General features: G+C 38.1%; 49 protein-coding genes, 1 pseudogene and 3 CRISPR repeat arrays (1 of these 53 running past the window's edge). Of the genes and pseudogenes, 45 read left to right on the top strand and 5 right to left on the bottom strand.

Going from position 1 to position 57,671, the window contains the following annotated elements:
• From rpoC to NHH15_RS06300, 31 genes are all read left to right on the top strand, one after another.
• A protein-coding gene (gene rpoC / locus NHH15_RS06450) for a DNA-directed RNA polymerase subunit beta' (RefSeq protein WP_262065841.1) crosses the window boundary here: on the top strand, positions 1-215 show its end. The gene continues 3,430 nt to the left of window position 1, outside the view; only the last 215 of its 3,645 coding nucleotides appear in the window; the start codon falls outside the window, past its left edge; its stop codon occupies positions 213-215.
• 154 nt (positions 216-369) lie between these two features.
• The gene (locus tag NHH15_RS06445; protein WP_262065840.1) at positions 370-612 is read left to right on the top strand and encodes a Fur family transcriptional regulator; all 243 of its coding nucleotides are present in this window, start codon (positions 370-372) and stop codon (positions 610-612) included.
• A gap of 16 nt (positions 613-628) precedes the next feature.
• A complete protein-coding gene (locus NHH15_RS06440; protein WP_262065839.1) occupies positions 629-841 on the top strand; it encodes a FeoA family protein in 213 nt (70 codons plus the stop codon).
• Positions 842-873: 32 nt separating this feature from the next.
• Entirely contained in the window at positions 874-1,095 is a 222-nt protein-coding gene (locus tag NHH15_RS06435) for a FeoA family protein (RefSeq protein ID WP_262065838.1), read from the top strand.
• Between the two features lie 16 nt (positions 1,096-1,111).
• Positions 1,112-3,301, top strand: a complete 2,190-nt coding sequence (feoB, locus tag NHH15_RS06430) for a ferrous iron transport protein B (RefSeq protein WP_262065837.1) — start codon at positions 1,112-1,114, stop codon at positions 3,299-3,301.
• A gap of 32 nt (positions 3,302-3,333) precedes the next feature.
• Positions 3,334-3,510 (top strand): FeoB-associated Cys-rich membrane protein, encoded by a 177-nt coding sequence (locus NHH15_RS06425; RefSeq protein WP_262065836.1) that lies wholly within the window; start codon positions 3,334-3,336, stop codon positions 3,508-3,510.
• A 106-nt stretch (positions 3,511-3,616) separates the two neighbouring features.
• Positions 3,617-5,434: a sensor histidine kinase gene (locus NHH15_RS15605; RefSeq protein ID WP_262065835.1), complete on the top strand. Its 1,818-nt coding sequence runs from the start codon at positions 3,617-3,619 to the stop codon at positions 5,432-5,434.
• A complete protein-coding gene (locus NHH15_RS06415) occupies positions 5,431-6,228 on the top strand; it encodes a response regulator (RefSeq protein WP_262065834.1) in 798 nt (265 codons plus the stop codon). The genes NHH15_RS15605 and NHH15_RS06415 overlap by 4 nt, the downstream gene beginning before the upstream one ends.
• 70 nt (positions 6,229-6,298) lie before the next feature.
• The gene (locus NHH15_RS06410; protein WP_262065833.1) at positions 6,299-6,748 is read left to right on the top strand and encodes a protease inhibitor I42 family protein; all 450 of its coding nucleotides are present in this window, start codon (positions 6,299-6,301) and stop codon (positions 6,746-6,748) included.
• 99 nt (positions 6,749-6,847) lie between these two features.
• On the top strand, positions 6,848-7,933 hold the full coding sequence (locus tag NHH15_RS06405) for a M24 family metallopeptidase (RefSeq protein ID WP_262065832.1): 1,086 nt from the start codon (positions 6,848-6,850) through the stop codon (positions 7,931-7,933).
• A gap of 88 nt (positions 7,934-8,021) precedes the next feature.
• Positions 8,022-8,603 (top strand): HD domain-containing protein, encoded by a 582-nt coding sequence (locus NHH15_RS06400; RefSeq protein ID WP_262065831.1) that lies wholly within the window; start codon positions 8,022-8,024, stop codon positions 8,601-8,603.
• A gap of 131 nt (positions 8,604-8,734) precedes the next feature.
• Positions 8,735-9,154, top strand: a complete 420-nt coding sequence (gene rpsL / locus NHH15_RS06395; protein WP_262065830.1) for a 30S ribosomal protein S12 — start codon at positions 8,735-8,737, stop codon at positions 9,152-9,154.
• 149 nt (positions 9,155-9,303) lie between these two features.
• On the top strand, positions 9,304-9,774 hold the full coding sequence (gene rpsG / locus NHH15_RS06390) for a 30S ribosomal protein S7 (RefSeq protein ID WP_262065829.1): 471 nt from the start codon (positions 9,304-9,306) through the stop codon (positions 9,772-9,774).
• A gap of 15 nt (positions 9,775-9,789) precedes the next feature.
• Positions 9,790-11,907, top strand: a complete 2,118-nt coding sequence (fusA, locus tag NHH15_RS06385) for an elongation factor G (RefSeq protein WP_262065828.1) — start codon at positions 9,790-9,792, stop codon at positions 11,905-11,907.
• A gap of 119 nt (positions 11,908-12,026) precedes the next feature.
• Positions 12,027-13,220: an elongation factor Tu gene (gene tuf, locus NHH15_RS06380; protein WP_262065827.1), complete on the top strand. Its 1,194-nt coding sequence runs from the start codon at positions 12,027-12,029 to the stop codon at positions 13,218-13,220.
• Positions 13,221-13,778: 558 nt separating this feature from the next.
• Positions 13,779-14,079: a CRISPR direct-repeat array (repeat unit 33 nt; unit sequence GTCATTCCTCGAATGGGGAATGTGGATTGAAGT).
• A gap of 272 nt (positions 14,080-14,351) precedes the next feature.
• The gene (locus tag NHH15_RS06375; protein ID WP_330639160.1) at positions 14,352-15,650 is read left to right on the top strand and encodes an AAA family ATPase; all 1,299 of its coding nucleotides are present in this window, start codon (positions 14,352-14,354) and stop codon (positions 15,648-15,650) included.
• 3 nt (positions 15,651-15,653) lie between these two features.
• Positions 15,654-16,307 carry an RloB family protein gene (locus NHH15_RS06370; RefSeq protein ID WP_262065826.1) on the top strand — a complete coding sequence of 218 codons (654 nt, stop codon included), beginning with the start codon at positions 15,654-15,656 and terminating at the stop codon, positions 16,305-16,307.
• Between the two features lie 262 nt (positions 16,308-16,569).
• Positions 16,570-17,451, top strand: coding sequence for a CRISPR system precrRNA processing endoribonuclease RAMP protein Cas6 (cas6, locus tag NHH15_RS06365; protein ID WP_262065825.1), 882 nt, complete (start codon positions 16,570-16,572; stop codon positions 17,449-17,451).
• Between the two features lie 14 nt (positions 17,452-17,465).
• Entirely contained in the window at positions 17,466-18,422 is a 957-nt protein-coding gene (locus NHH15_RS06360; RefSeq protein ID WP_262065824.1) for a DUF6602 domain-containing protein, read from the top strand.
• Between the two features lie 2 nt (positions 18,423-18,424).
• Positions 18,425-20,473 carry a Cas10/Cmr2 second palm domain-containing protein gene (locus tag NHH15_RS06355; protein WP_262065823.1) on the top strand — a complete coding sequence of 683 codons (2,049 nt, stop codon included), beginning with the start codon at positions 18,425-18,427 and terminating at the stop codon, positions 20,471-20,473.
• Positions 20,463-21,176: an RAMP superfamily CRISPR-associated protein gene (locus tag NHH15_RS06350; protein WP_262065822.1), complete on the top strand. Its 714-nt coding sequence runs from the start codon at positions 20,463-20,465 to the stop codon at positions 21,174-21,176. The genes NHH15_RS06355 and NHH15_RS06350 overlap by 11 nt, the downstream gene beginning before the upstream one ends.
• Positions 21,173-22,147, top strand: coding sequence for a hypothetical protein (locus tag NHH15_RS06345; RefSeq protein WP_262065821.1), 975 nt, complete (start codon positions 21,173-21,175; stop codon positions 22,145-22,147). Before NHH15_RS06350 ends, NHH15_RS06345 begins: the two co-directional genes overlap by 4 nt.
• A gap of 1 nt (position 22,148) precedes the next feature.
• The gene (locus tag NHH15_RS06340; protein ID WP_262065820.1) at positions 22,149-22,916 is read left to right on the top strand and encodes a hypothetical protein; all 768 of its coding nucleotides are present in this window, start codon (positions 22,149-22,151) and stop codon (positions 22,914-22,916) included.
• 254 nt (positions 22,917-23,170) lie between these two features.
• A CRISPR array of direct repeats spans positions 23,171-25,549; the repeat unit is 33 nt; unit sequence GTCGTTCCTCGAATGAGGGACGTGGATTGAAAT.
• Positions 25,550-25,731: 182 nt separating this feature from the next.
• Positions 25,732-28,131 (top strand): CRISPR-associated helicase Cas3', encoded by a 2,400-nt coding sequence (cas3, locus tag NHH15_RS06335; RefSeq protein WP_262065819.1) that lies wholly within the window; start codon positions 25,732-25,734, stop codon positions 28,129-28,131.
• Between the two features lie 12 nt (positions 28,132-28,143).
• Positions 28,144-28,842, top strand: a complete 699-nt coding sequence (gene cas5c / locus NHH15_RS06330) for a type I-C CRISPR-associated protein Cas5c (RefSeq protein WP_262065818.1) — start codon at positions 28,144-28,146, stop codon at positions 28,840-28,842.
• A complete protein-coding gene (gene cas8c / locus NHH15_RS06325) occupies positions 28,839-30,740 on the top strand; it encodes a type I-C CRISPR-associated protein Cas8c/Csd1 (protein WP_262065817.1) in 1,902 nt (633 codons plus the stop codon). The genes cas5c and cas8c overlap by 4 nt, the downstream gene beginning before the upstream one ends.
• Before the next feature lie 2 nt (positions 30,741-30,742).
• Positions 30,743-31,609 carry a type I-C CRISPR-associated protein Cas7/Csd2 gene (gene cas7c / locus NHH15_RS06320; RefSeq protein WP_262065816.1) on the top strand — a complete coding sequence of 289 codons (867 nt, stop codon included), beginning with the start codon at positions 30,743-30,745 and terminating at the stop codon, positions 31,607-31,609.
• The gene (cas4, locus tag NHH15_RS06315; RefSeq protein WP_262065815.1) at positions 31,596-32,267 is read left to right on the top strand and encodes a CRISPR-associated protein Cas4; all 672 of its coding nucleotides are present in this window, start codon (positions 31,596-31,598) and stop codon (positions 32,265-32,267) included. Before cas7c ends, cas4 begins: the two co-directional genes overlap by 14 nt.
• A gap of 42 nt (positions 32,268-32,309) precedes the next feature.
• A complete protein-coding gene (cas1c, locus tag NHH15_RS06310; RefSeq protein WP_262065814.1) occupies positions 32,310-33,341 on the top strand; it encodes a type I-C CRISPR-associated endonuclease Cas1c in 1,032 nt (343 codons plus the stop codon).
• 7 nt (positions 33,342-33,348) lie between these two features.
• A complete protein-coding gene (cas2, locus tag NHH15_RS06305) occupies positions 33,349-33,639 on the top strand; it encodes a CRISPR-associated endonuclease Cas2 (RefSeq protein ID WP_262065813.1) in 291 nt (96 codons plus the stop codon).
• A gap of 165 nt (positions 33,640-33,804) precedes the next feature.
• Positions 33,805-35,104: direct repeats of the CRISPR family, unit length 33 nt; unit sequence GTCGTTCCTCGAATGAGGGACGTGGATTGAAAT.
• A 190-nt stretch (positions 35,105-35,294) separates the two neighbouring features.
• Entirely contained in the window at positions 35,295-36,698 is a 1,404-nt protein-coding gene (locus NHH15_RS06300; protein WP_262065812.1) for a glycosyltransferase family 2 protein, read from the top strand.
• Positions 36,699-37,060: 362 nt separating this feature from the next.
• On the opposite strand, the gene NHH15_RS06290 is transcribed toward NHH15_RS06300, so the two are convergent.
• The 5 genes from NHH15_RS06290 to NHH15_RS06270 all read right to left on the bottom strand — a co-directional run bounded on the left by NHH15_RS06290 (position 37,061) and on the right by NHH15_RS06270 (position 42,361).
• Entirely contained in the window at positions 37,061-38,881 is a 1,821-nt protein-coding gene (locus tag NHH15_RS06290; RefSeq protein WP_262065811.1) for a carbohydrate-binding domain-containing protein, read from the bottom strand.
• A gap of 13 nt (positions 38,882-38,894) precedes the next feature.
• On the bottom strand, positions 38,895-39,590 hold the full coding sequence (locus tag NHH15_RS06285; RefSeq protein WP_262065810.1) for a DUF4956 domain-containing protein: 696 nt from the start codon (positions 39,588-39,590) through the stop codon (positions 38,895-38,897).
• On the bottom strand, positions 39,583-40,302 hold the full coding sequence (locus tag NHH15_RS06280; protein ID WP_262065809.1) for a polyphosphate polymerase domain-containing protein: 720 nt from the start codon (positions 40,300-40,302) through the stop codon (positions 39,583-39,585). Before NHH15_RS06280 ends, NHH15_RS06285 begins: the two co-directional genes overlap by 8 nt.
• 137 nt (positions 40,303-40,439) lie before the next feature.
• Positions 40,440-41,690: a sensor histidine kinase gene (locus tag NHH15_RS06275; RefSeq protein WP_262065808.1), complete on the bottom strand. Its 1,251-nt coding sequence runs from the start codon at positions 41,688-41,690 to the stop codon at positions 40,440-40,442.
• Positions 41,687-42,361, bottom strand: a complete 675-nt coding sequence (locus NHH15_RS06270; protein WP_262065807.1) for a response regulator transcription factor — start codon at positions 42,359-42,361, stop codon at positions 41,687-41,689. The genes NHH15_RS06275 and NHH15_RS06270 overlap by 4 nt, the downstream gene beginning before the upstream one ends.
• 181 nt (positions 42,362-42,542) lie before the next feature.
• Here NHH15_RS06270 and NHH15_RS06265 point away from each other — a divergent pair, with 181 nt between their 5' ends.
• The 14 genes and pseudogenes from NHH15_RS06265 to NHH15_RS06200 all read left to right on the top strand — a co-directional run.
• Positions 42,543-43,322 carry a transporter substrate-binding domain-containing protein gene (locus NHH15_RS06265; RefSeq protein WP_262065899.1) on the top strand — a complete coding sequence of 260 codons (780 nt, stop codon included), beginning with the start codon at positions 42,543-42,545 and terminating at the stop codon, positions 43,320-43,322.
• Positions 43,323-43,344: 22 nt separating this feature from the next.
• Entirely contained in the window at positions 43,345-44,022 is a 678-nt protein-coding gene (locus tag NHH15_RS06260) for an amino acid ABC transporter permease (protein WP_262065806.1), read from the top strand.
• Positions 43,991-44,719, top strand: a complete 729-nt coding sequence (locus NHH15_RS06255; protein WP_262065805.1) for an amino acid ABC transporter ATP-binding protein — start codon at positions 43,991-43,993, stop codon at positions 44,717-44,719. Before NHH15_RS06260 ends, NHH15_RS06255 begins: the two co-directional genes overlap by 32 nt.
• 36 nt (positions 44,720-44,755) lie before the next feature.
• Complete coding sequence (locus NHH15_RS06250) at positions 44,756-45,445, top strand: MIP family channel protein (RefSeq protein ID WP_262065804.1); 690 nt, start codon at positions 44,756-44,758, stop codon at positions 45,443-45,445.
• A 201-nt stretch (positions 45,446-45,646) separates the two neighbouring features.
• Positions 45,647-46,726, top strand: a complete 1,080-nt coding sequence (locus NHH15_RS06245; protein ID WP_262065803.1) for a galactose ABC transporter substrate-binding protein — start codon at positions 45,647-45,649, stop codon at positions 46,724-46,726.
• A gap of 66 nt (positions 46,727-46,792) precedes the next feature.
• A complete protein-coding gene (locus NHH15_RS06240) occupies positions 46,793-48,289 on the top strand; it encodes a sugar ABC transporter ATP-binding protein (protein WP_262065802.1) in 1,497 nt (498 codons plus the stop codon).
• A 24-nt stretch (positions 48,290-48,313) separates the two neighbouring features.
• On the top strand, positions 48,314-49,543 hold the full coding sequence (mglC, locus tag NHH15_RS06235; protein ID WP_262065801.1) for a galactose/methyl galactoside ABC transporter permease MglC: 1,230 nt from the start codon (positions 48,314-48,316) through the stop codon (positions 49,541-49,543).
• Positions 49,544-49,642: 99 nt separating this feature from the next.
• Positions 49,643-51,271: a response regulator gene (locus tag NHH15_RS06230; protein ID WP_262065800.1), complete on the top strand. Its 1,629-nt coding sequence runs from the start codon at positions 49,643-49,645 to the stop codon at positions 51,269-51,271.
• On the top strand, positions 51,268-53,094 hold the full coding sequence (locus NHH15_RS06225) for a sensor histidine kinase (RefSeq protein ID WP_262065799.1): 1,827 nt from the start codon (positions 51,268-51,270) through the stop codon (positions 53,092-53,094). The genes NHH15_RS06230 and NHH15_RS06225 overlap by 4 nt, the downstream gene beginning before the upstream one ends.
• Positions 53,084-54,055, top strand: a complete 972-nt coding sequence (locus NHH15_RS06220) for a sugar ABC transporter substrate-binding protein (RefSeq protein WP_262065798.1) — start codon at positions 53,084-53,086, stop codon at positions 54,053-54,055. The genes NHH15_RS06225 and NHH15_RS06220 overlap by 11 nt, the downstream gene beginning before the upstream one ends.
• A 20-nt stretch (positions 54,056-54,075) precedes the next feature.
• The gene (locus NHH15_RS06215) at positions 54,076-55,131 is read left to right on the top strand and encodes a galactose ABC transporter substrate-binding protein (protein ID WP_262065797.1); all 1,056 of its coding nucleotides are present in this window, start codon (positions 54,076-54,078) and stop codon (positions 55,129-55,131) included.
• Between the two features lie 12 nt (positions 55,132-55,143).
• Entirely contained in the window at positions 55,144-56,112 is a 969-nt protein-coding gene (locus tag NHH15_RS06210; RefSeq protein WP_262065796.1) for a Gfo/Idh/MocA family protein, read from the top strand.
• Positions 56,113-56,132: 20 nt separating this feature from the next.
• Positions 56,133-57,392, top strand: coding sequence for a uracil permease (gene uraA, locus NHH15_RS06205; RefSeq protein ID WP_262065795.1), 1,260 nt, complete (start codon positions 56,133-56,135; stop codon positions 57,390-57,392).
• Positions 57,393-57,469: 77 nt separating this feature from the next.
• Positions 57,470-57,671: pseudogene (locus tag NHH15_RS06200) on the top strand (ATPase); the annotation flags it as partial.

The following is a 57,671-nucleotide window of genomic DNA, read 5'->3' as shown; positions in this document are numbered from 1 at the left end:
CAATTAAGGGAAAAGTTGACCACTTAGTAGGTCTAAAAGAAAATGTAATCATTGGTAAACATATTCCAGCTGGTACTGGTATGAGAAGATATCGGGATGTTGAGTTGGAATCACAATCTATGATGATTGAGGATGATACATTGATTGGTTATGAAGATGCCACTGAAATTGGAGAATCCATTTCAAATGATACCTTTATGACGGTCGAAGAATAATTCAAATAGAGAGAGTCATCGCAAATGAGAATGCAGAAGCATACATTTGTGATGGCTCTCTTTTTGAAATTAATTATCAAAAAGAATTGACAAAGAGCAGAATAGAAACTATAATGTTAATGATAATCATAATCAAAAATACGAGGATTAGGAAATGAATAAGGAAGAACGTGTAGAGGAAGCAATTGTATTGCTAAGAGAAAAGGGTTATCGCATAACCAATCAAAGACGAGTACTTCTCAAGCTGATTATCGATAACGAATATTCTTCGGTGAAAGAAGTATACTATGCCGTTAAAAAAATCGATCAGAATGTAGGAATTGCGACGGTATATCGAACAATTCAACTCTTGGAAAGTTTGAACTTGGTGAAAAAAGAGATGACGGTAAGTTTTTGAATGAAGGTGGTGAAAGATGATGCCCTTAACAATGTTAAACATGGGAGACTCCGCAAGTATTAAGAAGGTTGGAGGAAAAGAAGAAACAAGAAGTTTTCTTGGAGAGTTAGGTTTCGTTGCAGGTGAAGAGGTGAGAATCGTTTCTTCCAGTGGCGGAAATGTGATTGTACAGGTAAAGGACTCCAGAGTTGCAATCAGCAAATCGATAGCGAACAAGATTATGGTTTAAAGGAATAGGAAACAATAAGGAGAGATAAGAAGATGCAAAGTTTAAGAGATGTTCCGGTAGGTTCGACGGTAAGTGTTAAAAAGCTTTACGGCGAAGGTGCAATTAAAAGAAGAATTATGGATATGGGCATTACAAAGGGTACTTCTGTTTATGTAAGAAAGGTTGCTCCATTAGGTGACCCAATCGAAGTTACAGTAAGAGGATATGAATTGTCTCTTCGTAAAAGCGATGCAGCATTAATAGAAGTAAACTAATCGAGGAGGAAGAGAAATGGGAATTACGATAGCCCTTGCGGGAAATCCAAACAGTGGTAAAACTACCCTATTTAATGTGCTTACAGGCTCCAACCAATACGTTGGAAACTGGCCAGGGGTTACAGTTGAGAAAAAAGAAGGAAAGTTAAAGGGAGAGAAAGAGGTTACCATTACTGATTTGCCTGGAATCTACTCCTTGTCACCTTATACACTAGAAGAGGTGGTAGCAAGAAATTATCTTCTAAATGAAAAGCCAGATGCAATTTTAAATATTGTAGATGGTACCAATTTGGAAAGAAACCTCTACTTAACGACACAGCTTATTGAGCTTGGAATACCGGTTGTTGTTGCAGTTAATATGATGGATGTAGTGGAAAAGAGCGGTGATAAAATCAATACAGGAGTCTTGAGTAAGAAGTTGGGATGCCCTGTGGTTGAGATATCTGCTATGAAGCAAAAGGGAATTGAAGAGATTACGAAGAAGGCAATCGAAGCTGCAAAAGGTAAGACCTCTGTTCGTGTTCATGAATTCTCAGCTGTGGTTGAATCTGCTTTGACCGAGATTGAGGGAATGATTGAGGACAAAGGTGGAAGAAATGACAAAGATCAACGATTTGTTGCAGTGAAGCTTTTTGAGAGAGATGATAAGATTAAAGAGCAGATTGCCATGAGGATAGATGTTGAGAGTATTATTTCCAAGTGTGAAGAAGTGCTGGATGATGACGGAGAAAGTATTATCACGAATGAAAGATATAACTATATCAGCTCGATTATCGAGGGAAGTTTAGTAAAAGCAAGCAAGGTAAAGCTGACAACCTCTGATAAAATTGATAAGATTGTAACCAACAGATGGCTTGCACTGCCGATTTTTGCAGTTGTTATGTGGATTGTATATTACGTATCGGTTACAACCGTTGGAACTTGGGCGACGGATTGGGCCAATGATGGAGTGTTTGGAGATGGCTGGAGTCTTTTTGGATTGGAAATACCAGGAATTCCTGTGATTCTAGGAGGTTTTTTAGAATCTGTTCATGCGGCTGGCTGGCTTCAGAGCTTGATTTTAGATGGTATTGTGGCTGGAGTTGGAGCAGTATTGGGATTTGTGCCTCAGATGTTAGTTCTCTTTATCTTCCTGGCATTTTTAGAGTCTTGTGGGTATATGGCAAGAATCGCATTTATTATGGACAGAATTTTCCGCAAATTCGGTTTGTCTGGAAAATCCTTTATTCCAATCTTAATTGGAACAGGTTGTGGTGTGCCGGGAATTATGGCATCCCGAACGATTGAAAATGATCGAGACCGAAAGATGACAATCATGACAACGACATTTATTCCGTGTGGTGCGAAACTACCAATTATTGCATTGATTGCAGGAGCCCTGTTTGGTGGTGCTTCATGGGTAGCGCCAAGTGCATATTTTGTGGGAATTGCAGCGATTATTATATCTGGAATTATGCTAAAGAAAACAAAGATGTTTGCAGGAGATCCGGCACCTTTTGTTATGGAGCTTCCTTCATACCGTATGCCAAGAATATCGGATGTTCTTAGAAGCATGTGGGAAAGAGGATGGTCATTTATTAAGAAAGCGGGAAGTATTATATTGCTTTCTACCATCTTTATCTGGTTTACATCAAACTTTGGTTTTGTAAATGGAAAATTCGGCATGGTTGAGGATCTTGAAAATGGTTTATTAGCAAGTATCGGTAAAGGAATCTCATGGCTATTTGTTCCTCTTGGATGGGGAGAATGGAAAGCCGCAGTTGCAGCCATTACCGGATTGGTAGCAAAAGAAAATGTAGTAGGTACTTTTGGGATACTGTATGGTTATGCAGAAGTAGCAGAAGAGGGTAATGAAATATGGTCCACGCTTGCAGCAAGCTTTACTGCATTGAGCGCTTATTCATTCCTTGTATTTAATCTTCTTTGTGCACCTTGCTTTGCGGCAATGGGAGCGATTAAGAGAGAGATGAATAATACAAAGTGGTTTTGGTTTGCCATTGGATATCAAACAATTTTAGCCTATGGAGTTGCATTGGCGGTTTATCAGATTGGTAATATTTTCACCGGTGGAGCGTTCACCATTTGGACGATTGTTGGATTCCTTGTTGTAGCTCTTATTCTCTACTTTTTGTTTAGACCATATAAGGAGAGCAAAACCTTGAACATAAATGTTTCGAGTGTAAAAGCTCATAAATTTGCGAAATAAGACGCAGATTTGATTTAGAAAGAAGGGGTTTTATGGAGGCATTATTTACCAGCGGTATTTTGTCAACAGCGATTATTGGAATAATACTACTTATAATTGTTGTTCTGATTGTGAGAAGTATTGTGAAGAAGAAAAAGAATGGTGGCGGATGCAGCTGTGGATGTGATGGGTGTGGCATGGATTGTGGTCATACGGAACATAGGAAATAGTAAAAAAGCTTTTCTACGAAAAACGTAGAGAAGCTTTTTTACTTGTAGGAGAAAGGGGATTATATTAATATAAGTGTATAGAAGAATGTGAGGGGAGGACATGGGAGTGTACAAAAATAGAGTATTCAAAGGAATAAGAGGTTTGGGAATTGTTCTGATTCTTTGCCTTCTAGGGTACATGTTTGTTGTAACAAGCTCATATGAACGGGAGGACAATAGTCTTGAGGGGATCCGTTTTATTGGGGAGTATCAGCAGAAAGATGGTGAATGGGTAAAGCTTGGGAAAGAGATGAAGCTGGAAAATGTCAAAGAGGATCAAGTAATCTTAAAGGGACACTTTTCGAGAAGGTTAAAGGAAAATGAAGAACTTCATCTGTATATTTATTACCTGGAAGTACAGGTATTTAATGGCGAAACTGAAATTTATCATTATGGCGAAGTTTCGGGATATCCAAGAGCAATGCAATCGGCTGGAATAAGCTGGGAAGAACTGACCATTGATCAGGCAGAAGATCAAGATGATATTACGATTATTTTATCGAATAAATATCCAGAAAATGCGAATTACTCTTATCAGGTATTTCTTGATAATCTTTGTGTGGGAGATACGTGGACATTAATGAAGAAGCTTTTTGTTCAGGATATGCTTCTGCTAATTGAAGGGGGTGTGCTCATTGCCTTTGGGCTTCTTTTGTTTATCCTTGCTCCTTTAATCGGACGGGGGGACAGAGAAATCCTTAAGAAGATGATGTTCTTTGGTTTGTATATTTTGACTGGGGGAATTTGGATTTTTATTAATGGCAGATACATAAGTCATGTTTTTGAGTTTCCTTTGTTCCTGGCGGTGTTAGACACAAGCCTTCAAAGCTTCCTGGTTATTTTGACAATCTCCTATCTGATGATTTTTGTGGAAACAAAGGAACGGAGAGTGCTGCAGGCAATGGAGTGGCTGTGTGGGCTGGCTTGGTTGTGTGTGCTGGGACTCCAGGCGCTGGGGTATGCAGATGCCTATAACATCCGTATGTATCTCGTGCTTTTCAATCTCGTCATCAGCATAGGGGTTATGGTGTTTGTGGTACGTCATTTGATGATCTACCCAAGCAGGAGAAAGAAAAGAGGCTTAATGATGGTCTCGATGATTGTGTACTGTGGGTTCATGGTAATGGAGATGTTGAATTTTTACTTTGATTTATTTAGTACAGGAAAGATTCTGGCCAGTGGGCTATTTGTCTTTGTTTTGATACAAGCGTTTTTATTTGTCAGGGCTACAGTGAAGATGATTGAAAACTCTAGAAAAGTAATGGAATACGAAGAAGAGATTACCAGGAGTAAGATTGCAATTATGCTGAGTCAGATTCAGCCTCATTTCCTATATAATGCATTAAACACCATACACTATTTGTGCAAGACCAATCCAGAGCTGGCAGCTGTGACGGTTGAAAAATTTTCGAAGTATTTGCGAGGAAACATGGACTCCTTGAAAGAGAGAAAGCCGATTCCCTTTGAGAGAGAATTGCAGCATTTGGAGAATTATCTGGCGATTGAGAGGCTTCGCTTTGAAGAGGTGGATTTTGAATATGAATTAGAAGTGAGAGACTTTTTGATTCCTTCCCTTACCATACAGCCCTTAGTGGAAAATGCGATTAAGTATGGGGTGGCGCCCTTGGAGGAAGGCGGAGTTGTGACACTGCGAAGTTATGAAAATAAAAAGAATTATTACGTTGAGATTGAAGATAATGGGAAGGGATATAATCCAGAGGAAAAACAACGGGATGGAAGAAGCCATATAGGAATTACGAATACAACAGAGAGGATTGAAACACTTTTAGGAGGCAGTTTATCCATTGAAAGTGTCGTAAACAAAGGAACGAAAGTTACGATCAAGCTGCCGAAAGAGTTTCAGAAGATAGAGGAGGAGTCATGAGAGTTGTATGTGTAGATGATGAGAAAATTGCACTAAAGAATATTTTGCTTAGTCTGGAAGAAATTGAGTCGGTAACGGAAAAGGAAGGGTTTACAAATCCGCTTAAGTGTTTGGAATATTTAAAAGAGCATAAAGCTGATGTTGCCTTTTTGGACATTCATATGAGGGAAATGAATGGGCTGGAGATGGCGAAGCAGGTGAAAGACATTGATTCGGACATCAGTATTATTTTCCTGACAGGATATTCGGAATATGCAGTAGAAGCTTTTAAACAACACGTATCTGGATATCTCCTGAAGCCGGCAGGAGTAGATGAAATACGAAAAGAATTGGAATACGTTAAAAAGGACCAGGTAACAGAATTAAAAAAGGGAGTCGTTATGCAGACTTTTGGGAATTTTGAAGTCTTTTATGACGGAAAACCTATTCATTTTTCCAGAAGTAAGTCCAAAGAGATTCTTGCGTATTTAGTAGACCGGAAAGGAGCAGGTGTGACGATGTCGGAGCTGGCTTCCATCATTTGGGAGGATGGGATGTATGACCGTTCCAGACAAAAACAAATGCAAACCTTTGTAAGTGAAATGGGAAAAGCCTTAAAAAGTGTTGGAGCAGAGGATATTATCATTAAGAATCGTACGGGAATTGCCATTGACAAAGGGAAAATTGAGTGTGATTACTACGCCTTTTTGGAAGGTGATGTAAAAGCTGTGAATGGGTATAGTGGAGAGTATATGAGTAATTACTATTGGGGAGAATTTACAGTAGGATACCTGGATTCCCAGAAAGATTATTAGGTGTTGTTCAATTGATGTCCTTGTTTGGTAGTATAAACCTATACCAAACAAAAAAGAGGAGGATATTGTGATGAATAAAAAAGTGATTGTAAAGGTGCTGTTAGGGATTTGCAGCGTGCTGCTTCTTACTGGATGCGGGAAAGCCAGTCAAGGAGATGCAGGAAAAGAGGAGATAAAAAAGAAAGCTGTGATTGAACTGGAATCGAATCCGACTACGGGATATACCTGGAGTTATCAAATGACTGGTGATGGGAAAATGGTATTCAAAAGTGAGGATTTTATAGAGGGCAGGCAAGGGGAGGATCAAATTGCAGGAGCACCCGGCAGAAGCCGCTATGTATTTGAGGCAGAAAAGGCAGGGCAGGTATCGGTTGTTTTTGAGTATAAACAAGATTGGGAAGGCGGAGAAAAGGCCTATACAGTGACTTATAACTTTGAGGTGGAGAAGAACTTAAATGTGAAATTTGTGGATAAAAATTCGGAGGAATTATCGGAATTTTCAGAGCCCGTAATTGAATAATAAATACCTATTTACTTCATTGACTTTGGATTTTTTGAGGACTATAATGACCTTAGACGCAACGATGCGTAATTCATTGAAAGGTGAGGGAAATTAGACATGGATCAAAACAAATTAAAAAGAGTACTTGCTTCTATGGAGGCAAACCAAGTGCCACAGATGATTATATCTGACCCGGTAGCGATTTTTTATTTGACTGGACATTGGATTCATCCAGGAGAAAGATTGTTGGCACTTTATCTAAATACTAATGGTAATCATAAGATGATGATTAATAAGCTCTTTCCTCAAGAAGGAGACATGGGGGTTGATATCATCTGGTATGATGACATTGAAGATGGGGTAGAAATACTGAGCCAATATGTGGACAAAGATAAGGTGATGGGAATTGATAAAACATGGCCGGCAAAATTCCTGATTCGTTTACAAGAGCTGGGCGGCGGAAGTAAGTTTGTGAATGGTTCGCCAATCATCGATTACATTCGTATGGTGAAAGATGAAAAAGAGCAAGCTCTTATGAGAGAATCCTCCAGACTAAATGATATTGCAATGGAAAAGTTGATACCATATGTAGTCAAAGGCATGACAGAAAGAGAGCTAAACGCAAAGATACGGGAGATTTATAAAGAGCTGGGATGTGAGGATGTATCCTTTGATCCAATCACAGCTTATGCAAAAGGTGCAGCAGACCCACACCATGTAACCGATGATTCAAAAGGAAAACGTGGAGATTGTGTGGTTTTGGACATTGGGGCTTTTAAAGATAATTATGCTTCGGACATGACAAGAACGGTATTTATTGGTGAAGTATCAGATCGACAAAGAGAAATCTATGATATTGTAGTGGAAGCTAATATGCGTGGTATTGCTGCGGCAAAGCCTGGAAATAAGATGAAGGATGTAGACTTGGCAGCACGTAACTACATCGAAGAAAAGGGATTTGGACAGTACTTCACTCATAGAACAGGACACTCCATTGGTCTGGAAGATCATGAGTTTGGAGATGTGTCTTCTGTCAATGAGGATGTTATCCAGGTAGGACAATGCTTTTCTGTTGAGCCGGGAATTTACATTCCGGAAGAGGGAATTGGAGTTCGTATTGAGGATTTAGTAATCATTACGGAAGATGGATGTGAAGTGTTGAATCATTTTACAAAAGATTTGATTGTAGTACCAGAAGAATAAAAGAATGGATTTGACGTAGGAAGTCCCTTTACAAAAGAAGGGGCTTCCTATTATTATTAGATAGAAGATTATACAGGAGGATGAAAAGATGGCAGGAAATGAAAAATTGACAAGAGAACGAGCTCACGAAATACTGATGAAATATATGGAAGGTGAAAACTATATTACCCACTCTTATGCTGTGGAGGTAATTATGAAAGGCCTTGCCAAAAGATTGGAACCTGACCAGGTAGAATACTGGGGAATAGTCGGATTGCTTCATGATCTGGATGAAGAGCATTGTGACTGGCAGAATGATTTAAGCGTACATGGACCAACCTCAATAGAAATTCTTAAGAAAGAAGGGATTGAGGACGAAGTTTTATTTGAGGCCATCAAAGCTCATAATCCAAAATCAGGGAAAAAGGCTAAGACAAACCTGGAATATGCAATTCTTGCGGCGGATCCAATGAGTGGCTTTGTAAAAGCAGTGGCTCAAATCTATCCGGATAAAAAGATCGCAAGTGTGAAAAAGAAATCCATTCGTAAAAGATTTAATGAGCTTCGTTTTGCAGCAGGAGCCAATAGAGATTATATGGAGGCGATTGAATTTACAGGTCTTAGACTGGAAGATTTGATGGATATTGCATTGGAGGAAATGACAGAAATAGCCGATCAAATTGGTTTATAATAAATTCTTGACATTTCCGTCTAAAAGTTATAGAATTGTTTAGTGTGCACGCAGGTACATCCTATTTGTGCGCCCACATTTGCAATGAGCAAAAACAGCAACTTATTATAATCATAGGAGGTGAAAAAGAAATGCCAACATTTAACCAGTTAGTGAAAAAAGGTCGTCAGACATCTGTAAAGAAGTCTACAGCACCTGCGCTTCAAAAAGGTTACAACTCTTTGAGAAAAAGATCAACAAATGAATCTGCTCCTCAAAAAAGAGGTGTTTGTACAGCAGTTAAGACTGCTACACCAAAGAAGCCTAACTCAGCACTTAGAAAAATTGCCAGAGTACGTTTGTCTAACGGTATTGAAGTAACAAGCTATATTCCAGGAGAAGGCCACAACCTTCAAGAGCATAGCGTTGTTCTGATCCGTGGAGGAAGAGTAAAAGACCTTCCAGGTACAAGATACCACGTTGTTAGAGGTACACTAGATACAGCAGGAGTTGCCAACAGAAGACAATCTCGTTCTAAGTATGGTGCAAAGAGACCAAAAGACGCTAAATAAAAACTAGTGTAATCACAAACGGAACTATGATGAAGTAAGTTGCGGATTCGATAGATAAACGCACTACACAGGATCATTAGAAAGACACATGTGAGTACCGATGAATTAATCAGTGTTTATACACAATAATGTTTAAGGAGGGAAGGACCGTGCCACGTAAAGGACATACTCAAAAAAGAGACGTATTAGCAGATCCAATGTACAATAATAAAGTGGTTACCAAGCTTATCAATAACATCATGTTAGATGGTAAGAAGGGTGTAGCACAGAAAATTGTATACGGAGCATTTGATAAGGTCGCAGAAAAAGCCGGTAAGCCAGCTATTGAAGTATTTGAAGAGGCTATGAATAATATTATGCCTGTACTTGAAGTTAAGGCTAGAAGAATCGGTGGAGCAACTTATCAGGTACCAATCGAAGTAAGAGCGGAAAGAAGACAAGCTTTAGCACTTCGTTGGTTAACATTGTATTCTCGTAATAGAGGCGAAAAGACAATGGAAGAAAGACTTGCTAATGAGCTTTTGGATGCATCCAATAACACAGGAGCATCTGTGAAGAAAAAAGAAGATATGCATAAGATGGCTGAAGCGAATAAAGCTTTTGCTCACTATAGATTCTAACAGGAGGAAGAAATCTTGGCTGGAAGAGAATATCCATTGGAAAGAACAAGAAATATCGGTATTATGGCTCATATTGATGCTGGTAAGACAACGCTTACAGAGCGTATCTTATATTATACCGGTGTAAATTATAAGATTGGGGATACTCATGAAGGTACTGCTACCATGGACTGGATGGAACAGGAGCAGGAAAGAGGTATCACAATCACTTCTGCAGCCACAACTTGTCATTGGACTCTGCATGAATTAGGAAAGCAGAAAGATGGAGCGTTAGCTCATCGTATCAATATCATTGATACTCCGGGGCACGTTGACTTTACAGTAGAGGTTGAGCGTTCACTTCGTGTGCTTGACGGAGCTGTAGGTGTTTTCGACGCAAAGGGCGGAGTTGAACCTCAGTCAGAAAACGTTTGGAGACAAGCAGATACATACAATGTACCAAGAATGGCGTTCATTAATAAGATGGACAAAATGGGTGCAGATTATTACGGGTCTACTCAGCAAATCAGAGACAGACTTGGTAAAAATACAATTATGCTTCAGATTCCGATCGGAAAAGAGGATGACTTTAAAGGTCTCGTCGATTTGATGGAAATGAAGGCCTATATCTTTAATGATGATAAAGGTGAAGATGTAGATATCATCGATGTTCCAGATGATTTGAAAGATGATGCTGAGTTATATCATGCAGAGTTGATTGAGAAAATCTGTGATTTAGATGATGATTTAATGATGGAATACCTGGAGGGAAATGAACCTTCAGTTGATGCATTAAAAGCAGCCCTTAGAAAAGCTACATGCGAAAACAAGGCAATTCCTGTTTGCTGTGGTTCTGCTTACAAAAACAAAGGGGTACAAAAGTTATTGGATGCGGTAGTTGAGTACATGCCTTCACCAATCGACATTCCTCCAATCGAAGGAACGGATGATGAAGGAAATGAAGTGGTAAGACACTCATCTGATGAGGAACCATTCTCAGCATTAGCATTTAAGATTATGGCTGACCCATTTGTTGGAAAGCTGGCTTTCTTCCGTGTTTACTCAGGAACTTTAAATTCAGGTTCTTATGTATTAAACGCAACAAAAGGAAAGAAAGAAAGAGTTGGACGTATCTTACAGATGCATGCCAATAAGAGAGAAGAGCTTGACAAGGTTTACGCAGGAGACATTGCAGCAGCAATCGGCTTCAAACTAACAGGAACTGGTGATACACTTTGTGATGAAAAGAATCCTGTTATTCTTGAGTCTATGGAGTTCCCAGAACCAGTTATCGAGCTTGCAATTGAACCAAAAACAAAAGCATCTCAAGGTAAGCTTGGAGAATCTTTAGCAAAATTATCAGAAGAAGATCCAACCTTTAGAGCTCATACTGATCCGGAAACAGGCCAGACCATTATTGCAGGAATGGGTGAGCTTCATCTAGAGATTATCGTAGATAGACTTCTTCGTGAGTACAAAGTTGAAGCGAATGTAGGTGCACCTCAGGTTGCTTACAAGGAAGCTTTCACAAAGCAAATCGAAGTGGACAGCAAGTATGCAAAACAATCCGGTGGTCGTGGACAGTACGGACACTGTAAGGTTCGTTTCGAGCCTATGGATGTTAACGGCGAAGAAATTTACAAATTTGATTCTACTGTAGTTGGTGGAGCGATTCCTAAGGAATACATCCCAGCTGTAGGACAGGGTATCGAAGAAGCTATGCAATCCGGTATCTTGGGTGGATTCCCAGTAGTAGGAGTTCATGCAACGGTATATGATGGTTCTTACCATGAAGTCGATTCATCTGAAATGGCATTCCATATTGCAGGATCTATGGCGTTTAAGGATGCGATGAAGAAATCTTCACCAGTACTTCTTGAACCAATCATGAAAGTTGAAGTAACAATGCCTGAAGAGTACATGGGAGATATCATTGGTGATATCAACTCACGTCGTGGTAGAGTAGAAGGAATGGATGATTTGGGTGGCGGAAAAATCGTAAGAGCTTTCGTTCCATTATCAGAAATGTTTGGATATGCAACAGACTTGAGATCAAGAACTCAGGGACGTGGAAACTACTCAATGTTCTTCGAAAGTTATGAACCAGTTCCAAAGTCAGTACAGGAAAAAGTTTTGTCTGTAAAGAACGATTAAGTAAATGGTAAAAAGGGCTTGAAAAACTTAGAATTATAAAATATAATCAAAGTTAGCCTAGTAACGAAAATAAAGAAATGCCTAGATAAAAAGGCGATTTAATAAGGAGGAAATTCAAAATGGCAAAAGCTAAATTTGAAAGAAACAAACCACATTGTAATATTGGTACTATTGGTCACGTTGACCACGGTAAAACAACATTAACAGCTGCTATCACAAAGACTCTTTCTGAAAGAGTTGCAGGAAACGCTGCTGTAGATTTTGAAAACATCGACAAGGCTCCAGAAGAGAGAGAAAGAGGTATTACTATCTCTACAGCTCACGTTGAGTACGAAACTGACAAACGTCACTACGCTCACGTTGACTGCCCAGGACATGCCGATTACGTTAAGAACATGATCACAGGAGCAGCTCAGATGGATGGAGCTATCCTTGTTGTTGCAGCTACAGACGGAGTTATGGCTCAAACTAGAGAGCATATCTTACTTTCTCGTCAGGTAGGTGTACCTTATATCGTTGTATTCATGAACAAATGTGACATGGTAGACGACGAAGAATTACTTGAATTAGTAGAAATGGAAATCAGAGAACTTCTTGACGAATATGAATTCCCAGGTTCTGATACACCAGTTATCCAAGGTTCTGCTCTTAAAGCTTTGGAAGATCCTACTTCTGAGTGGGGAGACAAAATCATGACACTTATGGATGCTGTAGATAGCTATATCCCAGATCCAGTTCGTGAAACAGACAAACCTTTCTTGATGCCTGTAGAGGATGTTTTCTCTATCACAGGACGTGGTACTGTTGCTACTGGTAGAGTAGAGCGTGGAACACTTCACGTAAATGATGAAATCGAAATCGCTGGTATTAAACCAGAATCTAGAAAGAGCGTTGTAACTGGAGTAGAAATGTTCCGTAAGCTTCTTGATGAAGCTCAAGCTGGAGATAACATTGGTGCACTTCTTCGTGGAGTTAACAGAGATGACATCGAAAGAGGTCAGGTTCTTGTTAAACCAGGTAGTGTAACTTGCCACACAAAGTTTACTGCTCAAGTTTACGTATTAACAAAAGATGAAGGTGGACGTCATACTCCTTTCTTCAACAACTATAGACCACAATTCTACTTCAGAACAACTGACGTAACTGGTGTTTGTAACTTACCAGACGGTGTTGAAATGTGTATGCCTGGAGACAACGTTGAAATGTCAGTAGAATTAATTCACCCAATCGCTATGGAACAAGGTTTACGTTTCGCTATCCGTGAAGGTGGACGTACAGTAGGATCAGGAAGAGTTGCTACAGTAGAAAACTAAATCTTGAATACTTACTTATAATTTTAAAAATGATCCGAGAAAACAGAGATGTTTTCTCGGATTTTTTGGCTCTATGTCAAGTGTTGGAGTTGAAGGCGCCTGGTGAGTGAATATAGTTAAGGAATCTTTATAAAGCATAAAGATGTGCAGAATACAGGTAATATTAGGCATTGAGATGCTTGTGTTGATAGAAAAAGAAAAGCTTATCAGGAATAATTTTTCGTACTCCCAAGAAACAATGCGAGAAAATTGGTCGAATGATTCCTCTGTGATTTATATTGATCAAGTCATATTTTGCCCACATGGATTTGTAAAAATAGAATCGGATTAATATTTATATGTACAAATAATAAAAATATGATACAATGAGTGGGTAAGTATATTTGAAATAATATGGAAGTGTGCGAATCGGAAGTGTGCAAGATTTTGTGGGAGACTCGCACTAGACATGTTAACAAATATATTATAAAAGCAAAATAATTAGTTCTACGGAATTACTGATTTGATAACAGATATCAAAATATTGAATTTGAGAATTTTGCATAACTATATTTTGCGGTCATTCCTCGAATGGGGAATGTGGATTGAAGTCTGCTTTATACGAGGTTAAAACCGCAAAACCGACGTCATTCCTCGAATGGGGAATGTGGATTGAAGTATTTGTATCATCTACTGTCAAACGATCTACAGCACGTCATTCCTCGAATGGGGAATGTGGATTGAAGTGTTGATATGGCACGAAACACAGCCAGTCATGCTGTCATTCCTCGAATGGGGAATGTGGATTGAAGTAATTCCCATCTTCTATTCCTCCACTTCTGGCAATGTCATTCCTCGAATGGGGAATGTGGATGGAAAGTTATTGATTGTGTCTTTGGACGTGTGGAAATTTGTTGTTATGTTACGAGTGCCACATATGGCCTAAATGCATAAGAATAATTCTTTGCTTCTTTTTCAAACTAATCAATGCCCTTCAACTTTCTAAAAGGTGTTGAGGGGATGACGTATTTATAAAAATGACTCATTTTCCGATGAGGCATCAGATCTAAAAAGGGGATGATATATAACGCAAAATAAAATACATCTAAATGAGAAAAAACCGAACCTTGACGTTGATAATAAGAGAAAATCATGATACAATCAAAATCAGAAGGTGAGGTAGGAGTTATGCTGATACAATTTAAATTTAAGAATTTTAAATCATTTAGAGATGAGGTAATATTAGACTTGTCATCTGCAAAGATGACAGAACACTCAGAACGTGTAGTTGTGATTGGGGGAGAAAAGATTCTTCCGGTTGCGGCTATTTATGGAGCCAATGCAAGTGGAAAAACCAATGTATATGAGGCGTTTCAATATATGAAAGAGTATGTTTGCAATTCCTTTAGTTATGGTGATGAAGAGGGTGGGGTTGAACGATTTGCGCCTCTTCCATTTCTTTTCGACTCAGACTCTAAAAACGAAGAGAGTAGCTTTGAAGTCTTTTTTATCGTACCGGAAGATAAGACGGAGAAGACTTATAACTATGGTTTTTGTGTTGGGATAAACGGTGTAACGGAAGAGTGGTTTAATTCTAAAGCTAAGACAGCTCGAAAGTTTAAAGCTGTTTACTATCGTTCTAAGATAGAGAGAGTTTTGGATTTATCGGGAATTCCACAAGCAAGTCGAAATAATATAGAAATTGCATTAGAGGATGAGACTCTGATTTCATCTTTGGGAGCGAAGTTAAAGATTGAGAAATGCAAGATAATAAGAGAGTGGTTTATAAGGAATGAGTTTGCAAACTTTGGAGATTCGGCATTCGACCTTAAACACTCGAGACTATTACCTAGTGGGTTTGTAGATGATAAAAAAGTCCGCGAGCGTATTGTGAATTACTTAACGACATTTGATAATAGTATTAAAGGATTTGTAGTTGAAAAGCGTCTGAGTGATGGTGAATCAAAAAAAGATACATACAGCATTGCGACGCTTCACAAAAAAGTGGATTCTGATGAAATGGTAGGGATTCCTCTTCAAATGGAGTCAGCGGGAACCTTGAAAATGTTTTCGCTTTACCAGGAGTTACAAGGAGTTTTGGAGAGTGGGGGGGTACTTGTTGTTGACGAATTAAATGCTAGGTTACATCCTCTTTTGGTTAGAAATTTTATTTTGGCATTCTTAGACCCAAAGATTAATACGAATCATGCTCAGTTGATTTTCACTTCTCATGATATATGGCAACTATCAAATCAGTTGTTGAGAAGAGATGAAATATGGTTTACGGAAAAGAATGAGCAGGGTATTTCAGAGCTCTATTCCTTGGCGGACTTTATCGATGAAGATGGATCTAGGATTCGTAAGGATGAGAACTATGAGAAAAACTATCTAGCAGGTAAGTATGGTGCAATCCCATCATTGAAGAGCTTGGATCTTGTAAGGGAGGGGTAGAGATTGCGAAAAGATAGAGTAGGTAATCGTGAGCCTCGAAGTAAAAGAAAGAATAAAAGATGTCCTAATTTAGGATATTATCTGATTGTAACAGATACAGAAGGTACAGAAAGGTGTTACTTTGAAGGAATTCGCGATAGTATTAAACCGGAGCTACGTGACAGGTTGGTAATACGAGTGATTGAAACGGACACAGATAAAATGATTAGTAAATGCTTGGAATTGATGGAGTATGATTCGCAGTACAGAATTCCTTGGATAGTATTTGACCGAGACCGAGTACCTACTTTTGATGGAATTATAGATAAAGCATCCCGCAATGATATACAGGTAGGCTGGTCAAATCCTTGCTTTGAGATATGGTTATATGCATACTTGGGAAAAATGCCTGCAATACATGAGTCATGGACTTGTGGTGAGAAATTTGGGGTGGCTTATAAGCATGCAACGGGACAGGCGTATTCAAAAACAAGTAGTGATATATATAGTAGGTTATGCAAGTACGGTGATGAGCCAGCAGCTATAAGACTTGCGGAACTAAAACTGCAACAGTGTATAAGGGAAGGAAAAACTCTCCCATCGGAGATGTACCCGGCAACAACGGTTCATGACTTAATTAGAGAAATAAAAGTTGCGATTGAGTGTGGTGCAAATTGATAAGATATTTTTGTTTACGAAAATAATTTGAAATGCGACAGAAACTATACTATAGAAATCTGTCGCCTGTTTGGTACTAGTAATTGATAGTATTTAAATCCACATTCATAAATTGAATGACATTAAGAGTATACTAAACTAAGGAGCAGAAGGCAAATGTTAAGCAAAATAATAATCGAACTCACTATAAATTATTATAGATGTATCGTAAAAAGTGTGTTATAGTAAGAAAAAAATAACCCGAAGGAGAGGTGATTGCAAATTGAACACATACAAAAATATTTTTGAATTGAAATATATACCCATCAGAGTATGTTTGGTAGCGATGGAAAATGCTACTTTGCCAGAATACCTTGGTTCTACTATTAGAGGTGTCATTGGACAAGCGCTATATCAAAACCAAGAAGCATATCAATATATTTATCAAAATCGTAAATTAAGTGATAATAAGCAAGATATTGTTAATCCTTATATTATTGTTCCGAGTCAAGAAGAAAGAACTAAGTACAAAAGAGGAGAACAGTTGTTTTTTGAAATCAGGCTATTTGGTGATGCAAAAAAGTATATGAAAGAATTGATAGAGGCACTAGAAAAAATCGATTTATATGGCTTGGGTGTCTCAAGATATAAATTTACGTTAGATAAAGTTATACAGCCGTGTTCACAAAGAATAATATGGCAAGACAGACAATACATTGAACTAGCTGCCAAAAGCGTATCATTGCCATGCTTACATTTGAAACATGTGAAAAAGGCGAGATTATATTTACAAACACCTCTCAGAATTCGGAGAGGTGGAAAACTACTTTTAGATATTGATTTCCCAACAATTATTAGAAATATAACGAGTAGAATAGAGACACTTACGAGACGTTATGGGGGAACAATAGATGAAAGCGAAATGATTCGAGTGAATAACCTTGCAAAAGATGTATTGATATCAGAGAAGGAAATTCGTCTAAAGGAAATGAACAGATATTCAAACCGATTGAATCAAAAAATGGACTTTAGTGGTTTACAAGGCATGATTGAGTTTGAGGGAAAATTAGATGATTTTGTTCCATGGATATATGCAGCACAAACTATTCACATTGGGAGAAATACAACTTTTGGGATGGGAAAAATCGAAGTGGAATTTTTATAAGAGGAGGAAGAAAAATGTCAGAAAAGAAAAAAGAGTTAGATAATAAAAAAGAGTTAGATAAGAAAACTATATTAGATATTGTAAATAATTATCAGGATAATGCTGAGGCATTAGTGAAGGAACTCTATTTTAAAGTAGAACACGGCTCGACAATAGGTACATATAGAGAGGGAATATGGAAAGAGATGTTTGAACAAATCATTCCTAAGAAGTTTGTAATTGAGCAATCTGTTTTTATCATTGATGCGAAAGGGCGGGTGTCGAAAGAGGTAGACTTGGCTATTTTTGACAATAATTTTACCCCTTATATATTTCGGTATAAAAATTTAAAGTTTTTGCCAATAGAGGCGGTAGCCGTTGTTGTAGAGTGTAAGAGTACTTCTATGAACAAAAAAGTATTGCAGGAATGGGAAATGGCTATCAAAGAATTAAAAACTGCTAATAAGGCATGTGCTCGAATGGCAGCGAAAATTGTACGCACAGGGGATGGATTTGCAGCGACGCCAACACAAACAGCAACAAGACCGTTAAGAATATTATGTTATTTGAGTGAGGACAAAATAAAGATTGAAGATGAAATAAAAAGTGAAAATAAAACAGAGAGGGAATGTTTGAATTTTGACATCACGATACAAGCAATTAAAGAAAAAAAGATAGAAGGAAAAAAGGCAGAGAAAGGAAGACTAAAAATAACTTTTTCGAATGAGTTTGAAAATCTTCAGGATTGGTATAAATCCTTAAACCATGTAGATGAGGCAGCATATGAAGGGAAAATTGACGAAGGAGAAGTGTTACAAAATATAAAGCTGAATGAGTACACAGTTCATAAAGGCAAAAATAAAGAGCCTATAAGTTTATTATCTTTTAACTTACAGTTGAATCAGCTATTAGTTATTTTAAACAATCCTGTCCTATTTCCGAATAAGTCGTATGCTGAAATGTTTAATGATAAATGTAGAGAGGAGAAATAATGGTGAAAACACAAATAGTTGCATTATCAATTGATAAAGTACAGACCGTTTTATTTGATGTGATTCAAGGACATGAACAGGAGAAGCAGACAGAAGAGAAAACACTAAAACAGATTATGAGTGCATCACAGGAAATATCAAATGATTTTCATAAGGCAATTGAAGAGAAGTTTGAAGTTAAGGAAGCCGATATTTTGATAGCTTGCTCAGGAGTGTTCATATTTAGTTGTGAGATTTCGGTAGAAAGTATTGAAAAAAAACTAAATGAATTATTTGCAGAATATTATGAGAGCTCACAAGGAAAGAAAAAAATCCGTTTCACTTACTTTGAGAAAAATGAAATGACAGATATAAACGTAATTCAGGAAGCGAAAAAACGATTAAAAAGCAATCGAGAATTCAGTCAGGTTATTGAAAAGAATAGCGATAAGTTATTTGCTTTTAAAAAAGGGAAAAAAGCAAATGAGTCAGAAGTTGATAGAGGGGAATTTCCATATTTTTCACGAACAATTAACGATTTATACTATTCTGAATCAGGTGAAGATGGAGAAGCGAAAAAACGCTTTAGGATTGCAGTTATAAAAGCGGACTTAGATGGAATGGGAGATATGTTTAAAGGGATAACGAAATATAAGCGATATAAAGATATAAGTGTTATCCTAAATGAAAGGGTGTCGCTAGATTTTTTACATAAGGTAGCGGAAGAACATGCACCATCGAATCAAAAAGAATGGGTATTTCCATTGTATATGGCAGGTGATGATATGTTTTTTGCTGTATATCTGCCAAATCTGGTTAGAGGAATTGATGTTTGTCGAGATATAATGGAAAGAATAAACGAAAAATTAGATGTAAGTCCAGAACAAAAATTGAGTATGAGTGTAGGTGTATCTATAACATTTAATAAAGAGCCAATCCGGTACTATTTGGATATGGTAGAAGAGCAACTAGCGTGTGCAAAACAAGCGGAGCTTGATAAATGTGAAAGTCAAATTTTACCGAATTGTGATATGAAGATCGCAATTAATAAAATCGTATTTTTTGATATTAATCGAGAACAGGTGAAGAAGCAGAAAAAGCTTTTAGGTCCGAAAAAAACAGAAGAAAAGCAAGGAATCAATCGGATTATGGATAATAACCTAAACTGGTCATTTTTTGTGGATGATCTAAATCTGATTGATAAGATAAGGCAAGATGAAGAGACAAAGGATAAAATCGGGACAACCAGTTTCTTCTATGGTCTATTACAGAAGATAACAAAAGAAGAGGTGGCTAATAATCTTGAATATATGATTCAGCTAATGTATCACTTGCAGATTCAAAACACCAATGAATCTAGATTATATGAAACGGAGTTATTACTGAAGTGGAAAATCATAAAGCTTATCTATAAGAGAGATGCAAGGAGTAGAAAAGGGAGAACAATTCATTTAGGCAATAAAAAAATAAAGCAACAGTTTGAAAGTTATTTACGTTTGTTGCTACTTTTTTCTGACGAACGATTTGGACTTATACAAAAAAGTAAAGTAACAAAGATAAAATTAAAAAGTGAGAATAAAAAACAAATCCAACAGGAATTATTCATGAAACCTATTCATTATATACATGATTTGTTAATACCAAAATACGGAAAAGAGCTTGTAGAGATTTTTGTCAAAATAGTGCCATTTAATAAAACCAGAAAGATTAAGTCAGAGTATGTGCAATGCTTATCAATTGATAAATCAATGTTTTTTAACTTACGAAAAATAGAGAAGGTTTCAATTGAAAAAGCAGCATATATGATTGGATTGAAAAATGATGAAAAGGTAAAAGAAATTAGTAATGAAGAGGAAGAAGACATAAAGGAAATAGATGGTCAGGGAGAAGAGGAGGAGAAAAATCCCTATAAATTATATTTTGATAGAGAGGGATTTTTGACCTATGGCATGAAAAAGTGGGATGCAAATTTTGTTGATGCAATCATGTTGATATATGAATACAATGATAAGTTAATAAAGTATAAATCTTTTTGGAATAATAAGAAGGAGGGAAATAAAAATGAGCGATAACATAAGAATTAAAATCAGGTTACAGTCAAATTTATACATTGGAGGAGCGCCATCCGCGTTTGAAATCGGTGGTATTGATCAAACGACAGTAGTGGATCAAGAGGGATTTCCGTACATTCCGGCATCCACACTAAAGGGTGCATTCAGAAATATAGTTCATCAAGAACAAAGTGAAAATGAAAAAAAGATTGCAAAATTGTATAGGGATTACATACAAAAAATGAAAACGGATAATATTGCCTTAATCAGAAATAGTGTGGAGAAGGAAGAGCTAGAAAGAATAGAGCAGAGGTATGAGATATATTTAGATGAGGATATGCCGCTTTCAGAATATATTTTTGGAATGAAAGGTTTTAATAATACTCCCAAATTACTATTTGATGATTTCAAATTAAGCAATGATTTTCGAAATGTAAAGCAATGTTTTTCAATTGACATGAAAGCCGAAATCAAGAATGAGGATAATAAGATATTGTCGAACCCACGAACGTATAAAGTGGCAAGATGCGGTCTGGAGTTTGAAGGAATGATTCGATTCTATAAAATAGAATCCCTTTCTGAAAGTGCAAATCAAATTTGTAGAAAAAATATAATTGCGAATCTAAAAAAGTTCAATGAGGGTGTATATCGGCTGGGAAATTCTAAAAGCCGTGGTTATGGAAGGATAGAGGTGATAATCGAAGAACAGGAGGGAATGGAATGATAAATACTTATCTTGTAGAACTTATGTCAACAGGTGCAATTACACAGCTTCCTGATTCACAAAAGGTTTTTGGTGCCTTAATTTATATGTTTGCAGAGGAGTATGGTAGTAGAGAGGCAACACAAATGGTTAAAGCAATCAAAGAAAAGAATATACATTTTTCCTTATCTAATGTTATTCCCTATGGTTATGTACCTTTACCTCAAGCATATCTAATAGAACAAAATCAAAAACTAGATTTGCAAAACAAGAAAAACTACAAATTGATAAAACGTGTGAAGTATATTAAAAAAGAGGACATAGGGAGTATATTAAATAGTAAGAAACAAGTGGATGAAGTAATGTCTTACGTAAGGTTTGACACATGGCAGCAACTTCGAGCATCAATTGATAGCATTCGATATGATATGCCAGAATTGGAAAGTAAATTGTATTCAGTGCCGGTTACAGAAGTGATTGAGGTAAAAAAGAATGGTACAGTTACACAAGAAACGCCTGTCAAAAAATTCTGCTTTTATATGCAAGTGGAAGAAAATGAACAGACAGAAAAGCTAGTCAAGCTGCTAAAGAGACAGTCTGAAATGAATAATATAATGATTTTAGGAAAACGTGCCTCACAAGGAATGAATACATATGAAATCCAGGGGTTTCATAAAGAAAAAGAAGGAGATAGCAAAGGAAACATGTATCTTAATATGGGAATGCTGCTTCCTGACAAAATATCGTTTACAGATTCGGCATTAGAGTTATTTACATCGGAAAGATGTTCTTTTAATATTGAGAATAGGTGGAATTCAAAACAGAGAATGGTTAATTACATTAGCTTTGTATCGGAAGGTAGTATTATTGCTATCTCAGAAGGCATTAAAGTGGCGGGGAAATGCGTAGAATCACCTTCTAATCCGGACAGAGATATTGTTTTTGGTAACGCTTATTTGTGGCCAATAAAACTGAACAGGGGGGAGGTATAAGATGGAGAAAATCACATATAAATTACAGACACTATCTAGTTTGATTGTATCGCCAAGAAATACTATGGCCTGGTACGAGACCCTAGGAGCTTATTCGGAAGAAGATGTTCGTGTTAGTCTTGATGAAAAGCGTCTTCCTAATACACCCAATATAATATACCCTTTTTATCAATATGGTGAATATGATAAATATGATCCCAAACATGCAGAGTATTATTTGCCGGGTTCGTCAATTAAAGGTGCACTTTGCTCTATGCAGAAAGAGCATGGAGAGTTTATCATGGTAGATGATATAAAAATAGAGAATGAATATATTGAGTTGAGAAATCTTTTCAAGGCGCAGGGAATTCAAGAGTCTACACCAAAATGGGATTATTATTTTGATGGGTTGGGTATTGAAATGATTAAGGAAGACGAAGGTTTTCAAGGAACTATTTTTGCGGATACAAAGGAAAGGATGTATGAAGTTCTTAAAAATGCGAGTATATTGACGCAAGAAAAAATTAAACAAATGATTCTGTATTTGAACTCATTAAAGACAGTTGAAGAAGATAAGAATAGAGAATTTCTAAATGGAGTAGACAGTGTTATTGCAGCCCTAAAAAATTTTCAAAGAAAAGAAAATGTAATAATCATGGGAGGATATAAAGGATTTTTACATTCATTAAAAATAGATGGGGACATTAACGAAAAGGAGATCGCATCGGCACTTTATATTGATCCGATTACATCTTGTCCACATGGATTTGTAAAAATAGAAATATATTGATATTTATATGTATTTATGTCGAAAATATGATACAATAAAGCAGATGAAATATTTTGATAAGAGGCAGAATGAAAAGTTGGTGTGGTATTAATATAATAGTGCGAGTCTCTAGTATGCAAAAATTACATGGAGACTCGCACTGAAAAAGTCACATATATCATCGTAAATAAAAAGTATATTTGAAAAAACCTTTTTTGTCTATTTTAGATATACAAAATGCAGGGCGATATTAGTTTTTTTGACTAAATATTGCGGTCGTTCCTCGAATGAGGGACGTGGATTGAAATTCATAAAGTCGGTTACGCATCTTCGTTGATAACTGTCGTTCCTCGAATGAGGGACGTGGATTGAAATAATAATAAGCATGTAAAAATGACGGGAAGTGAGGTCGTTCCTCGAATGAGGGACGTGGATTGAAATCTTTTTGTATTGCTTCCCGTGTCTGGTACCAAGAGTCGTTCCTCGAATGAGGGACGTGGATTGAAATGTATTATACGCCTTTAATGGCGTGATGTCAACACCGTCGTTCCTCGAATGAGGGACGTGGATTGAAATCCCGTTCCAAAGCTGGTAGTTCATTTAGCACTGCCGTCGTTCCTCGAATGAGGGACGTGGATTGAAATCCGCTCAGATTTGTTAGTTAAAGCGTACTTGATTGTCGTTCCTCGAATGAGGGACGTGGATTGAAATTCCTTTCTGCTCTTGATATTCTATTTTTCCGACAAGTCGTTCCTCGAATGAGGGACGTGGATTGAAATCATGAATAGTACACTTTTGCGAAATGCCTTATATGTCGTTCCTCGAATGAGGGACGTGGATTGAAATAAGAATTATATGACGTTGGGAAGATGTTTGCTATGTCGTTCCTCGAATGAGGGACGTGGATTGAAATTATTACAACATCAGCAATTGCATTAGAAGTTTTGTCGTTCCTCGAATGAGGGACGTGGATTGAAATGTATTCCTGCTGCCATAGTCTACAAAGGCTCTCGTCGTTCCTCGAATGAGGGACGTGGATTGAAATAATATGTCACCTCTGATTTTTTAGCTGGTATAGGTCGTTCCTCGAATGAGGGACGTGGATTGAAATAATACGTTTATATTTAATATGAGTGATGGAATATGTCGTTCCTCGAATGAGGGACGTGGATTGAAATAAGATATGGGGTATATCATATCGAAAATCAACGGTCGTTCCTCGAATGAGGGACGTGGATTGAAATAGTCATATCCACAAATTGAGCATGGTCAAGAAGTCGTCGTTCCTCGAATGAGGGACGTGGATTGAAATGAATCCATACAACAAATTATTATCACGCACAAAATAGTCGTTCCTCGAATGAGGGACGTGGATTGAAATTGATATATGGATTCGGACGCCGTCGGGATGGCTGTCGTTCCTCGAATGAGGGACGTGGATTGAAATTAACTAAATTATTATCATTTGCAAACTCTTTATTGTCGTTCCTCGAATGAGGGACGTGGATTGAAATTTTCCACATAGGGCAATTGTCTACATCCATATCCGTCGTTCCTCGAATGAGGGACGTGGATTGAAATTAAGATTGAGACGATACAATATATCAATGTTGGTGTCGTTCCTCGAATGAGGGACGTGGATTGAAATAAAGCATAGCGTAACGCCCGGAGCAGACGAACCAAGGTCGTTCCTCGAATGAGGGACGTGGATTGAAATCCATATACGACATCGATGGTAATATTTAAACCTACGTCGTTCCTCGAATGAGGGACGTGGATTGAAATATCTGAAGATTTGGGGAACGAATTGTCCAATACTGTCGTTCCTCGAATGAGGGACGTGGATTGAAATTCTTGTCACTTTACTGTCTGCATGTCCGACACGGTCGTTCCTCGAATGAGGGACGTGGATTGAAATTACAGAGTGGTGCGACATGATGGGAGAAGGAGAGTCGTTCCTCGAATGAGGGACGTGGATTGAAATTCGGAATTTTGAGCCATTCCATCGATGAAATTAGTCGTTCCTCGAATGAGGGACGTGGATTGAAATATTTGGTTGATATTATCGCATACATGAAGCCAGAGGTCGTTCCTCGAATGAGGGACGTGGATTGAAATACTATTTTTATCCGGCTTTCCATAACTCAAAACTGTCGTTCCTCGAATGAGGGACGTGGATTGAAATTTAGCACTGAGCAATCTATAAGCAAAGATTATGTTGTCGTTCCTCGAATGAGGGACGTGGATTGAAATTATTAAAATGTGTGCTGTACTTGTACCACTATTGTCGTTCCTCGAATGAGGGACGTGGATTGAAATTCCGATAGTATGCGGCATCAATGAATCGATTTTGTCGTTCCTCGAATGAGGGACGTGGATTGAAATCGTATTAGAGATTATGACCTTGGTATTGGTAAGAAGTCGTTCCTCGAATGAGGGACGTGGATTGAAATCTCATCCGTCACAGGGATTATTGTGCATCGGCAATGTCGTTCCTCGAATGAGGGACGTGGATTGAAATCATAGCCTTTACCATCTTTGGTAATTGCAAGGCTGTCGTTCCTCGAATGAGGGACGTGGATTGAAATTGAAATTGCAGAAAGTAGTTCGACTAGCATCCTGTCGTTCCTCAAATGAGGAGCGTAGATTGAAATAATCAACAAGCAATGTTAGACTGGTTTACAAATAGTCGCTCCTTGAAGGAGAAGATTTGGAAAGCAACAATGTTTTTCAATGCATTATTCAGTTACAATATTCACCAATTTATCTAAAACTTTAATTTTACATAAAGTAAAATGCTACATTATTAGTAATGGAAGAAGAGGTGTAATGTAAAATGGCAGATAAAAATGAATTTATTGCAAGGTTTGTTATAGATGAACATGATAATAATAAGACGATAATAATCCAACCATTACGGAATCATCTTGTTGAAGTGGCTACACTTGCGGGCAGTTTTGGCAGGCGTGTTAGTGTGGAGAAGTTTATGTATCTAGCGGGTTTGCTTCATGACATGGGGAAATTTAGTGAAGAATTTTCTATCTATATAAAGGGAAAATTGCAAGAGAGAGAAATCGAAAGAGATAGTGAAAAAGGATCTGACCACGGTGTTTATGGAGCGAAATTTATTTTCGAAAAATATGGAAAGAACGAAGGATATGAAAAGATAACGGCAGAACTGCTGGCAACGATTTGTTGTTATCATCATGGGAAAATACCAGACTGTTTAAATGTAAATGGCAAGGTTAGTATTTTAGAAAGAATGAAGAAAGTAAATGCGGAAGAGTTTGAGAGGGTGGTAAAACAGTTTACAGACACCATAGACGAAGATATAGAAAGGCTTTTTAAGGAAGCGACACAAGAAATCATAAAAAAAATCCAGGATATAGCAACGCTGCAAAAAGATGGATTTATCTACAATTTACTGATAAAGCTACTGTATAGCATGCTTATTGATGCCGACAGATTAGACAGTATGTGTTTTGAGATTAATGATTGTGCATGGAAACAATATGTTCAAAATGGAGAATGTAAAAAAGCATTAAAAAACTATCAGCAAAATTTAGAAATATATGTTAAGCAATTAAGTAATAATAAAACAAAGGTTAATAACATAAGAACTGTCATTTCAGATGAATGTTTATACAAAGGGAAAGGATTTACAGGTGTCTATAGTCTTACTGTGCCAACTGGGGGTGGAAAGACCTTGGCAAGTATTCGATTTGCATTAGAACATGCACTTCGTAATGATAAAGAACGAATTATCTACGTGATGCCTTACACATCAATAATTGAACAAAATGCTGAAGTGTTTCGAAAGGCATTAGGGAATGAATGTGATTTGCTGGAACATCATTCAAATGTTATTGACGAAGATAAACAAGATAATTATAGTGAGCTGATTATAAGATGGGAAAATGATTTGGTGGTGACGACAGTAGTGCAGTTTCTGAATTCATTCTATGGACGCAGTTCACAAGATATGCGGCGAATCCATGCAATGGCGAATTCGATTATTGTTTTTGATGAGGTTCAGACAATCCCTATTTATTGTATGAATTTATTTCGAAGAGCAATTTGTTTTCTCTCGGAGATATTAAATACAACTGTAGTTTTATGCACAGCCACACAGCCAGGTAATGATTCACCCTATCTTCAGGAAATGAGTAAGAATGACATTGTGGAAATTATGGGGGATGTTCAGGAAAAATTCACATCATTAAAACGTGTAGATGTAGTGAATAAGTGCAGGGTAAAACCATATACTTTAGAGGAAACTGTAGATTTTATTTTAGAAAAAAAGCAGACAGTGAATAATCTGCTGGTGGTAGTCAACAAAGTAAATTCCGCAAAAAAAATATTTGCGGAGATCAAATTAAAAATAGCTCAATCAACGAAAGTTTTTTATCTTAGTTCCAGTTTGTCTCCAGAGCATAAGAAAGACATTTTAGAAAAAGTCAAAGAAGGATTAGGAAAGAAAGAAGCTCTAATCTGTATCAGTACAACGGTAATTGAAGCGGGCATTGATATTAGTTTTGAAGCGGGTATAAGGAATATAACCAAATTAGATTCTATAGCTCAAACAGCGGGACGTATCAATAGAAATGGCGAGAAGGAATTAGGATATTGCTACGTTATTAATTATGAGGAAGGTTCTTATTCTAAGTTGCAGGAAATATCAATTGGAGGAATCAAGAGCATTGATATTCTGGAGAGATTTGAGGATACTCTTATGCCTGAAGCTATGCAAGAATATTTTAAAAACTATTATAGTGATGGAGAAATCTATCAGAAATTTGATTATCCAACGAAGGCTGCCAATATATACAAGCTGTTAGATATGAGCAGTGCTTCAAATAGAGAAGGATATAGGGCAGATGAAGAAAATCCATCTTTTCCTATGTGTTTTCCAATACAGTTTGCGTCAGCATCAAAAGAGTTTGAGGTAATAGACAGCAGTACCAAGTCAATTATTGTTCCGTATAAAGACGGTCAAAATCTAATTACGCAAATTACGGAAGGAAATTTGTATATGTCACTGGAAGAAAAAAAGAAATTGTTATCTAAGGCAAAAAGATATACTGTTAATTTATATACGTATGCATTTGAAATGTTAAATGAGGTAGGTGCAATTTTATTTTATGAAAGTATGGGGGTATATGTGCTTTCAAATGGTTATTATGACGATGAGCTAGGTGTTATTTATGAAGCCTCGGCGGACAATTACATATGCTGAAAGGAGGAAGTAATGAAAAAGAATCAAATCACCTATAAGGTGAGTGGAAGGTATGCACTTTTTACTGATCCAATGACGAAAATAGGGGGAGAAAAATCAACAATGGTAGTGCCTACAGCAGAAGCACTAATTGGTGTAACCTCTTCCGTGTATTGGAAACCTACAATTAAATGGCGGATTGATGAAGTGAAGATTTTAAATCCAATTAGAACAGAGAGTAAGGGAATACGTCCGATTAAATACGATGGAGGAAATGACCTGAGTTTTTATACCTATTTGGCGGATGTGGCTTATGAAGTCAAGGCTCATTTTGAATTTAATGAATTTCGACAAGATTTGCGACAGGATTTTCAGGAAGATAAGCATTTTCAAATAGCAAAGAGATCAATTAAGCGTGGCGGTCGACGGGATATATTTCTTGGAGTAAGAGAATGCCAGGGATATGTTGAAGAGATTATAGAAGAAGAAACAAGTTGTTACGAAAATACTCCAGATATGGAATTTGGACTTGTATTTCATTCATTTCTGTATCCAGACCAAAGTGGGAAAGAGGAATTAGAGGCACTGTTTTGGTATCCCAAAATGGAAAAAGGAATTATAAAGTTTTGCAAACAAGAGGAATGCCCAGTCAGAAGGACGATAAGATCTATGAACATAAAGAATTTTACGAGGGATCAACTTACCTTTGTTGAAAAGGAGGTGCTTGAATGAGTTGGATGTATGCCTTGTATGATACGTATAATAAGTTGGAAAAGTCAGATAAGATCTTTTCACACGAGGGACTGCTAAAGATAGGACATTCTACTCAACAGGCTCACATTGAAATAGTGTTGGACAGTTTGGCTACATTTAAAGGAGCATCCTTTGTTGACAAGGAGCATGCTGAAACAGTTATACCAGTAACGGAGGGGTCTTCAAGCAGAAGCTCAGGAGTTGAACCTCATCCATTGTTTGATAAATTGAAGTACATTGCAGGTGACTATCAAAAATATTGCGATGAAGATAATGAAAAATATTATCAAGCATATCTAGAGCAGTTAAGAAATTGGAGTGAGTCTCAGTATACAGATGAGAGAATAAATGCATTGTATAAATATTTGAGAAAAGGAACTCTTATTGAAGATATAGCTAGTAGCGGTATATTCTCCTTAGATGACTCGGGAATTCTAACAAAAAAGTGGAATAATGCAGAAGGATATAAGCTTACCGCAGGAGAACAAAAAGATGCCTTTGTAAGATTTCGAGTTTTGGGAACAGGAAAGTTGGATGCTCTGTGGCAGGATGAAGAATTGCAAGATAAGTATAGCCAATACTATTTACATAAAGGTGGAAATAACCAACTGTGCTATGTGACTGGGAAAGAGGGAAGAGGATGCAATAATCACCCTTCCAAAATCAGACATAGTGGAGATAAGGCCAAGATGATTTCCGCAAATGATACATCGAATTTTACTTTTAGAGGTCGATTTAAAAATGCTCAGGAAGCATATATGATAGGATATGAGGCCTCGCAGAAGGTTCATAATGCTTTGAAATGGCTTATTCGAAATCAAGGGGTTCGCTTAGGAGATAAGGTCTTTGTACTTTGGAGTACAAAAAATGAAGATATGCCGGATTTATTCGGTAGCACAGCAGAATTACTAGGTGTTCAGAAAAATGAAGTTACGACAAAGAAGACTTTTGCGGAACATTTTAATAAAGCAATACTGGGATATAAGAAGCTGATTGCAGACGATAGTCATTTTGTGATTTTAGGTGTAGATGCTGCTACTACAGGGCGATTGTCTATTGTTTTTCAACGTGAATATGTAGGTCAGCAGGGCAGTGAGTTAATTAGCAATATAGAAAAATGGCATAAAACATGTTGTTGGAATTTTTTCTTTAAAAATGATGAAGGACGATATATACCATACTTTGGGGCACCGGCACCAATCAATATTGCAAAAGCGGCGTTTGGCACAGATCAAGGTGGATTTTTAAAGGGAAATGATAAGGTCTTTGCACAAACGGTAGAAAGAATATTGCCGTGTATATGTGATGGAAGAAAAATCCCAAAGGATATTGTGGATACTGTTTTCAATAAAGCTAAGCATCCACAAAACTATAGTAACCTAAATTTATGGCTAAATATCGTAGCGACATTTTGTGCTTTATACAATAAGTATTTATACGATTATAAGGAGGAGGAGATTATTATGGATATTATGGAAAGCAACGATATTTCATACAATTGTGGACGATTGCTAGCAATAGCAGATGCAATTGAAAGTTGGGCGTTAAGGGAAAAAGCAGGTGAAAATGCTTCAATCCGTTCTACCAATGCAATGCGGTATTTTACAAGATTCACAAGTCAACCATCAGATACATGGAAGTATATCCGGTCCAAATTAATACCGTATCAAGAGCAACTAGGCACGAAGGGAAATTACTTATACTATTTATTAGGTGAGGTATCTCTAAAGATTGATGATCAAGAGCTGAAAAAAGCAACAAACTTAGATGGGAATTTTGTGTTGGGATTTGACAGTCAGAGAACTGCCATCATTAATAGAGCAATTGAACTAAAAGCAGAAAAAGAAGCAAACGAAGCGAAAGAAGAGGAGGATTAATAATGAGCGTATTGAGTAATAAGATGGATTTTGTGGCAATTATCACAGTTAATAATGCAAATTCAAATGGTGACCCATTAAATGGAAATATGCCAAGAACAACTTACGATGGACATGGAGAAATTTCTGATGTATGCATTAAAAGAAAAATCAGAAACCGTTTAATGGATATGGGAGAAAATATTTTTGTTCAATCTGATGATAAGAAAGTGGATGAATATAACAGCCTAAAGAATCGTGCAGAAGGAAATACTAACTTTAAAGAAGTTCTGAGCAAAGGGAAAAAGGCCGATATAGATTTAGGACATAAGGTGGCATGTGAAGAATGGATGGATGTCAGAAGTTTTGGACAAGTGTTTGCCTTTAAAGGCTCAGAGCTATCTCTTGGTGTAAGAGGACCAGTATCTGTTCATCCCGCATTCAGCGTTAGCCCTATCGACATTACATCAATTCAGATTACCAAGAGTGTAAACAGTGAAGATACAAAAGGTGGAAAAGCTTCTGATACAATGGGAATGAAACACAGAGTTGATTTTGGGGTATACCTTCTGAAGGGAAGTATCAATGTTCAGCTGGCAGAAAAAACAGGATTTACAGACGAAGATGCAGAGAAGATAAAAGAAGCAGTGAGAACATTATTTGTAAACGATGCCTCTGCAGCCAGACCAGATGGAAGTATGGCAGTTGAGAAATTGTATTGGTGGAAACACAATAACAAGATAGGACAATATTCAACGAAAAAAGTGCATGACAGCGTCAAGGTTGAATTGATTAATGAGGATATTATTGTTCCTAAGAGTATGGAGGACTATCGCATTTCTGTAGAAGAAATGGAGGGGCTAAAAGCTGAGGTGTATGAAGGAATATAAAGAGGAAGATTATTTAATGATCTCAGGAATACAACATTATGTATTTTGCAAACGTCAATGGGCATTGATTCATCTTGAACATCAATGGGAGGACAATTTGCGCACAGTAGAAGGAAACATAATGCATGATCGTGCTCATGATGGTCCTACACTAGAAACTAGGGGTGATAAAATAATTTCTAGAGAGATGCGTGTTTTTTCAAAGCATTTAGGTATCACAGGAGTTTGTGATGTGGTTGAGTTCGTTCGGGATGATTTGGGGGACAATTCGATTATGCTTTTTGGAAAAGAAGGGAAATTTGGGGTCATTCCCGTTGAATATAAAAAGGGAGAATCGAAATCAGGGAATGAGGATAGAATGCAATTAATTGCGCAAGTTCTTTGTCTAGAAGAAATGTTATCGACTCAGATTGATTATGGATACTTATATTATGGAACGACAAAACGGCGTGAAAAAGTAGCAATAACAACAGAAGAGCGAAATGAAATTCATAGAATTGTTGAAGACATGCATCGCATGTTTGAAAATAAACATACGCCAAAAGTTAAGTGGTCTAAGGCATGTAATGCGTGCTCCCTCAACAATTTATGTGTACCTAAATTGTTAAAAAATAGAAATGTAAGCAAATATATTTGGGACAAGGTATCCGAAGAATAATTGCAAGGAGATGTTGTAGACATAAATGCAACAAAAAACTATATGAGAAAATTATTAAACACTTTATATGTTTTATCAGAAGATAAATATTTGGCCTTAGAAGGGGAAACGTTGGCAGTACGGGAAGAAGGGAGTACTGTAGCTCGATTTCCATTGCATAATCTGGAGGGGATTGTTACTTGTGGCCATGCAGGAGCTTCACCAGCATTAATGGGGGCATGTGCAAGTCGAAATATTGCATTGGTCTTTTTGTCTAGGAGCGGAAAATATTTAGCTAGCGTTTGTGGAGAAATGAAAGGAAATATTTTTCTGCGCAGAGAGCAGTATCGAATTGCGGATGATGAAGGAAAGAGTGTGAAAATCGCACGGAATATGATTGTTGGAAAGATATATAATAGTAAATGGGTATTGGAGAGAGCAACAAGAGACCATTCTATGCAGGTTGATGTGGAATCCATAAAAGCAGTTACTTTGAGTCTGGATAACTCAATTTTGCAGCTAAGGGACTGTGATAAAATAGAGCAAATTGTTGGTGTTGAGGGGAATGCAGCCAGTCAATATTTTTCGGTTTTTGATGAATTAATATTGCAAAATAAAGAGATGTTTTTCTTTCATCAGCGTAATAGACGCCCGCCACTAGATAATGTTAATGCTATGTTATCATTTATGTATTCTATTCTGGCTAATGAGTGCGCATCGGCTCTATCAACAGTAGGATTGGATCCCTATTTAGGATTTATGCATCAAGCTAGACCAGGAAGAAACTCTCTGGCTTTAGATCTGATGGAAGAAGTTAGATCTGTATTGGTAGATCGATTTGTGTTATCATTGATTAATAAAAGAATGGTCAGTGAAAAAGATTTTATCAAAAAAGAGAATGAAGCAGTACTCATGACTGATGAGGGAAGAAAAACAATTTTGACTGCGTGGTGGAATCGAAAGAAGGAAGTGTTGGTGCACCCTTTTTTGGAAGAAAAAATTGAGTGGGGATTGGTTCCTTATGTACAAGCATTATTATTGGCAAGGTATATACGTGGAGATTTAGATGAATATCCGGTATTCTTATGGAAGTAGGTGCAAAATGCTGGTTTTAATTACATATGATGTGAATACAGAAACAGAAAGTGGAAAACGAAGACTGAGAAAAGTTGCGAAGCAATGTGAAAATTATGGTCAGAGAGTACAGAATTCAGTGTTTGAGTGTATCATGGATAGTGCAAAGTGTAGGGAAGTAAAAGAGATCCTTGTTGGGTTAGTAGATTTAGAACGTGACAGTTTAAGGTTTTACTATCTTGGAAATAAATACCAGTCGAAGGTGGAACACTTTGGAGCAAAACAAACATATAGTATGGAAGATACATTGATTATATAAGTATGTGGTGCGAACCTCTAGTGTGCAAAGAACTACTGGGAGACTCGCACTGAAAAAGATATATATAAATATAAAAATAAAAAGTATATCATTAAATCGTTTGTTTTTTGATTTAAGATATACAAAATGAAAGGCAATATTAGCTGTTTTTAACTATATATTGCGGTCGTTCCTCGAATGAGGGACGTGGATTGAAATTCTTTTCTTACTGCAGACTTGCGAATATGTCGTGTCGTTCCTCGAATGAGGGACGTGGATTGAAATTGTTCTGTTTTTGCTAGATGAAGCAGCTGTTGAGTCGTTCCTCGAATGAGGGACGTGGATTGAAATAATGGTTAAGGGGGAGTGTGAGGGGAAGGAGTTGTCGTTCCTCGAATGAGGGACGTGGATTGAAATCCGTTTTTGTATCAACCAAGTAAAGGTGTTCATTTGTCGTTCCTCGAATGAGGGACGTGGATTGAAATAGTCATATCCACAAATTGAGCATGGTCAAGAAGGTCGTTCCTCGAATGAGGGACGTGGATTGAAATCCACTCTTTATATGAGAGAACCATGTATCAAACTCGTCGTTCCTCGAATGAGGGACGTGGATTGAAATAGAGATGGAACAAAGAGATATTTGTGCATTATGGTCGTTCCTCGAATGAGGGACGTGGATTGAAATTCTATGTCAATCCCGATCGAATAAATCGTAATTTAGTCGTTCCTCGAATGAGGGACGTGGATTGAAATGCATTTGTCAAAACTATACATACTCACATATCCAGGTCGTTCCTCGAATGAGGGACGTGGATTGAAATCTTGTCAGTCACCTTGTCACCCGACTGGTATAAAGTCGTTCCTCGAATGAGGGACGTGGATTGAAATCGTAAGGCTTTTTAAATAATCCTCATCAGCTGCGTCGTTCCTCGAATGAGGGACGTGGATTGAAATTCGAAGAAGCTAAAATCACCGAAAAAATGAAATCGTCGTTCCTCGAATGAGGGACGTGGATTGAAATCGTTTGAATCGTATTCACTCCACCATCCATAACGTCGTTCCTCGAATGAGGGACGTGGATTGAAATATCAAAAGGTCGTAGAAATAAATACCGGTAAAAGTCGTTCCTCGAATGAGGGACGTGGATTGAAATATCAGTGCAGCGTGGTTAGACAGCCCAGAGTCAGTCGTTCCTCGAATGAGGGACGTGGATTGAAATCGGAACAGCAGCAGTTGGTGATGTTATTGGAGTGTGTCGTTCCTCGAATGAGGGACGTGGATTGAAATGAAAAAGCGGCATTAAGATATTGCGCAGACAAAGTCGTTCCTCGAATGAGGGACGTGGATTGAAATCCGGAAGTAGAATAAAGAAACTGGAGAATAAAGGTCGTTCCTCGAATGAGGGACGTGGATTGAAATAGAGATGGCGGAAGGGTTAAGACTATTCCACCATGTCGTTCCTAGAATGAGGGACGTGGATTGAAATCCTAATGCGTATTTGGAATTGTACCCAAAGCATTTTATAACAATTACCAATCACTTTTGTGAGGTAATAACAAAAACTCTCTTCTCTTGCAGGATTACGGCAGTTTACAATTTTTATCCTCCGCCTCTTATGAAAACCATATACAGGTCGATATTCTATAGTAGATTTATAGGATATAAGGAGGAATAAAATGATTAAAGTTCATGCAGTAATGTGCACATATAATGGGGCAAAAACACTTCGAAGAGCTTTGGATAGCTTATTGAACATTGAAATTCCCAAAGGAATGGAGATGAAGATATACCTAGAAGACGATGGATCCACAGATGATACTGTCGGGATATATAAAGAATATGCCGAAAAAGATAAGAGAATGGAACTGATTCTGCATAAAGAAAATCACCGCGTTGCCAAAAAAGCCCTTCCGATTTTTGAAACAATTGGTGAAATCGTGAAAAAGAGTGGTGAAGAAGATTTCTTATTTATCCTGGATGCGGATGATGAATACAAGCCAGAATTTTTGATAAAGATGATTCAGTTTATGGAGCGCTATCAATTAGATATGGCAGCCTGTGGCAGTGATTTTATATACCATGATACCAATCAAGAAGTAGGTAAACGGCTATTTCCACTCAAGATATTGGTAGAAGGAGAAGACTTTTCGAAGTATTTTTCTCAGTATCACCAATTTATGCGTACGGTATGGGCAAAGCTTTATCGCACGTCTACGCTTAGAAATTGTGATTTTACTGAGGCGGGAAAACATTTTTATGGGTTTGACACAATGTTTGCAATTGAAGTATATGACCAACTTAAAAACTTTGGCATATTAGATGAAAGCCTTCACAAATACTATATTTTCCAGGAAAGCACGAGTTACATATGGACAGACAAAAGAGCGCAATCAGATGTGGTACTACACAAACGGTATCTGCAGTTTTTGGAAAATCATAATGCAGTGACGGAAGAGAATATAAACTACCTATTCAAGGTATATGGTGGTGCACTTGTTGAAACGACAAGAATGTTGGTAAATGCCCAATTGGATGAAAAGAGCAAACTGGAAGTAATTATAGATATATTTTCCCATGAGTATACAAAGGAACTTTTAAAGGGCCCAATTGCCAGAGGGGAAGCCTTTCAGAAATCTATAAACCAGCTAAAAGACTGGATATTAACGATTGAATCAAAGGGTAGAGAAATTGACCAAAAGAAGGTCGAAGCTCTACAGGCCCTTCGATGTGAGTTGAACTACGTATTATATGGACTTTCATCGGAGCTATTACTTAAATTCCCGCAAACTACAATGCAAGTAATGAAGGATGCAAAACAGGCGTTGCCCGTCTTCTATGAAGAATCGGAGAAGGTTGATTTTCCAGAAGAACTATTGGAAGAGTATCTGTTTTTAGGACAAAGACTGGCAGCAGCGAAAGAGGACAACGACACCTATATCTATTTTAGTAAGTTGCTAATAGAATACTGGATTGCAAATAATAAAAAAGAAATGGCAAAAAAAGCAGCAGATGAATTCTTACAAATCTTACCGGATGATTCGGATTTTATAAGTGTTAAGCAGAGATGTGCCTCATGTTAAAAGAATGAACAATCTTACACCCCTTTCCTTCATAGTAAGATAACATATCATCCACCTTCTTTTTATCATAGCTCGTAATGCAGTCTGATAAGACATTGACGCTATAGCCTGTCTTACGCATATTGTAACAGGTCGATTTCATACAAGCGATAGCATCAGCGCCATAAGTATACTGTTCTAACGAATCAATCATGACAACAGTGTGTTGCCATTATCCAATTCTGTAAAATTCGAAAATATTCTACCTTTTATGAAATTTGATAACTGTTCTTTGTTTCCTCTAAAAAGAGCCTCTGGAGCTAAAAAAGGATTTCAAGTGAATGAAAGCCATTTTAACACCAGAGGCTATGAATCTGTCTTGATTATTGTGGTGGCTGCATACCCATGCCACCGCCGCCAGGACCGCCACCGCCGGGAGCACCGCCCATCCCACCACCTTCACCGTAGACAAGGGTATCCATTGTGATAGATGTGGCAGAATCATTAGTGGTCAAGGTGTAGGTAGAGCCTTGGGTAATCTCAGGGCAACTCACAATGACATTGGAGTACTCTTTTTCAGCTTGACGGGAAATTAGTTCCTTGCCGTTGCTGTCACTTAAAGTAACCGTACTGCCGGCAGGACAAGAGCTTACATTTACCATCATGACTCCTTGTGTAGAAGCAGTGCCAAAGTTCTGAGCCATACCGGATGCTCCAGTAGCAATAAGGATTCCTCCAGTAATGGATGCTTCTCCATCATAATCAAGAGAACCGTTCCCATCATTCGTAGGACCAGAAACGTAAGTTTCACCGCCAGAAATTGTCAAAGTACCATTTGAGTCTAAACCGTCGCCAGAGGCGTTGACAGAAAGGGTGCCACCAGTAATATTGAGATAAGCACCTTCTGTGGATGCAAAGTTATCACCTCCAGGGCCGGCAAAGCCACTGTTATCATTGCCCCCGGCAGCGTTTAGGCCATCATCACTTGCCACAAGGGTAATATTTCCACCGTTGATATCAATGCTAAGACCCTCCAGACCTTCGTAACATTGTGGTATGTTAATGGTTCCGTCAGAAATGGTGAGAGCTGAGTCGGCATGCATACCATCATCGCCGGTATGAAGTTCAAAGGTACCACCGTTAATACTGATATTACCATTTGAGTGTAAGCTGTCATCAGCTGAATTAATTGCGAAGGTACCACTGGCAATGGTAAGGTCTGTTGTGGACTTAAGTCCTTTTGTGCTGGTGGTATTTTCATCCGTTTCAGTGGCGGCTGTCTGAGCCTCGTCGGGACGAGAGAATTCCTGTGTATTGTGTGGAGCAGCATTTTCGCTGCCTCCTCCTGCCTCAATCTGATATTCTCCATCCTCGATTTGTAAGTAAGAGCCTGCACTTATGCCATCACCAGCAGCGGTAAGATTGAAGGTACCATTTTCCAGATAAACAAATCCTAAGCTGGGATCATCTGCATTTTCTGCATGAAGTCCATCCTTTGTAGCATTAATATTAAAAGTACCATTTGCAATACGGATACTGTTTTTGCCAGACAGACCGTGACTGGCAGAGGTGATATTGTAGGTACCACTTGTGAGAACCAAATCGTCTTTTGAAACAATACCATGGCCAACTGGGGCATTTAGAGTTAAGGTTCCGGCACCGTTTAAGGTTAAATCTTCTTTCGAAAAAATAACGGCGTCAATATTGTTGTCATCGATGGCAATGTATTCACCACCATTGGATAAATGATTTTCTGTATCGGCTGCAGTTGTAATAAATACCTTGTCAGCAGTCAAAATATAGAGAGGGGCAGAAGTTGAGCAAGTGATATTGGCATTGTCTAAAACTAGTTGAATCTTATCGGTTTCTTCTGCACGAACGGTAATCATTCCATCATCTAATGTACCTGTTAGAATGTAAGTGCCCTCGTCTGTGATTGTAATATTACTACCAGAAATTTCAACGGCATCTGAGTCACAAGAGGCGCTGGTATTAGAGAAGGTAATGGTAGAGCTGGTTTCTTCGTTATATCCAATCTCCAGGTCTCGATCTGTAAACATCCCGGTAGTATCGTCACTGGCTGCCGTTGTTGTAGCTGGAGCAGTGGTATCAGTAGTGGTAGTCTCTGTACTGCTTTTGGTACTACAAGCGGATAGCAGTAATACACTAGACAGTAACAAAGAGGTAAAGATTTTCTTTTTCATTGAACATCCTCCTTTAAAGTTCTCCTATTGTAGTCTCTTGCTTCGAAACATTGATTTCCAGGTTGCCGTTACGGCAGCGAAGTTTATCGATTAGTTCTTTTTCTTGATGGGCATTCCTTAGAGTTAAGTGATAAGTCAGGCGAAAGAGACTTCCCATATTTGTTGTCTTCACTTGAATCAGATTATAATCTGAAGTATATTTCTTGAGTATTTCATCAAATACACCAGTGTAATCAAGATCCTCTGGAATTGTTATATTGAGTGTTTTATAAAGGGCAGAATTCTTACGTGTTCCAAAGTCTAAATGGCTGTATACAACACTGGCTAAACTAAGGAGCAGGGCGAAAAGAAAGGCATAACCTATGTAGCCCATACCCATGATTAAGCCGGTGCCCATAGCCAAAAAAATGGCTCCTATTTCCTTCGCAGAACCGGGAACGGAGCGAAAACGTACAAGGCTGAATGTGCCGGCGACAGCGACTCCGGTACCCACATTGCCATTTACCATCATAATGACCACACATACTACTGCAGGCAGAAGGGCTAAAGTGGCCACAAAGCTTTTGGTATAACGGGTATGATACATATATGAAAAGGCTAAAATTAATCCGATTACAAGCGCGCAGATGATGCAGAGAAGAAATTGCGAGACAGCAATTACGTGAGTTGTTTCGGTGTCAAAAATTCCTCGAAATAAATTGTTAAGCATAGTTTAGTTCTCCTTTCGCTTTCCCAAGCATCATTTGCTGGTAAGCAGTACCGTATTTTGAAAATGAAGTTTTAAAAGTATGTTCCTTAGTTAATATATGGCTCATCCAAAGAGGGAGTCCGCCAGAAGTTTTGATTTCCATTAACGTTTGTCCTCTTTTAAGCAAAGGGGTGCCATAGGCATCACTCTGTAAAGAAAGGTCATGATCCCGATAGAGAATATTTTCATCAAAAGTAACACGAAAATCACTCCCGTCTAAAGAGTAATATGCTTCCCGTTCATAGGAAATAAAGACGGTGGGGTGTAAATCCTCGTAGTAGTGGCGAAAGTATTCGATTTCATTTGCGATTTGCGACTGAATTGGTAAGGGACGATTGTAATGGAAGCTTGAAGCAGCTTGGTGCTCAGGCAAAACCAAACGGCGTTTATAAACCACCGAATTAAATTTCTTTTTCAATTCAACAAAAACTAAATCCCTTGGTCCAACGGATTGGTAGCTGCGTATGCGCAGCTTTTCTTTATAGGCTGGTTTTTCAATCGATCGTCGAATGAGACGAAAGGAACTGGTGTCAAAATAAAGATTACGTATGGTAGTTCGTCCGTAATCATCCAGTACCATATAGGGTTTCATTGCCAGTAAGATATGTTCTTTTGATTGCTTTGTTAATAGGTACTTAAGTTCATATCGTTCAAAGGTCATCTGTGATGCCATAAAGGTTCCTCCTGTAATACTATTTATTTTATGAATGTAGTATAAAGTCTCAACCCTAAGTGAACTTAAAAAGAAACTTTAAATGAACTTAAAAAAACACCGGATTCCATTTATGAACCCGGTGTTTTGGATGAAGTCTATTTTGTTGGGAAAACTACCTTGATTAAGAGAGATTTCTCGTCTTCTGTGGATGCACTAATCTTTCCCTTATGAGCACTGACGATTGCTGCGGCAATGGAAAGACCTAATCCGTAGCCACCAGTCTGTGAATTGCGGGATTGATCCGTACGATAAAAGCGATCGAAAAGATGATCTAGCTGCTGCCTTGAAATAGATTCAGTGGAATTATATATGGATAGTTTGATTTGGCTTTTCTGCTTTTTTAAGGTGACAGAGATTTTTCCGTTTTGGTCTGAGTATTTGATTGCATTATCTAAAAATAAGGTCAGTAAATGACGGAGGGCTTTCTCATCACCATACATAGATATAAAAGGTTCAATTTGTGTATCAATGGTTTTTCCCTGGGTTTTAGCCAATACCTGAAAAGAGTTTGTTGTTTCTTCAATGACATCAGAGAGAGGGAATTCAATCATTTGTGTCGGAGACTGTTCTTCTTCCATACGGGAAAGCAGAATTAAATCATTCGTTAAGTCAGTTAAACGCTTGGTTTGGCTCTGAATATCATTGATCCATTCGTTTTCACCAAAGTCCATACTCAACACTTCTGTATCAGCATTAATAATAGTTAAAGGGGTCTTTAACTCGTGTCCGGCATCGGTGATAAAACGCTTTTGCTTTTCGTAATTTTCAGAAAAAGGCTTGATAATATGTCCTGATAATAAGAAGATGAGGAAAAAAACAGCCAGCAAGCCGATGGTTGAAACACTGATACCAGTGAAAATAAAGGTGCGCAGAGTATCTAAGTTGCGACCACAATCTAAAAATATAATATGTGTATCGGAACCAGAGACGTATGAGATATAGCGATAATTGTCGAGAAATCCATGTGTATGTCCTTTTTTCCAGACTGTATTTGCGCATGCAATGGCTGTGGCAGTATCAACGGCTGCAATTTTACCGGTATTTGTATGAATGGCATCACCTTTTTCGTTTAAAAGAACGGAAAAATAACGCGACTCAAAGGGGAGTTCGGGTGAAAGGGGATTTCCTTTTTGAGGATGTCCGTCAGGGGACAAAGGTTCTTTTGCATTTGGACCCATATCTGGGAATTCACCATCATTTTTTGCGAGTATAGATAAAGTGCTATCAGCATTTGTCACAACTTCACGGTAATTTAGAAAACTAATGGTACTCATGATAAGAAAGAGGACGATAAAAAGGGAGGCCATGGAGACGATAATAAATTTGATGCGTAGCTTTTTAATCATTTAATTTCCTCCAGTGAATAGCCCAAATTACGGTTTGATTTAATTTGGATATTGCCATGTAAAGCCGTTAGTTTTTTTCTTAAATAGGAAATATATACCCATACAACATTAATTTCTGCTTCGCTGTCAAATCCCCATATCTTTTCCATAAAACGCTCGGAAGGAATAAGGTTTTGTGGGTTGCTCATGAGGAGCTCCAGCATTTGAAACTCTTTATTGGCTAAACGAAAGCTGCCACTGGGGGTGGACAGTTCAAAAGTAGCGCAATCCAAGGTGACATTTCCAACCTGAAGTTGTGAGTTTGCTTGTGTTGTCTGAGTACGTGTCATTGCCCGAATGCGAGCAAGCAATTCCTTGGAATTAAAAGGTTTTGTCAGATAGTCATTGGCGCCAGTATCAAGACCTAGAACCTTATCATCAATTTCTGATTTTGCTGTCAGAAGCAGAACAGGGATAAGGTTTCCGCTTTCGCGAATTGTTTTGAGAACGGTTAGTCCATCTATTTTGGGCATCATGATATCCAAAATGACTCCATCGTAATTATCAGCCTTGAGATACTCTAAAGCTGCCTGACCATCGTACACAGGATCAACAGAATAATTATTTCGTTCCAAAATTGCAACAAGGACTTTGGACAAAGCTTTCTCGTCCTCAGCAAGTAATAAGCGCATAGGTTTCCTCCAAAATGAATTCGGTTAATAATAAATTAACTATATCATAATCGGAAAACATTAAATAGAGTTAAAAATGAATGAGCAATTTTCATCTTGTATAGTTATCCCAAAAAATGTATAATATTCTAGTATATCTGTAACCAGAATGAAAATAGAGAGGAGTTTTACTATGAAAAAAATGAAATCATTATTCGCGGTTTTGCTTGCCATTGCTTTAGTGGGATCTTTAGCAGCATGCGGAAACAAGGAAGAGGAAAGTTCGAAAGAAGATGGGGCAGCCGGAGGTGCTACTACATATAAAATTGCTACGGATACAACTTTTGCACCCTTTGAGTTCGAAGATGAAGAAGGGAACTTCGTTGGAATCGATATGGACTTATTAAATAAAATCGCAGAAGACCAAGGGTTTGAAGTAGATTTACAGGTTCTTGGATTTAATGCAGCAGTACAAGCAGTTGAGTCTGGACAAGCAGATGGAGTTATTGCTGGAATGTCTATCACAGATGAAAGAAAAGAAAAATTCGATTTCTCTGAAGCATACTTTGATTCCGGTGTTGTAATGGGAGTTGCAAAGGATTCAGATATTAAATCTTATGATGATTTAAAAGGAAAGAAAGTTGCAATTAAAACCGGTACAGAAGGCTCAACATTTGCAGAAAGCATTAAGGACGAATACGGATTTGAAACAGTAGTATTTGACGACTCAAATGCTATGTATCAAGAAGTTGCAACAGGTAATTCTGTAGCTTGTTTTGAAGATTATCCAGTACTTGGATATGGAATCTCTCAAGGACTCGAGTTGAAGATCGTTACAGAAAAAGAGCAAGGTTCTTCTTATGGATTTGCAGTGAAGAAGGGTGAAAATGCGGAGCTTTTAAAGATGTTCAACGAAGGTCTTAAAAATTTGAAAGAAAGCGGAGAATATGACGAGATTCTGGATACATACATTGCAGAATAGTCAGAAGGTATAGAGGTACAACATGGATTTTTTTGAGTTATTTATGCAAAGTCTTCCAAGATTTGCAGATGGGATGAGAACAACACTTTTTCTTACCGTTGCTGCACTTTTCTTCGGTATAATTCTTGGAATGATCGCTTGTTTTTTTAAGATTTCAAAATTGAAGGTATTGCGGGCTATTGCAACTATTTACGTTGATATAATCAGAGGCACGCCTCTTTTGGTACAGGCTTATTTCCTCTACTTTGGAATTTCTCAGGGGATAGGAATTACCATGACGAATACAACGGCAGGAATTATTGTACTGAGTTTAAATGCAGGAGCCTATCTGTCTGAGATTTTCAGAAGTGGTATTAATGCAGTAAACAAAGGGCAGATGGAAGCGGCAAGAAGCTTAGGTCTATCCTATAGTAAGGCAATGATTAAGGTAGTGTTGCCACAGGCAGTACGAATCGTAATTCCATCCGTTGTCAATCAGTTTATTATTACCCTGAAGGACACGACTATTATTTCAGTAATCGGAGCGCCTGAGCTTATGAAGACTGCAAACATAATCGTAGCTCGTAACTTCAGAGGATTTGAGATTTATGGAATGGTTGCAATTTTGTACTTTATTGTAATCTTTATTCTTACCAAAATCTCCCAGGTAATTGAAAGGAGGTTGTCAAATGGAAAAAGTAAAAGTTCGCAATCTGCATAAATATTTTGAAAAACTTGAAGTTTTAAGAGGGATTGATTTAGATGTTGCAGAAGGAGAAGTGGTTTGTCTGATTGGCCCTTCCGGTTCAGGAAAATCAACCTTCCTTCGCTGCATCAACCAGCTGGAAGAAATTACAGATGGAGAAATCGTTGTAGATGGCGCTTCCATTACAGATAAGAAAGCAAATATCAATAAGCTGCGTGAAAATATTGGAATGGTGTTTCAGCAATTTAATCTGTTTCCCCATTTGACGGTAGCGCAGAATATTATGATGGCACCAGTACAGCTTAAGAAGATGACAAAAGATGAAGCGGCAGTTCGGGCGAAAGAGCTCCTTGAAATGGTGGATTTAGGAGAAAAGTATGATGAATATCCGGCAAACCTTTCAGGCGGACAGCAGCAAAGAGTTGCAATTGCAAGAGCCCTGGCGATGAATCCGGATATCATGCTTTTTGATGAGCCTACCTCGGCTCTTGATCCAGAAATGGTTGGAGAAGTATTAAATGTTATTAAAAAGCTTGCCAAGGATGGGATGACAATGGTGATTGTAACCCATGAAATGGGATTTGCAAGAGAAGTAGCAGACCGTGTCATCTTTATGGATGAAGGTGTAATTGTTGAGCAGGGGAATCCAATGGATGTTTTTGGAGATCCGCAAAACGAGAGAACGAAAAACTTTTTAAATATGGTATTATAGTTGTTGAATAAAAATGATGAGGAGATGTGAGAGACGATGAAGAAATATATAGCAGAATTTATAGGAACGGCAGTATTAGTTATTTTTGGCTGCGGAAGTGCAGTAGCAGCAAATACCCTTGTGGCAAACAATGGGGCGGAGATTCCGTTAGCAATGTCCACGCTTTTAATTGCTTTTGCTTTTGGTTTATCCATTGTAGCAATGGCTTACTCTATTGGAAACGTGTCAGGCTGCCATATTAATCCGGCAGTATCAATTGGAATGCTGGTTGCAGGAAGAATGAACGTAAAAGACTTTGTTGGATACGTAGTTGCACAGTGCTTAGGAGCAATTGCAGGAGCAGGAATCTTAGTCGTGTTTTTTGGAAGTAATGCAGCTCTTGGAACCAATGGATACGGAGAAGCAAGTGCCCTTGGAACCGGTGCTGGAACTGCGTTCTTAGTAGAAGTAGTATTAACATTTGTATTCGTATTATTGATTTTAGGCGTAACATCGAAGACAGAAAACACAGCAGTAGTTGGTTTGGTAATTGGTTTAACACTTACCTTGATTCATATTCTTGGAATTCCTTTCACGGGAACTTCTGTTAACCCAGCCAGAAGTCTTGGACCAGCTCTTGTAGGTGGCGGATTGGCACTGTCACAGGTTTGGCTTTTTATTTTGGCACCACTTGTAGGTGGAGCAGTAGCTGCCATTGTACACAAATATGTATTAGACGGAAAATAAGACAGGATTTTTATAGAAGACTCTTCGGGGTCTTCTTTTTTGTGCAAATAACACAAACAAACACATGTAAATATGTATAAATCATACAGGGTATATAAAAAAATCCATGGTTCATAAAAGAATATTATATATATTTTAAAAACGATTTCTCCTATACTTCTAATTAGAACAAACAGTATTCATACAAGGAGGAAACAGAATATGAAGAACAAGAAAGTAGCTCGTATTTTAGCATCCGCTCTTGCGGTAATTATGGTAGCAGGAATGGCAACAGGTTGTAGAAAGGCAGATAGTGGGTCTTCAGAAGGTGACGGTGGAACAGATGCGGCTGAGGAAGTACTAATCGGTTCTGCAATTTACAAGTTTGATGATACCTTTATGACTGGGGTACGTGATTCTATGACTACCCAGGCAAAAGAAGACGGAGCAGAGCTGGAACTTGTAGACTCTCAGAATAAGCAGGCAACACAAAACGAACAGGTAGACACTTTTATCACAAAGGGTGTAAATGCATTGGCAATTAATCCAGTAGACCGTACTGCAGCTGGTCCAATTATTGAAAAGGCAAAAGACAAAGATCTTCCAATCGTTTTCTTAAACCGTGAACCAGAGGCAGAAGATATGAATTCTTATGATAAGGTTTGGTATGTTGGTGCAAAGGCAGAACAATCAGGTACATTATCAGGAGAAATTATTGCCGACTATTTCACAGAAAATAAAGATGCTGATAAAAATGGTGATGGTAAAATCCAATACGTTATGATTCAAGGTGAGCAAGGACATCAGGATGCAACACTTCGTACAGAGTACTCTGTTAAGGCTCTTGAAGAAGCAGGATTTGAAACAGAGCAGCTTGCTACAGACGTTGCAAACTGGGATAAAGCAAAAGCAACAGACCTTATGAAAGCATTCATCACAGGTCAAGGATTAGATAAAATTGAAGCAGTTCTTTGTAACAACGACGACATGGCACTTGGTGCAATTGAAGCATTAAAGGCAGAAGGATACAACAAAGATCCAGAAGACAAAGCAAACTACATTCCAGTTGTTGGTGTAGATGCAACTGCTCCAGCTCTTGAAGCAATGAAAGATGGTTCTTTACTTGGAACAGTATTAAATGATGCTGAAAACCAAGGAAAAGCAACAATCAAGGTTTGTATGGCTGCTCAAGAAGGTAAAGAAATTAATGAAGAAAACGTAGGTTACCCTGTAACAGACGGAAAATATATCTGGATTGACTATGTGAAAGTAACTGCTGATAATTACGAAGATTATCTATAGACAATTGGATTAGAGTTTTAAGGGGTGGCAAAAACCACCCCTTATTGTAAGAAGGAGGATGATGGCATGGGTGAATATATACTGGAAATGAACCATATTGTGAAGGAGTTTCCAGGAGTTAAGGCTCTTGATGACGTTACCATAAAGGTGAGGCCGGGAAGCGTACATGCATTGATGGGAGAAAATGGTGCCGGAAAATCCACATTAATGAAATGTCTTTTTGGAATTTATCATGAAGATGCAGGAGAAATCATTTTAGATGGAAAAGAAGAGAAGATTATGAACTCCAAGCAGGCATTGGATTTGGGAATTTCTATGATTCACCAGGAATTGCATCCAATCAGGTTTCGTCCTGTCATGGAAAATATTTGGCTTGGCAGGTTCCCGATGAGAGGGATTGCTGTTGATAAAAAGAAGATGTATAAAAGCACCAAGGAATTGTTCAAGCAGGTGGAGTTGGAAATTGATCCACTGGTATTGGCAGGACAGCTTTCTGCATCGAATTTGCAGCTGGTAGAGATTGCAAAAGCAGTAAGCTACAAATCAAAGATTATTATTATGGATGAACCGACTTCATCTCTTACAGAGAATGAAACCGCACATCTGTTTAAAATCATTAATCAATTAAGAGACCAAGGGTGTGCAATTATTTATATTTCTCATAAGATGGAAGAAATTTTAAAGATATCAGATGAGGTATCTATTATGAGGGATGGTAAATACGTTGGTACCTGGGATGCAGCAGAATTAACAACGGATTTAATCATTAGCAGGATGGTTGGCAGGGATATGACCAATCGTTTTCCGCCAAAGGAATATGAACCCAGTGATGAGGTGGTTCTGAAAGTGGAGGGACTAACGTCTCCTATACCGAAGTCTTTTAGAGATGTCAGCTTTGAACTGAAAAGGGGAGAAGTTCTTGGGATAGGTGGTCTGGTTGGTGCCCAGAGAACGGAGCTGGTAGAAGCAATATTTGGGCTTCGTGATATTGAAGAGGGTAGTATTGAGAAAGATGGTAAAAACTTTAAAATAAAAACACCAAGGGATGCAATTGCAAATAAGATAGCGTTATTAACAGAAGAACGAAGAGCAACGGGAATCTTTGGGGTACTCTCAGTTCTGGACAATACCGTTATTGTTGATCAAAGAAAATATGCCCATATCGGGATTTTAAATGATAGAAAACGCTACAAAGCAGCGTCAGAATCAAATAAAGAACTTCGTACGAAAACACCAAATTTGGACGAACTAATCCAGAACCTTTCAGGAGGAAACCAGCAGAAGGTTCTTCTGGCAAGATGGCTTCTTACAGAGCCGGATATTCTGATTCTGGATGAGCCAACACGAGGAATTGATGTTGGTGCCAAATATGAAATCTATACGATTATACATCGACTGGCAGCAGCTGGAAAATCAATCATTATGATTTCCTCAGAGATGCCGGAGCTTTTAGGAATGTCTGATCGAATTATGGTAATGTGTGAAGGCAGAGTAACTGGATTTTTAGATTCAAATGAAGCAGACTCTGTTAAGGTCATGAACTATGCTACGAAGTTTATGTAAGAGAGAAGAAAGTGAGGTAAAGATATGAGTAAATCAGGAAAAATGGTTGCCCGCAAGTCTTATGGAATGGTTTTTACAATTTTAGGTGGTGTAACTTTGGTCCTAGGCCTTATCCTATATTATTTTTTAAATCCAAGAGTATATTATGACTTGGGTATGTATGTTGCTTTAGTTGGAGGCGCTTTACTCCTTTATGGTATTCGTCAGCTGACAGGACGCCAATACAAGGGTGTAGATGTAGAGCTTTCATCGAGAACGGCTCAGAGTTTCTTGACAAACAATGCAATCATGTTGGCGCTGATTATTATGGTTATTGTCATTATGATTATTCAGCCAAGATTTATGCAGCTTAATGTTTTATTAGATATTATGACCCAGTCCTCCATTAAAATGGTAGTTGCACTTGGGATATGTTTCGCTCTTTTAATCGCAGGTACAGACCTGTCAGCAGGACGTATGGTTGGGTTAGCGGCAGTAGTAGTAACTTCTATGCTGCAGACGGCAACCTATGGAAATCGATTCTTTCCAAATCTACCACACTTACATCCGATTATACCAATTATTGCGGCAGTAGCAGCCTGCGCTATATTCGGAGCTTTTAATGGTTTTTTGGTAGCTCGTTATGACATGCATCCCTTTATTGCAACTTTGGCAGTACAATTGATTGTTTACGGTGCAGCATCTCTTTACTTTGATTTGCCGCCAAACAAATCCCAGCCAATTGGTGGCGTAAGAAAGGATTTTACAGCGATTGCTCAGACAAAGTTATTTAAGATAGGTGATTTCCCAGGAATCTCAATCTTGATTCCCATTGCATTATTGTTCATTGTTCTAATTTGGTTTATTTTAAATAAGACGGTTTTTGGTAAGAATGTATATGCAATCGGAGGAAACCGGGAGGCAGCTATTGTATCAGGAGTAAATGTTTTTAAAACAATCATTGGAATCTTTACATTAGCTTCTGTAATGTATGGTATTGCTGGTGTTCTGGAAGCAGCAAGAACGGCAGGAGCCACAAATAACTATGGTATGGGCTACGAAACAGATGCCATTGCAGCCTGCGTTGTTGGTGGTGTGTCATTGAATGGTGGAGTTGGTAAAGTAAGTGGAATTGTAAGTGGTGTATTAATCTTTACCGTTATTCAATATGGCTTGCAGTTTATCGCAGTTAGTCCGATGTGGCAGCAGATTATAAAAGGTCTTATTATCGCAGTAGCGGTAGCGATAGATCTTTCCAAATACAGAAAGAAATAAAGCAGACCTTTGGTTGTGAGAGAAAATAAAAAATGCTATAATTAACTGAAATTGGGTTGATTATAGCATTTTTCGCCATGAAAAAGAGAGGGGCAGTCTATGAACTTATACAAGGTTCTTTTAGTAGATGATGAACTTGAAATCAGAGAGGGAATGGAGAAAAAAATCAGTTGGAACGAATTGGGATTTTCTGTGGCAGGTGTAGCTGAGAATGGGGTAGAGGCCTTGGAGCTTGTGGGTCAGATTATGCCCGATGTGATTCTAACGGATATTAAGATGCCATTTATGAACGGGCTTGAGCTAATTGAGCGGGTGGTTAAGATATTACCTGGAGTCAAAATAATTGTTTTCTCAGGATTTGACGATTTTGAATATGCACAAAAGGCAATTAACTATGGTGTGGAGGAATATATTTTAAAACCGGTATCCTCGGTATCTTTGGAAGAGTCTCTGAGAAAGTTAAAGACACGAATGGATGAGGAAATTGCCTACAAAAGAGATATTGATCGTCTGCGAATGGTATATGAAGAGAGCTTTAGTACGCTGCGGGAACGGTTTTTAGTGAATGCAATGGAAGGGGTTCTTTCCTTGGAGGAGCTGAAGGAAAAAGAGCAGACTTATGTAGGTGACTTAAGAGGACGTTACAAATGTGTCGCTGTGCTGTCCTATGAAAATTCCTCACTGCAAGGGGGCGAGGAAAGTATTTTCTATGGGAAGGAGGAATTGATTCCAATTTCCTTGAGACAATCGACAGATGAAATATTACGGGATAAATTTGATTTTATCAGTTTCCATTATCGAGATCAGGTTGTTGTGGCTGCAGGAATGGAATGGGATTCAAAAATCACACTTTTTATCGAAATAATGAATCACATATGCAAGGAAAGCAGAAAAATCACTGGAGTTCATGTGACAGCAGGGGTAGGTGGTTTAAAAGAAGGCTGGAGTGAAATAAAGTACAGCTATAAGGAAGCACTGTATGCCCTGGAGTATAGCACCCTTTTAGGGGAAGCAGGGGATTTTGCTTTTTATAGCAAGGATATTCTATCCCAGGAGGAGAAGGCTCGAATTGAATTTGATGAATTCGATGAGCGTAACTTGATTGCAGCAATCAAAAATAATGACCTTAAGACAATGGACTCTATGCTGGATGTGTTTTTTGGAAAATTAAAGGAAGCAAGAATGCCTTACTATCAGTATCAAACATATATGTTGGAGATTATTACCGCTGTTCTAAAAGTTGCAAACTCTTACCGGGTGGAGTATGAGTCTGTATTTGGAGAAGAGGAAGGCTATATTTCCAGAATATTAGAAGGACATTCAATCGAGTATATTCGAGACTGGCTAAAGGAAGTGTGCCATAAAATAGGAAACTTACTGCAAACAGGCAGAGCAAATACTGGAAAAGCGCTGGTTTTAAGAGCAAAGCAGTATGCAGAAGTACATTTTCGGGAAAGTTCACTTTCGGTTGAGATAATCTGTGAAGAATTGGGAGTGAGCCCGGCCTATTTTTCGACGATTTTTAAGAAAGAGACAAAGGAAAACTTTATCACTTATTTAACAGAGCTGCGAATGAAAGAAGCAAAGCATCTTTTAGATACAACAGAAGATAAGACATATATGATTGCTACCAAAGTGGGGTATACAGAAGCGAATTACTTTAGCTATGTTTTTAAAAAAAGCGTAGGTATGTCCCCGTCTAAATATCGAAGGAGAGAAGGCGAATGAAAAATCTCCCACGGACTTTTGAAGGGCTAAAGAAAACCTATCAGAAAAGAAGCATGCAGTTTATACTATCATTATCCTTTACCTTTGTTGCGATTGTGATTATTTTTGGGATTGGAATTGGATTTTCAAGACAGTATAAGGAAGCAGCAAATCAATTAACAGAAAAAAATAATACCAATACATTAAATCAGATGAACCTAAATCTTAATAATTATCTCCACAATATGATGAGCTTATCCAATACATTTTATTATGGAATTATAAAGAATACTGATTTTGGAAAGGATGATTTGAGAATGGTAACGGACTCCATGCGTTTGCTATACGATTCTCAAGAATCATCTTTGGTAAGTATGAGTGTGTTTGATGGAGAAGGGAAGGTTGTTGCAGGACAGCCTTTTTCAAAGCTTAAGAAAAGGGCTCTTCCAAATGAAGAAGAGTGGTTTAAAAAAGCGAGTAGCCAGATAGAAAATGTTCACTTCTCGACGCCTCATGTAGAGAAAATTTTCATCAATCCAGACAATGTCTACCATTGGGTCGTATCCCTGAGCCGGTCAGTTGAGCTTACGGTAGATGGAAATACCCAGCCGGGGGTAATTTTAGTAAATATGAATTTTAGTGGGATTGAACAAATCTGTAAAAATGTAGATTTTGGAGAGTCTGGTTACGTTTATATAGTGGATGATAAAGGGGAAATCATTTATCATCCCCGGCAACAATTGATTTATGGAAATATTATTGAAGAAAATGCGAAGGAAGCAGCCCAATATTCGGATGGCACCCATATGGAAACCTTTCAAGGGGAAGAGAGACAAATTACCATCAAGACAGTAGGATATACAGGATGGAAGATTGTAGGGGTATCCCCGGTTTCTGATTTTGCGAGTATTTATACAAAAAACACCTATATCATTTGGCTGGTTGTAATTGTAGGTATGATTCTGTTGTTTTTCATCAACTTATTTGTATCTTCCAGAGTGTCGACGCCAATCAAAAAACTGGAAAAGTCGGTTCAGGAAATAGAAAATATGCGTCTGGATACCAGAATCAGTATTTCCGGCAGCTATGAGGTGCGCCATTTGGGGAAAACCCTTCAATCTATGGTAGACAATATGAAACGTCTAATGGATGATATTGTCAAAGAGCAGGAAGGAAAAAGAATCAGTGAAATGGATGCCCTTCAGTCGCAAATTAATCCACATTTTTTGTATAATACCCTGGATTCCGTTGTATGGATGATTGAAAATGAACGGTACGAAGGCGCCATCGTTATGATTACTGCATTGGCGAAGCTCTTTAGGATTAGTTTAAGCAAGGGAAAAAACATTATTACCATCGGCGGGGAACTGCAGCATGTTGAAAACTATCTCATTATTCAGAATGTACGTTACAAAAATAAGTTTGTTTATCATATTAATGTAAAAGAGGAACTTTTGCTTTGTGGAACGATTAAATTGATTATTCAGCCCATTGTAGAAAACGCGATTTATCACGGAATGGAATACATGGATGGAGAAGGGGTAATAGACATTAATGTTTATGAAAAGGAAGATGGTTTGTATATAGATGTTGAGGACAATGGCCCTGGCATGCAGGAAGAAATGGTGGAAGAGATTAATCAAGGAACATTAAGGTCCACCAGAGAAAAGGGATCAGGTATTGGAATTGCTAATGTGCGGGAACGAATCCATCTATATGTGGGTCAAGAGTACGGACTAACGGTTTTTAGTGAGCCAGATGAGGGAACTTTGGTGCAAGTACATTTGCCAAAGCTTACGCTGGAGGAATTTGAAGAAAGGGCGGGGAACCGATATGAAAAGTAAAAAAGTAATCATACCTACTCTTCTGATTTTGGTACTGGCTCTTGTGGGATTCTTTGTTGTATATAAGGATGCAGAAGCGAACAGAAAAAGAAAGGTGTATCAAATTTCTTATATTTGTAGAGAAAGTAATCTTGAAGAAAGTCAGAATTCTGTTAAGATGGGAATGGAGCAGGCATCGAAGGATTTGGGAATTGAGATTCGTACCATCTCTTATGGGAAATCAATTACAGAGGCGGAGCAGCTTGACCTCATTGAAAGAGAAATAAAGGATGGGGTGGATGCAATCATTATTGAGCCTCTTTTAGAGGAAAATCTTTTAGAGGAAATCAATCAATTGGCAGACACCATACCGATTGTGGAGCTGAATGGGAAGGAACTGTCACAAATCAATGAAAAAATCCCTTGCGTGTATACGAATTATCAGGAAATAGGGAATGAATTAATCAATATCATGGCAAAGAATTATAAGTTGAAAAAGGTTTATGTTGTAAAAGAAAACTTTGCTTATGAGGATATTAAAGAGATTTACGAAGGAACCTCCATGACGATAGAGGATAAGGGGGTTGAGGTGGAGGTGATTCCCTACACAGAAGACAGAATCTCCTACATTCACAGCACGATAGAAAGTGTAAAAGAAGAAAAGGGTGAGGTTATTTTAGCACTTGGTATTGAGGCTCTGGAGAAAGTAGGTAAGTTCGTAAAAGAGCAAGATGACCAACGGGTTATCAAAGTATTTGGATATGGAAAATCAAACCAGATTATTTCTTATATAGAAGAAGGGGTTATTGATTATGTGGCCGTAACGGATGAATATGGAATTGGTTATCTTGGTGTTTTACAAAGTGTAAATCTTTTAAATGACAAGCCCACCACGAATGAAAAGGTGGATTATACAATTATCAATACAAACAATATATACACAACGAAAAATCAACGTTTACTATTTCCCTTTGTTCAATAAATGTTTAAAAAGGAGTGCTTATGAGAAGGTATTGTATTAGAGGAGCTCGTATAGGTATTGTGTTGGTACTGATTTTGGGACTTTGCGCTTGCAGCAACAGAAAGCAAAGTGAAAGTGAGAAGGAAAAAAGTATCCGAATCGGAGTCACAATCTATAGAGGTGATGATGCGTTCATTACTTCCCTTTATAGCTATATGGAGGACGCGGTAAAGGAAAAGGAAAAAGAGATTGGCCGGAAAATTGTTTTGACAATGGCGGATGCAAAGAAGAACCAAAGCAGTCAGACGGATCAAGTGGATGATTTTATTCAAAAAGAGTACGATGCTATTTGTGTGAATCTGGTGGATCGAACGGTAGCTTCTGTTATTGTGAACAAAGCAAAAGAAGCAGAGGTTCCCTTGGTATTCTTTAATCGTGAGCCCGTGCAGGCAGATTTGGATCTATGGGATAAAGTTTACTATGTTGGGAGCGATGCGAAGGAAGCAGGCGAGCTGGAAGGACAGGTCGTGGTAGAAGCTTATCAGAAAAATCCGGAGCTTTTTGATAAGAACGGCGATGGAAAAATCCAATACGTTTTGTTGGAAGGTGACCAAGGGCATCAGGATTCTATGATACGAACAGAGTATACAATTAAAACAATCACAGATGCTGGAATTCCGATGGAGCGCTTAGATATTATCACGGCAAATTGGATGAGAAATATGGCCTATGCAACAATGCTGGAATGGATTGGTCGGTTTGGAGACGAGATGGAGCTGGTTGTGAGCAACAATGATGACATGGCCATTGGTGCAATAGAGGCTATTAATGAGAATCGCGAGGTGTTTACCAAGAAACCTCAAGTTGTTGGGACGGATGGAATCAAAGAAGGCTTGGAGATGGTTCAAAAATCAGAGATGCTAGGAACGGTAAAAAACGATGCAAAGGGACAGGCAGAAGCAGTACTGGATATTGCTTGTGCAGAGGCGCTGAATCAAAAGGTTAAGGAAATCAGACCGGGAATAAAAGGCAGGGACGAGAGAATCAGCCAGCATATGGTAAATCAAGACAATGTAAACGAGTATATAGGTGAATAAGGAGGTTACAAAATGCGAGTTGGAATTATGGGTGCCGGAGGTATTGCTGTAAAAATGGCAAATACATTAAAGGAAATGACAGAGGCGAGCTGTTACGCTATTGTATCTCGAAGCATAGAAAAAGCAGAGGAATTTAAAGAAGCGTATGGATTTCAAAAGGCCTATGGCTCTTATGAGGAGATGGTCCAGGATGAAAAGGTGGATTTGATTTATATTGCAACGCCTCATTCGGAACACTTTGAGAATGCAAAACTATGTATTCTGAATAAGAAACCAGTTTTATGTGAAAAGTCTTTTATGGTAAATAAAAAGCAGGCGGAAGAGATTGTTGCATTGGCACGTCAGGAAAAGGTCTTTATGGCAGAGGCCATATGGACCAGATATATGCCTTCCAGAAAACTAATAGACAATGCTATTGGAGCTGGAAAAATTGGTGAAGTGATTAGTATAACAGCTAATTTAGGATATGATGTACAACATAAGCCAAGGATTATGGATCCAAAACTTGCCGGGGGAGCGTTATTAGACGTTGGTATTTATCCTCTGACCTTTGCAAGTATGATTTTAGGTGACGCTATTGAAGAGATCATTTCCACCTGTACAAAAGCAGATACAGGCATTGATGCGGCTAATGCAATGATTTTAAAGTATCCCGAAGGAAAAATGGCAATTTTACATAGTAGTATTTTGGAAGCAACAGAGCAATATGGTATTGTCCATGGAACGAAGGGATATTTGATTGCAAAAAATATTAATAATGTAGATGTGATTGAAATCTATAATCCGGAAAGAGAATTGGTAGAGGAAATTCTTGCACCGGAGCAGATTAGCGGTTATGAATATGAAGTTTTAGCAGCAAAAAAAGCGATTGAAGAAGGGAAAACAGAGTGTGAAGAAGCACCTCTGGATCAATCTGTTTATATGATGGCAGTTATGGATGAGATGAGAAAACAATGGGGAATTAAATACCCCTTTGAATAAAAACTGAGGAGAAAAAGAGAATGAGTGAGAGAAAAATTATCCAAGTGGAAGACAAGGTACCAGCAAAGCTTTTGATTCCCCTAAGCATACAGCATATGTTTGCCATGTTTGGGGCATCGGTCTTGGTTCCTTTTGTGTTGGGAATTAATCCGGCAATTGTATTGTTTATGAACGGTGTGGGAACCTTACTGTTTATTTTCGTAACAAAGGGAAAGGCACCAGCGTATTTAGGTTCCAGCTTTGCATTCTTAGGGCCGGCAGCTATTGTTATTGATAAGATGGGATATGAGTATGCCCAGGGTGGCTTCGTAGCGGTTGGATTTGTTGGCTGTATACTAGCTGGAATTGTTTACAAGTTTGGTACAGACTGGATTAATGTGGTTCTTCCATCGGCAGCAATGGGACCTGTGGTAGCTCTTATTGGATTGGAATTGGCTGGAACAGCAGCTTCTACAGCAGGTCTTTTAGATGAAAAAATCAATGGAAAGAATATTATTGTGTTTATTGTGACTTTAGGAACAGCCGTTTTTGGTTCCATACTATTTCGTAAATTTCTATCGGTTATCCCCATTTTAATTGCAGTCGTAGCAGGATATATTGCGGCTCTTTTGTGTGGTGTGGTGGACTTTACGAAAGTGATTAAAGCACCAATTTTTGCACTTCCAAATTTCCAGCCTGCAAAATTTGATTTAGAGGCAATTCTAATTATTCTGCCTGTTATTTTAGTCATTACTTCCGAGCATATCGGTCATCAAGTCGTGACGAGTAAGATTGTAGGAAAAGATTTGCTGAAAGAGCCGGGGCTCCATCGTTCCTTGTTTGGAGACAACTTCTCTACAATGATTTCAGGATTAATTGGATCAGTGCCAACCACAACCTATGGAGAAAATATTGGAGTTATGGCGGTTACAAAGGTATATAGTGTACGAGTCATTGCCGGTGCAGCAGTTTTATCCATTGTATCTTCTTTTATTGGCAAGTTATCTATGCTGATTCAAACCATACCGGGGCCAGTAATTGGTGGGATTTCTTTTTTGCTCTATGGAATGATAGGAGCCTCAGGAATTCGAATTTTAGTAGATGCAAAGGTGGATTATTCAAAATCACAAAATCTGATTCTCACATCGGTTATCTTTGTTGTTGGTTTATCAGGGGTTGCCATTTCACTGGGAAATGTGGAATTAAAGGGAATGGTTCTTGCAAGCGTTGTGGGAATGGTGTTAAGCTCTATTTTCCATGTACTTGATAAATTTCAACTCACAAACGATTACGATAACTAATTTTATAAAACAACTTTAAAAAAGCTCGCTTCTGTTGTATAATGATGGTAATTTAGCATGAAGAAGGAGAAAAAATCATGGATGGCGTAAAACAAATCATTGAAATGGGAAAAGTATCCCTGGGAATCGAATTCGGCTCCACAAGAATCAAAGCAGTTCTAATTGATCAAAAAGCAACTCCCTTAGCCTCGGGAAGCTATGAGTGGGAAAATCAATTGGTGGATGGCCTTTGGACCTATAGTCTGGAGGAAATCCATAAAGGGTTACAGGAAAGCTACC

Source organism: Aequitasia blattaphilus (genome assembly GCF_024721305.1).
GTDB classification, from domain to species: domain Bacteria; phylum Bacillota; class Clostridia; order Lachnospirales; family Lachnospiraceae; genus Aequitasia; species Aequitasia blattaphila.
Note: the sequence above shows the minus strand (reverse complement) of the source record. Positions and strands in the feature narration are given on the sequence as shown.

Excerpts from the sequence above, each read along its gene's own strand:
- NHH15_RS06445 (WP_262065840.1), top strand. The coding sequence starts at position 370 with ATGAATAAGGAAGAACGTGTAGAGGAAGCAATTGTATTGCTAAGAGAA.
- NHH15_RS06440 (WP_262065839.1), top strand. The coding sequence starts at position 629 with ATGATGCCCTTAACAATGTTAAACATGGGAGACTCCGCAAGTATTAAG.
- NHH15_RS06435 (WP_262065838.1), top strand. The coding sequence starts at position 874 with ATGCAAAGTTTAAGAGATGTTCCGGTAGGTTCGACGGTAAGTGTTAAA.
- feoB (WP_262065837.1), top strand. The coding sequence starts at position 1,112 with ATGGGAATTACGATAGCCCTTGCGGGAAATCCAAACAGTGGTAAAACT.
- NHH15_RS06425 (WP_262065836.1), top strand. The coding sequence starts at position 3,334 with ATGGAGGCATTATTTACCAGCGGTATTTTGTCAACAGCGATTATTGGA.
- NHH15_RS06415 (WP_262065834.1), top strand. The coding sequence starts at position 5,431 with ATGAGAGTTGTATGTGTAGATGATGAGAAAATTGCACTAAAGAATATT.
- NHH15_RS06410 (WP_262065833.1), top strand. The coding sequence starts at position 6,299 with ATGAATAAAAAAGTGATTGTAAAGGTGCTGTTAGGGATTTGCAGCGTG.
- NHH15_RS06405 (WP_262065832.1), top strand. The coding sequence starts at position 6,848 with ATGGATCAAAACAAATTAAAAAGAGTACTTGCTTCTATGGAGGCAAAC.
- NHH15_RS06400 (WP_262065831.1), top strand. The coding sequence starts at position 8,022 with ATGGCAGGAAATGAAAAATTGACAAGAGAACGAGCTCACGAAATACTG.
- rpsL (WP_262065830.1), top strand. The coding sequence starts at position 8,735 with ATGCCAACATTTAACCAGTTAGTGAAAAAAGGTCGTCAGACATCTGTA.
- tuf (WP_262065827.1), top strand. The coding sequence starts at position 12,027 with ATGGCAAAAGCTAAATTTGAAAGAAACAAACCACATTGTAATATTGGT.
- NHH15_RS06375 (WP_330639160.1), top strand. The coding sequence starts at position 14,352 with ATGATACAATCAAAATCAGAAGGTGAGGTAGGAGTTATGCTGATACAA.
- NHH15_RS06360 (WP_262065824.1), top strand. The coding sequence starts at position 17,466 with ATGTCAGAAAAGAAAAAAGAGTTAGATAATAAAAAAGAGTTAGATAAG.
- NHH15_RS06350 (WP_262065822.1), top strand. The coding sequence starts at position 20,463 with ATGAGCGATAACATAAGAATTAAAATCAGGTTACAGTCAAATTTATAC.
- NHH15_RS06345 (WP_262065821.1), top strand. The coding sequence starts at position 21,173 with ATGATAAATACTTATCTTGTAGAACTTATGTCAACAGGTGCAATTACA.
- NHH15_RS06340 (WP_262065820.1), top strand. The coding sequence starts at position 22,149 with ATGGAGAAAATCACATATAAATTACAGACACTATCTAGTTTGATTGTA.
- cas3 (WP_262065819.1), top strand. The coding sequence starts at position 25,732 with ATGGCAGATAAAAATGAATTTATTGCAAGGTTTGTTATAGATGAACAT.
- cas5c (WP_262065818.1), top strand. The coding sequence starts at position 28,144 with ATGAAAAAGAATCAAATCACCTATAAGGTGAGTGGAAGGTATGCACTT.
- cas8c (WP_262065817.1), top strand. The coding sequence starts at position 28,839 with ATGAGTTGGATGTATGCCTTGTATGATACGTATAATAAGTTGGAAAAG.
- cas7c (WP_262065816.1), top strand. The coding sequence starts at position 30,743 with ATGAGCGTATTGAGTAATAAGATGGATTTTGTGGCAATTATCACAGTT.
- cas4 (WP_262065815.1), top strand. The coding sequence starts at position 31,596 with ATGAAGGAATATAAAGAGGAAGATTATTTAATGATCTCAGGAATACAA.
- cas1c (WP_262065814.1), top strand. The coding sequence starts at position 32,310 with ATGAGAAAATTATTAAACACTTTATATGTTTTATCAGAAGATAAATAT.
- cas2 (WP_262065813.1), top strand. The coding sequence starts at position 33,349 with ATGCTGGTTTTAATTACATATGATGTGAATACAGAAACAGAAAGTGGA.
- NHH15_RS06300 (WP_262065812.1), top strand. The coding sequence starts at position 35,295 with ATGATTAAAGTTCATGCAGTAATGTGCACATATAATGGGGCAAAAACA.
- NHH15_RS06290 (WP_262065811.1), bottom strand. The coding sequence starts at position 38,881 with ATGAAAAAGAAAATCTTTACCTCTTTGTTACTGTCTAGTGTATTACTG.
- NHH15_RS06285 (WP_262065810.1), bottom strand. The coding sequence starts at position 39,590 with ATGCTTAACAATTTATTTCGAGGAATTTTTGACACCGAAACAACTCAC.
- NHH15_RS06280 (WP_262065809.1), bottom strand. The coding sequence starts at position 40,302 with ATGGCATCACAGATGACCTTTGAACGATATGAACTTAAGTACCTATTA.
- NHH15_RS06275 (WP_262065808.1), bottom strand. The coding sequence starts at position 41,690 with ATGATTAAAAAGCTACGCATCAAATTTATTATCGTCTCCATGGCCTCC.
- NHH15_RS06270 (WP_262065807.1), bottom strand. The coding sequence starts at position 42,361 with ATGCGCTTATTACTTGCTGAGGACGAGAAAGCTTTGTCCAAAGTCCTT.
- NHH15_RS06265 (WP_262065899.1), top strand. The coding sequence starts at position 42,543 with ATGAAATCATTATTCGCGGTTTTGCTTGCCATTGCTTTAGTGGGATCT.
- NHH15_RS06260 (WP_262065806.1), top strand. The coding sequence starts at position 43,345 with ATGGATTTTTTTGAGTTATTTATGCAAAGTCTTCCAAGATTTGCAGAT.
- NHH15_RS06255 (WP_262065805.1), top strand. The coding sequence starts at position 43,991 with ATGGAAAAAGTAAAAGTTCGCAATCTGCATAAATATTTTGAAAAACTT.
- NHH15_RS06250 (WP_262065804.1), top strand. The coding sequence starts at position 44,756 with ATGAAGAAATATATAGCAGAATTTATAGGAACGGCAGTATTAGTTATT.
- NHH15_RS06245 (WP_262065803.1), top strand. The coding sequence starts at position 45,647 with ATGAAGAACAAGAAAGTAGCTCGTATTTTAGCATCCGCTCTTGCGGTA.
- NHH15_RS06240 (WP_262065802.1), top strand. The coding sequence starts at position 46,793 with ATGGGTGAATATATACTGGAAATGAACCATATTGTGAAGGAGTTTCCA.
- mglC (WP_262065801.1), top strand. The coding sequence starts at position 48,314 with ATGAGTAAATCAGGAAAAATGGTTGCCCGCAAGTCTTATGGAATGGTT.
- NHH15_RS06230 (WP_262065800.1), top strand. The coding sequence starts at position 49,643 with ATGAACTTATACAAGGTTCTTTTAGTAGATGATGAACTTGAAATCAGA.
- NHH15_RS06225 (WP_262065799.1), top strand. The coding sequence starts at position 51,268 with ATGAAAAATCTCCCACGGACTTTTGAAGGGCTAAAGAAAACCTATCAG.
- NHH15_RS06220 (WP_262065798.1), top strand. The coding sequence starts at position 53,084 with ATGAAAAGTAAAAAAGTAATCATACCTACTCTTCTGATTTTGGTACTG.
- NHH15_RS06215 (WP_262065797.1), top strand. The coding sequence starts at position 54,076 with ATGAGAAGGTATTGTATTAGAGGAGCTCGTATAGGTATTGTGTTGGTA.
- NHH15_RS06210 (WP_262065796.1), top strand. The coding sequence starts at position 55,144 with ATGCGAGTTGGAATTATGGGTGCCGGAGGTATTGCTGTAAAAATGGCA.
- uraA (WP_262065795.1), top strand. The coding sequence starts at position 56,133 with ATGAGTGAGAGAAAAATTATCCAAGTGGAAGACAAGGTACCAGCAAAG.